56 protein-coding genes, 1 tRNA gene and 1 pseudogene (1 of these 58 cut by a window edge) are annotated in these 55,458 nt (G+C 72.6%); 22 read left to right on the top strand and 36 right to left on the bottom strand.

Annotation, left to right across the window (positions count from 1 at the left end):
* The 6 genes from ASD62_RS14970 to groES all read right to left on the bottom strand — a co-directional run.
* Positions 1–1,345, bottom strand: the 5' portion of a protein-coding gene (locus ASD62_RS14970; protein WP_157581500.1) for a hypothetical protein. Its footprint begins 227 nt before the window's first position; 1,345 of the gene's 1,572 nt are visible here — the first part of the coding sequence; it begins with the start codon at positions 1,343–1,345; the stop codon falls past the left edge of the window.
* Positions 1,346–1,369: 24 nt separating this feature from the next.
* Entirely contained in the window at positions 1,370–2,818 is a 1,449-nt protein-coding gene (locus ASD62_RS14965) for an FtsX-like permease family protein (protein WP_056916631.1), read from the bottom strand.
* Complete coding sequence (locus tag ASD62_RS14960; RefSeq protein ID WP_235530721.1) at positions 2,815–3,609, bottom strand: ABC transporter ATP-binding protein; 795 nt, start codon at positions 3,607–3,609, stop codon at positions 2,815–2,817. The genes ASD62_RS14965 and ASD62_RS14960 overlap by 4 nt, the downstream gene beginning before the upstream one ends.
* A complete protein-coding gene (locus ASD62_RS14955; protein WP_056916630.1) occupies positions 3,606–4,142 on the bottom strand; it encodes a PadR family transcriptional regulator in 537 nt (178 codons plus the stop codon). The genes ASD62_RS14960 and ASD62_RS14955 overlap by 4 nt, the downstream gene beginning before the upstream one ends.
* A 164-nt stretch (positions 4,143–4,306) precedes the next feature.
* Positions 4,307–5,926, bottom strand: coding sequence for a chaperonin GroEL (groL, locus tag ASD62_RS14950; RefSeq protein ID WP_056916629.1), 1,620 nt, complete (start codon positions 5,924–5,926; stop codon positions 4,307–4,309).
* 182 nt (positions 5,927–6,108) lie between these two features.
* A complete protein-coding gene (gene groES, locus ASD62_RS14945; protein WP_056916628.1) occupies positions 6,109–6,402 on the bottom strand; it encodes a co-chaperone GroES in 294 nt (97 codons plus the stop codon).
* A gap of 398 nt (positions 6,403–6,800) precedes the next feature.
* On the opposite strand from groES, the gene ASD62_RS14940 reads away from it, so the two are divergent.
* From ASD62_RS14940 to ASD62_RS20815, 3 genes are all read left to right on the top strand, one after another.
* Positions 6,801–7,613, top strand: coding sequence for a GNAT family N-acetyltransferase (locus ASD62_RS14940; RefSeq protein WP_056917430.1), 813 nt, complete (start codon positions 6,801–6,803; stop codon positions 7,611–7,613).
* Between the two features lie 69 nt (positions 7,614–7,682).
* Complete coding sequence (locus ASD62_RS14935; protein WP_056917429.1) at positions 7,683–8,915, top strand: class I SAM-dependent methyltransferase; 1,233 nt, start codon at positions 7,683–7,685, stop codon at positions 8,913–8,915.
* Between the two features lie 110 nt (positions 8,916–9,025).
* Complete coding sequence (locus ASD62_RS20815) at positions 9,026–9,742, top strand: hypothetical protein (RefSeq protein ID WP_056916627.1); 717 nt, start codon at positions 9,026–9,028, stop codon at positions 9,740–9,742.
* Positions 9,743–9,866: 124 nt separating this feature from the next.
* Here ASD62_RS20815 and ASD62_RS14925 read toward each other — a convergent pair whose 3' ends face one another.
* Genes ASD62_RS14925 through ASD62_RS14915 form a run of 3 tightly spaced genes read right to left on the bottom strand, consistent with a single transcriptional unit; the run spans position 9,867 to position 12,272 of the window.
* On the bottom strand, positions 9,867–10,688 hold the full coding sequence (locus tag ASD62_RS14925) for a ribokinase (RefSeq protein WP_056916626.1): 822 nt from the start codon (positions 10,686–10,688) through the stop codon (positions 9,867–9,869).
* Positions 10,688–11,668, bottom strand: coding sequence for a nucleoside hydrolase (locus ASD62_RS14920; RefSeq protein ID WP_056916625.1), 981 nt, complete (start codon positions 11,666–11,668; stop codon positions 10,688–10,690). Before ASD62_RS14920 ends, ASD62_RS14925 begins: the two co-directional genes overlap by 1 nt.
* Before the next feature lie 22 nt (positions 11,669–11,690).
* Positions 11,691–12,272, bottom strand: a complete 582-nt coding sequence (locus ASD62_RS14915) for a hypothetical protein (RefSeq protein WP_056916624.1) — start codon at positions 12,270–12,272, stop codon at positions 11,691–11,693.
* 65 nt (positions 12,273–12,337) lie between these two features.
* Here ASD62_RS14915 and ASD62_RS14910 point away from each other — a divergent pair, with 65 nt between their 5' ends.
* Genes ASD62_RS14910 through ASD62_RS14900 form a run of 3 tightly spaced genes read left to right on the top strand, consistent with a single transcriptional unit; the run spans position 12,338 to position 14,891 of the window.
* Positions 12,338–13,204 carry a hypothetical protein gene (locus ASD62_RS14910; RefSeq protein WP_056916623.1) on the top strand — a complete coding sequence of 289 codons (867 nt, stop codon included), beginning with the start codon at positions 12,338–12,340 and terminating at the stop codon, positions 13,202–13,204.
* Entirely contained in the window at positions 13,201–13,587 is a 387-nt protein-coding gene (locus ASD62_RS14905) for a GntR family transcriptional regulator (RefSeq protein WP_056916622.1), read from the top strand. Before ASD62_RS14910 ends, ASD62_RS14905 begins: the two co-directional genes overlap by 4 nt.
* A gap of 41 nt (positions 13,588–13,628) precedes the next feature.
* A complete protein-coding gene (locus ASD62_RS14900; protein ID WP_082580850.1) occupies positions 13,629–14,891 on the top strand; it encodes a glycoside hydrolase family 3 N-terminal domain-containing protein in 1,263 nt (420 codons plus the stop codon).
* Positions 14,892–14,984: 93 nt separating this feature from the next.
* Here ASD62_RS14900 and tsaD read toward each other — a convergent pair whose 3' ends face one another.
* From tsaD to alr, 6 genes are read right to left on the bottom strand one after another with little or no spacing between them, the layout of a single operon-like run.
* Entirely contained in the window at positions 14,985–16,034 is a 1,050-nt protein-coding gene (tsaD, locus tag ASD62_RS14895) for a tRNA (adenosine(37)-N6)-threonylcarbamoyltransferase complex transferase subunit TsaD (RefSeq protein WP_056916621.1), read from the bottom strand.
* Complete coding sequence (rimI, locus tag ASD62_RS14890) at positions 16,031–16,480, bottom strand: ribosomal protein S18-alanine N-acetyltransferase (protein ID WP_056916620.1); 450 nt, start codon at positions 16,478–16,480, stop codon at positions 16,031–16,033. The genes tsaD and rimI overlap by 4 nt, the downstream gene beginning before the upstream one ends.
* A complete protein-coding gene (tsaB, locus tag ASD62_RS14885; RefSeq protein WP_056916619.1) occupies positions 16,477–17,157 on the bottom strand; it encodes a tRNA (adenosine(37)-N6)-threonylcarbamoyltransferase complex dimerization subunit type 1 TsaB in 681 nt (226 codons plus the stop codon). The genes rimI and tsaB overlap by 4 nt, the downstream gene beginning before the upstream one ends.
* Positions 17,157–17,663, bottom strand: coding sequence for a tRNA (adenosine(37)-N6)-threonylcarbamoyltransferase complex ATPase subunit type 1 TsaE (tsaE, locus tag ASD62_RS14880; protein WP_056917427.1), 507 nt, complete (start codon positions 17,661–17,663; stop codon positions 17,157–17,159). Before tsaE ends, tsaB begins: the two co-directional genes overlap by 1 nt.
* A complete protein-coding gene (locus ASD62_RS14875) occupies positions 17,656–18,828 on the bottom strand; it encodes an alpha/beta fold hydrolase (protein WP_056916618.1) in 1,173 nt (390 codons plus the stop codon). The genes tsaE and ASD62_RS14875 overlap by 8 nt, the downstream gene beginning before the upstream one ends.
* Complete coding sequence (gene alr, locus ASD62_RS14870; RefSeq protein ID WP_056916617.1) at positions 18,825–20,009, bottom strand: alanine racemase; 1,185 nt, start codon at positions 20,007–20,009, stop codon at positions 18,825–18,827. The genes ASD62_RS14875 and alr overlap by 4 nt, the downstream gene beginning before the upstream one ends.
* Positions 20,010–20,137: 128 nt before the next feature.
* On the opposite strand from alr, the pseudogene ASD62_RS14865 reads away from it, so the two are divergent.
* A pseudogene (locus ASD62_RS14865) lies at positions 20,138–20,806 on the top strand (MFS transporter); the annotation flags it as partial.
* Between the two features lie 29 nt (positions 20,807–20,835).
* A complete protein-coding gene (locus ASD62_RS21030; protein ID WP_369818802.1) occupies positions 20,836–21,363 on the top strand; it encodes an MFS transporter in 528 nt (175 codons plus the stop codon).
* A gap of 58 nt (positions 21,364–21,421) precedes the next feature.
* Here ASD62_RS21030 and ASD62_RS14855 read toward each other — a convergent pair whose 3' ends face one another.
* The 3 genes from ASD62_RS14855 to glmS are packed head-to-tail and all read right to left on the bottom strand — an operon-like array spanning position 21,422 to position 25,104.
* On the bottom strand, positions 21,422–22,879 hold the full coding sequence (locus tag ASD62_RS14855) for a bifunctional ADP-dependent NAD(P)H-hydrate dehydratase/NAD(P)H-hydrate epimerase (protein WP_056916614.1): 1,458 nt from the start codon (positions 22,877–22,879) through the stop codon (positions 21,422–21,424).
* 1 nt (position 22,880) lies between these two features.
* Positions 22,881–23,231: a holo-ACP synthase gene (locus ASD62_RS14850; RefSeq protein WP_056916613.1), complete on the bottom strand. Its 351-nt coding sequence runs from the start codon at positions 23,229–23,231 to the stop codon at positions 22,881–22,883.
* A 13-nt stretch (positions 23,232–23,244) separates the two neighbouring features.
* Complete coding sequence (gene glmS, locus ASD62_RS14845) at positions 23,245–25,104, bottom strand: glutamine--fructose-6-phosphate transaminase (isomerizing) (RefSeq protein ID WP_056917426.1); 1,860 nt, start codon at positions 25,102–25,104, stop codon at positions 23,245–23,247.
* A 102-nt stretch (positions 25,105–25,206) separates the two neighbouring features.
* Here glmS and coaA point away from each other — a divergent pair, with 102 nt between their 5' ends.
* Together coaA and ASD62_RS14835 are read left to right on the top strand one after the other, a co-directional pair.
* Entirely contained in the window at positions 25,207–26,178 is a 972-nt protein-coding gene (gene coaA / locus ASD62_RS14840; RefSeq protein WP_056916612.1) for a type I pantothenate kinase, read from the top strand.
* Between the two features lie 17 nt (positions 26,179–26,195).
* Positions 26,196–27,650 carry an aspartate ammonia-lyase gene (locus ASD62_RS14835; protein WP_200956895.1) on the top strand — a complete coding sequence of 485 codons (1,455 nt, stop codon included), beginning with the start codon at positions 26,196–26,198 and terminating at the stop codon, positions 27,648–27,650.
* Between the two features lie 70 nt (positions 27,651–27,720).
* On the opposite strand, the gene ASD62_RS14830 is transcribed toward ASD62_RS14835, so the two are convergent.
* The 3 genes from ASD62_RS14830 to ASD62_RS14820 all read right to left on the bottom strand — a co-directional run bounded on the left by ASD62_RS14830 (position 27,721) and on the right by ASD62_RS14820 (position 31,362).
* A complete protein-coding gene (locus ASD62_RS14830) occupies positions 27,721–28,470 on the bottom strand; it encodes a hypothetical protein (RefSeq protein ID WP_157581498.1) in 750 nt (249 codons plus the stop codon).
* 393 nt (positions 28,471–28,863) lie between these two features.
* Entirely contained in the window at positions 28,864–30,099 is a 1,236-nt protein-coding gene (locus tag ASD62_RS14825; protein ID WP_235529131.1) for a PhoH family protein, read from the bottom strand.
* Positions 30,100–30,600: 501 nt separating this feature from the next.
* Complete coding sequence (locus tag ASD62_RS14820) at positions 30,601–31,362, bottom strand: isoprenyl transferase (protein WP_056916611.1); 762 nt, start codon at positions 31,360–31,362, stop codon at positions 30,601–30,603.
* Between the two features lie 91 nt (positions 31,363–31,453).
* Between ASD62_RS14820 and ASD62_RS14815 the strand changes: the two genes are divergently transcribed.
* Positions 31,454–32,281, top strand: a complete 828-nt coding sequence (locus ASD62_RS14815) for a thioesterase family protein (protein WP_082580847.1) — start codon at positions 31,454–31,456, stop codon at positions 32,279–32,281.
* Between the two features lie 33 nt (positions 32,282–32,314).
* The gene (locus ASD62_RS14810) at positions 32,315–33,013 is read left to right on the top strand and encodes a hemolysin III family protein (protein WP_056916610.1); all 699 of its coding nucleotides are present in this window, start codon (positions 32,315–32,317) and stop codon (positions 33,011–33,013) included.
* A 15-nt stretch (positions 33,014–33,028) separates the two neighbouring features.
* Here the strand turns inward: ASD62_RS14810 and ASD62_RS14805 are convergent, their stop codons facing one another.
* On the bottom strand, positions 33,029–33,322 hold the full coding sequence (locus ASD62_RS14805) for a hypothetical protein (protein ID WP_056916609.1): 294 nt from the start codon (positions 33,320–33,322) through the stop codon (positions 33,029–33,031).
* Complete coding sequence (mca, locus tag ASD62_RS14800) at positions 33,319–34,257, bottom strand: mycothiol conjugate amidase Mca (protein WP_056917421.1); 939 nt, start codon at positions 34,255–34,257, stop codon at positions 33,319–33,321. The genes ASD62_RS14805 and mca overlap by 4 nt, the downstream gene beginning before the upstream one ends.
* A 94-nt stretch (positions 34,258–34,351) precedes the next feature.
* On the opposite strand from mca, the gene ASD62_RS14795 reads away from it, so the two are divergent.
* Both ASD62_RS14795 and greA read left to right on the top strand, forming a co-directional pair.
* Positions 34,352–34,729 carry a DUF4307 domain-containing protein gene (locus tag ASD62_RS14795; protein ID WP_056916608.1) on the top strand — a complete coding sequence of 126 codons (378 nt, stop codon included), beginning with the start codon at positions 34,352–34,354 and terminating at the stop codon, positions 34,727–34,729.
* A gap of 210 nt (positions 34,730–34,939) precedes the next feature.
* Positions 34,940–35,434, top strand: coding sequence for a transcription elongation factor GreA (gene greA, locus ASD62_RS14790; RefSeq protein ID WP_056916607.1), 495 nt, complete (start codon positions 34,940–34,942; stop codon positions 35,432–35,434).
* 83 nt (positions 35,435–35,517) lie between these two features.
* Here greA and ilvA read toward each other — a convergent pair whose 3' ends face one another.
* Entirely contained in the window at positions 35,518–36,741 is a 1,224-nt protein-coding gene (gene ilvA, locus ASD62_RS14785; protein WP_056916606.1) for a threonine ammonia-lyase, read from the bottom strand.
* Positions 36,742–36,933: 192 nt separating this feature from the next.
* Here ilvA and ASD62_RS14780 point away from each other — a divergent pair, with 192 nt between their 5' ends.
* Positions 36,934–38,307 carry a ferric reductase-like transmembrane domain-containing protein gene (locus ASD62_RS14780; protein ID WP_056916605.1) on the top strand — a complete coding sequence of 458 codons (1,374 nt, stop codon included), beginning with the start codon at positions 36,934–36,936 and terminating at the stop codon, positions 38,305–38,307.
* Between the two features lie 90 nt (positions 38,308–38,397).
* On the opposite strand, the gene ASD62_RS14775 is transcribed toward ASD62_RS14780, so the two are convergent.
* From ASD62_RS14775 to ASD62_RS14760, 4 genes are read right to left on the bottom strand one after another with little or no spacing between them, the layout of a single operon-like run.
* Positions 38,398–39,714, bottom strand: a complete 1,317-nt coding sequence (locus ASD62_RS14775) for a glutamate mutase L (protein WP_056916604.1) — start codon at positions 39,712–39,714, stop codon at positions 38,398–38,400.
* A gap of 13 nt (positions 39,715–39,727) precedes the next feature.
* Positions 39,728–40,924, bottom strand: coding sequence for a cystathionine gamma-synthase (locus ASD62_RS14770; protein WP_056916603.1), 1,197 nt, complete (start codon positions 40,922–40,924; stop codon positions 39,728–39,730).
* Positions 40,925–40,955: 31 nt separating this feature from the next.
* A complete protein-coding gene (locus tag ASD62_RS14765; RefSeq protein ID WP_056916602.1) occupies positions 40,956–41,423 on the bottom strand; it encodes an MOSC domain-containing protein in 468 nt (155 codons plus the stop codon).
* Positions 41,424–41,455: 32 nt separating this feature from the next.
* Positions 41,456–42,463, bottom strand: coding sequence for a GNAT family N-acetyltransferase (locus tag ASD62_RS14760; protein ID WP_056916601.1), 1,008 nt, complete (start codon positions 42,461–42,463; stop codon positions 41,456–41,458).
* 92 nt (positions 42,464–42,555) lie between these two features.
* Between ASD62_RS14760 and msrA the strand changes: the two genes are divergently transcribed.
* Together msrA and ASD62_RS14750 are read left to right on the top strand one after the other, a co-directional pair.
* Complete coding sequence (msrA, locus tag ASD62_RS14755; RefSeq protein WP_369818823.1) at positions 42,556–43,272, top strand: peptide-methionine (S)-S-oxide reductase MsrA; 717 nt, start codon at positions 42,556–42,558, stop codon at positions 43,270–43,272.
* Between the two features lie 140 nt (positions 43,273–43,412).
* Positions 43,413–43,901: a GNAT family N-acetyltransferase gene (locus ASD62_RS14750; protein ID WP_056916599.1), complete on the top strand. Its 489-nt coding sequence runs from the start codon at positions 43,413–43,415 to the stop codon at positions 43,899–43,901.
* Here the strand turns inward: ASD62_RS14750 and ASD62_RS14745 are convergent.
* Positions 43,825–44,343: a DUF1992 domain-containing protein gene (locus tag ASD62_RS14745; protein ID WP_056916598.1), complete on the bottom strand. Its 519-nt coding sequence runs from the start codon at positions 44,341–44,343 to the stop codon at positions 43,825–43,827. The genes ASD62_RS14750 and ASD62_RS14745 overlap by 77 nt on opposite strands.
* Positions 44,344–44,412: 69 nt before the next feature.
* Here ASD62_RS14745 and ASD62_RS14740 point away from each other — a divergent pair, with 69 nt between their 5' ends.
* The gene (locus tag ASD62_RS14740) at positions 44,413–45,303 is read left to right on the top strand and encodes a cobalamin-binding protein (protein ID WP_056916597.1); all 891 of its coding nucleotides are present in this window, start codon (positions 44,413–44,415) and stop codon (positions 45,301–45,303) included.
* Between the two features lie 25 nt (positions 45,304–45,328).
* Here ASD62_RS14740 and ASD62_RS14735 read toward each other — a convergent pair whose 3' ends face one another.
* Positions 45,329–46,705, bottom strand: a complete 1,377-nt coding sequence (locus tag ASD62_RS14735; protein WP_056916596.1) for a cystathionine beta-synthase — start codon at positions 46,703–46,705, stop codon at positions 45,329–45,331.
* A gap of 118 nt (positions 46,706–46,823) precedes the next feature.
* Here ASD62_RS14735 and ASD62_RS14730 point away from each other — a divergent pair, with 118 nt between their 5' ends.
* Entirely contained in the window at positions 46,824–47,984 is a 1,161-nt protein-coding gene (locus tag ASD62_RS14730; RefSeq protein ID WP_082580846.1) for an SGNH/GDSL hydrolase family protein, read from the top strand.
* A gap of 44 nt (positions 47,985–48,028) precedes the next feature.
* Positions 48,029–49,252, top strand: coding sequence for an acetyl-CoA C-acetyltransferase (locus ASD62_RS14725; RefSeq protein WP_056916595.1), 1,224 nt, complete (start codon positions 48,029–48,031; stop codon positions 49,250–49,252).
* Here the strand turns inward: ASD62_RS14725 and ASD62_RS20810 are convergent.
* Both ASD62_RS20810 and ASD62_RS14720 read right to left on the bottom strand, forming a co-directional pair.
* The gene (locus tag ASD62_RS20810) at positions 49,245–49,421 is read right to left on the bottom strand and encodes a hypothetical protein (RefSeq protein WP_235530720.1); all 177 of its coding nucleotides are present in this window, start codon (positions 49,419–49,421) and stop codon (positions 49,245–49,247) included. The genes ASD62_RS14725 and ASD62_RS20810 overlap by 8 nt on opposite strands.
* Before the next feature lie 117 nt (positions 49,422–49,538).
* Entirely contained in the window at positions 49,539–50,393 is an 855-nt protein-coding gene (locus ASD62_RS14720; RefSeq protein ID WP_056916594.1) for a Bax inhibitor-1/YccA family protein, read from the bottom strand.
* 165 nt (positions 50,394–50,558) lie between these two features.
* On the opposite strand from ASD62_RS14720, the gene ASD62_RS14715 reads away from it, so the two are divergent.
* A complete protein-coding gene (locus ASD62_RS14715) occupies positions 50,559–51,677 on the top strand; it encodes an endonuclease/exonuclease/phosphatase family protein (RefSeq protein WP_056916593.1) in 1,119 nt (372 codons plus the stop codon).
* Positions 51,678–51,715: 38 nt separating this feature from the next.
* On the opposite strand, the gene ASD62_RS14710 is transcribed toward ASD62_RS14715, so the two are convergent.
* From ASD62_RS14710 to ASD62_RS14700, 3 genes are all read right to left on the bottom strand, one after another.
* Positions 51,716–51,793 (bottom strand) — tRNA-Leu (locus ASD62_RS14710).
* Between the two features lie 19 nt (positions 51,794–51,812).
* Positions 51,813–52,646, bottom strand: coding sequence for an SDR family oxidoreductase (locus ASD62_RS14705; RefSeq protein ID WP_056916592.1), 834 nt, complete (start codon positions 52,644–52,646; stop codon positions 51,813–51,815).
* Positions 52,639–54,129, bottom strand: coding sequence for an NAD(P)/FAD-dependent oxidoreductase (locus ASD62_RS14700; RefSeq protein WP_056916591.1), 1,491 nt, complete (start codon positions 54,127–54,129; stop codon positions 52,639–52,641). Before ASD62_RS14700 ends, ASD62_RS14705 begins: the two co-directional genes overlap by 8 nt.
* Before the next feature lie 52 nt (positions 54,130–54,181).
* Here ASD62_RS14700 and ASD62_RS14695 point away from each other — a divergent pair, with 52 nt between their 5' ends.
* On the top strand, positions 54,182–54,853 hold the full coding sequence (locus tag ASD62_RS14695) for a TetR/AcrR family transcriptional regulator (protein ID WP_235529107.1): 672 nt from the start codon (positions 54,182–54,184) through the stop codon (positions 54,851–54,853).
* Between the two features lie 25 nt (positions 54,854–54,878).
* On the opposite strand, the gene ASD62_RS14690 is transcribed toward ASD62_RS14695, so the two are convergent.
* A partial coding sequence (locus tag ASD62_RS14690) for an MCE family protein (protein ID WP_200956894.1) occupies positions 54,879–55,458 on the bottom strand: 580 nt, incomplete at its 5' end.

Below are 55,458 nucleotides of genomic sequence, written 5' to 3'. Positions count from 1 at the left end.
GGGCCACGGCCGGGCCGCCCAGCACGTTGGCGCGGACCGCCCGGAAGCTCGGTATGCCGGGTGGCCTGGCCTCGGCGAGCGGGTGCAGGCAGGCGGTGGCCTCGACGAGGACGGTCCCCTTCTGCAGGCCCAGCCCGGCCCCGTCCCGGTCGACCTGTCGACCCAGGGTCGTCGGGCACCCGAGGAAGTCGGCGTCCGGCGGGGTGCCCGCGGCGCTCTGCTCGGCCGCGGCGACGAACACCTGGGACAGGGCCGGCCACCCGTTGCAGGCCAGCGCCTCGTTGGACCATGTCGTCGTGGTGCCGTCGCGGCCGAGGAGCAGGAGCCGGTACGCAGGACCACGGGGCAGGCCGGGACAGGCCGGTCCGCTGCCCTGCGGTGCCAGCACCAGGGAGTCGATCGCCGTGGGGTCGCTCACCGGGACGTCCGGCGGGAGCGGACCGCTCCAGACCGAGGCCGCATCGGTCCTCGCGCAGACGAGCACGGCGACGTAGTGCGCGCTGAGCGGTGGCTCGACGGGTCGGGGCAGGGCGGGAGGACCGAGCGACGACCCGCAGGCGAGCGCCGCGGGCACCAGGCGGGGGATGGAGGGCGGCGGTCGGACGCCCCCGACCTGCGGGCGCGTCACGAGCCCCACGACCAGGGCGGCCACCGCCACGGCGGCCAGCGCGAACACCCACCCGCGCAGCCCCCGCCAGCGAGCCGCACCGGCCACCTCCTTGGCGAGCAGCGCCTCGACCGGCGGGTCGTCGGGGGCCAGCGACTCCAGCAGTCCGCGCATCCCGCGCTCGTCGAGCCCGAACCGGTCGCGGACGAGGGCCAGCGCGTGCAGCAGATGGCGCCGGACGGAGCCGAGGTCGTCGTCGAGGAGGTCGGCGACGTGCCCCTCCCCCAGCCCGTCGAACAGCACGAGCACGACCACGGCGCGTTCGACGTTGGTCAGCGAGTCCAGCACCTCGAGTCCCCGCGAGACCCCGACCCGCTCGTCCGGACCACCCGAACCACCCCGGGCCGCAGGCGATCTGGAGTCGTCGTCGACGTCGTCGCGGGCCGGGTGCCGGTGCTGTCTGAGGTGGGCCTGGACGAGGAACCGCCGCAGGTCGGAGTCGTACGACCCGGCACCGTGCTCGGCCAGCTGCGACCACTGCGGCCAGGCCCGGGTCAGGGCGGTGCGGGCGAGCCGCTGGGCGCCGCGGTCGTCCCCGGCGAGCAGCCAGGCGGTCCGGAGCAGGTCACCACCCCGGGCGACGACGTACTCGTCGAAGCTCGGCCGGTCCACGACGTGCTCCGCCACGGCCACCTCGCTGTGCGCTGCTGCGCCCAGCGTCGCACCGGGAGGGCGCACGCGCCATACCCATCGCGCCTCGGGTCAGGAGGCGGTGCGCAGCTCACGCGGCTGGAGGGAGGCGCTCATCGTGGCGGCACCGAGCAGTGACGTCGCGAGGACCGCGAGCACCGCGCCCCCGGCGAACAGGGACAGGTCCATCCACGGGATGGGCACGGAGATGAAGTGCGTCCCCAGTGCGACGTTGCCGGAAGGGTCGTCCGCCACCTCCATGCGCCCGCCACCGGTGTAGCCGCGCATCGCCGCGACCCCCACCGAGGCTGCGACGAGCACCATCGGCACCACGGGAAGCACCGCCTCGAGCAGGTGGGCTCGGACGAGCACCGACCGGGGAACCCCCACCGCAGCCAGGGTGGCCAGGCTCTGGCGACGCAGCATCATCGTCTCGAGCTGGATGACCAGCAGCCCGGCCGCGGCCAGGGCCATGGCCACGCCGACCACGGCCTTGATGACGTGATAGGTGTCCTCGAAGAACTGGGTGTCGGACCGCATGAGATTGGCCTCCACGGTGAAGACCGCGGCTCCGGTGCCCACGAGGACCGCGAGCAGGACGCTGGCCGTGGCACGACTGGCCGACCAGGGGTCGGCGACGAGGCGGCGCGCGGCGATCAGCACGGTCGTCGACCGGGCCCGGGACGCCAGGATCCGCCCGATGAGGTGCGCCGTCGATGCCGTACCGACGAGCAGGGACACGAGGATGACGACGGTGAGGACCAGTGGAGGCAGCTCCCACCAGCCCCGCCCACTGCCGCTCTGGAGCCGCTCGAGCACGGACGGCCAGGCCGCGAAGAGGATGGTGGCGGTGACGAGGGCCAGTGCCGGGACCACCGCGGGCGGGCGCCTGCGGTTCCTGCGGACGACACCGAACGGGGTCAGGGACACCCGGCGCAGTGCCAGGCGGCTGAGGACCACGGCACTGACCGGCACCACCAGGAGGGCCAGGGCCGCCGCCCACCACCGGGGCGTGACGTCGAACGGCAGCGCCGGGCCGGGCGACTGCACGACCTGGCGGACGGGCCCATCGGGACCGTAGTCGACCACGACGAAGCTGGCGGGGTGGTCGAAGACGACCCGTGCCAGGAGGAAGACGACCAGGGCCAGCACCGAGCCGGCGACGGCGGCCAGGCCGGTCTCCGTGGAGACCACACGCCGTGCCTCGGCGGGCGTCATCCCGACCAGGCGGAACGCAGCCAGGCGCCGATCGCGCCGCGGCGAGCCGACGCGCGCCCCGAGCGCGGTGAGCACCAGGGCCGGGAGGCTGAGCAGGCCCAGGGCGGCAGCCGTGCCGCCGTGCAGCCCGGCGTCGTTGAGGACCTGGACCCGGTAGGAGGCGCCGTCCGGGATGGCCACGACGACCGCCGCGGTCAGCAGGATGAACGCGCTGAGGGCAGCCCCGAGCGTGGTGATCGAGAACCGCAGCCGGTCGACGCGCCCCCCGACCAGTGCCCAGCGGAGGGCATCCCCGAAGGTCACGACCGCGCCCTCACGGCCACGGGCGAGCCGACGGCCGCCACGGTCCCACCGGCGAGCCGTCCGTCGCGCACCTCGACGTCGCGGTCGCAGTACGCCGCCACCCGGGCCTCATGGGTGACGAGCACCACCGTGGTGCCGTGGTCGCGTGCGGCCTCGACGAGGGCGGCGAGGACCTCCTCGGCGGCGATCGAGTCCAGGGCACCCGTCGGCTCGTCCGCGAACAGCACCGCAGGCTCGGCGACCATGGCCCGCGCCACGGCGACGCGCTGCGCCTGGCCACCCGACATCTGGCCGGGTCGGTGGTCGGCGACGTCTCCCACGCCGAACCGGTGCAGCCAGGTCTGGGCCCGGTCCAGCGCCTCGGCCCGCCGCATCCGACCGAGCAGCAGCGGGAGGGCGACGTTCTCGACGGCGGGGAGCTCCTCGACGAGCTGGCCGAACTGGAACAGCACGCCGAACTCCTCCCGTCGCAGCCGCGACCGCACCTTCTCGGACTCCGCACTGATGACTCGCTCGCCGAACCGCACGGTCCCCATGTCCGGCTTCAGCACCCCGGCGAGGCACAGGAGCAGCGAGGACTTGCCCGACCCCGACGGGCCGGTCACGGCCAGGACCTCACCCTGCCGGACGTCGAGGTCGACACCGCGCAGGGCCGGCGTGAGGCCGTAGGTCAGCTCGAGCCCCCTCGCCGACAGCACCGTCGTCGGTGGCGCGCAGGCGTGGCCCCCCTCGCCGCCGATCCCCTGCGATACCTCGCGTGCACCGTCCCCGTCCATGGCCCCCTCCGTCATGCCCCCAGCTCCTCTCTCAGCGTGGTGACGCGGCGCAGCGCCGCGTCCATCCACGTCAGGTCCGCATCCAGGTGCGCCAGCGCGTAGTCCGCCGCGAGCACCTCGTGCACCGACGCCCCGGGCGCCGTCTTCGCCGTCGTGAACGCGCGCATCCGCACGAGGTGGGCCGCCCGCTGTGCCCGCAGGAAGGCCTCCGCACCCGCCTCGTCGCCGAGCAGCAGGGCGAGCGTGACCTTCACGGCGAACGGGTTGGTCACGTGCTCGGACGGCTCGTCGGTCGTGGCGAGCCACTGGGCCAGCTCGGCCCGTCCTGCGTCGGTGATCCCGTACGCGGTCCGGTCCGGCCCGTCGACGCGCTGCACCGCCAGGGGCGCGATGAGCCCCCGGCGGTGCAGTCGCTCGAGGGTGGAGTAGACCACCCCGAACGCCAACGGTTTCGCCTGGGGGAACCGTTCGTCGTGGTCCCGCTTCAGGTCGTACCCGTGTCGCTGCCCCCTGCTCAGCAGCCCGAGTAGCACGTGTCCCGTCGACATGACGTGGACTATTCACCAGATGAATAGAGAGGGTCAAGCACCCTCGGCTGCGTGTGTGCGCAACGCCCCACCGCATACGGGCACGCGCGAGGGCCCGCCCCCACCGTGGTGGGGACGGGCCCTCGAGAGGTATGGCGCGGGGAGCCCGCGCCGGTCAGCCCCGGTCAGTGACCGTGGCCGTGGCCGTGGCCGCCACCGGCGGGCTCGGACTCCTCTTCCTTCTTCTCCACGACGAGGGTGTCGGTGGTCAGGACCATCGACGCGATCGACGCGGCGTTGCGCAGGGCGGAGCGGGTGACCTTGACCGGGTCGATGACGCCGGCCTTGATCAGGTTGACGTACTCGCCGGTCGCCGCGTTGAGGCCGTTGCCGGGCTCGAGCTCGGCGACCTTGGAGACGGCGACGTAGCCCTCGAGGCCGGCGTTCTCGGCGATCCAGCGCAGCGGCTCGGCCGCGGCCTTCTTGACGATCAGCGAACCGGTCGCCTCGTCGCCCTCGAGACCGAGGTCGTCGATGGCGGAGGAGGCGTGGACGAGGGCGGAGCCGCCACCGGCGACGATGCCCTCCTCGATGGCCGCGCGGGTCGCCGAGATGGCGTCCTCGATGCGGTGCTTCTTCTCCTTGAGCTCCACCTCGGTGTGGGCACCCACCTTGATGACGCAGACGCCACCGGCGAGCTTGGCGAGGCGCTCCTGGAGCTTCTCGCGGTCCCAGTCGGAGTCGGTGCGCTCGATCTCGGCCTTGATCTGGTTGACGCGGCCGTCGACGTCGGACTTGTCGCCGCCGCCGTCGATGATCGTCGTGTTGTCCTTGGTGACGACGACGCGGCGGGCCTGGCCCAGCACGTCGAGGTCGGCCTGGTCGAGCTTGAGGCCGACCTCCTCGGAGATCACCTGGCCGCCCGTGAGGACGGCGATGTCCTGCAGCATCGCCTTGCGGCGGTCACCGAAGCCGGGCGCCTTGACCGCGACGACGTTGAACGTGCCACGGATCTTGTTGACCACCAGGGTCGACAGCGCCTCGCCGTCGATGTCCTCGGCGATGATCAGCAGCGGCTTGCCGGACTTGACGACCTTCTCCAGCACCGGGAGCACGTCGGAGATCGCCGAGATCTTGCCCTGGTTGATGAGAATGTAGGCGTCCTCGACCACGGCCTCCATGCGCTCGGCGTCGGAGACGAAGTAGGGCGAGATGTAGCCCTTGTCGAACTGCATGCCCTCGGTGAACTCGAGCTCGGTCGTCGCGGTCGAGGACTCCTCGACCGTGATGACGCCGTCCTTGCCGACCTTGTCGAACGCGTCGGCGATGGTGGAGCCGATGACCTGGTCCTGCGCGGAGAGCGCGGCGACCTGGGCGATCTCCTCCTTGCCCTCGATCTCGCGGGCGGTCTCGAGCAGGCGGGCGGACACGGCCTCGACGGCCTTGTCGATGCCGCGCTTGAGGCCGGACGGGGCGGCACCCGCGGCGACGTTGCGCAGGCCCTCCTTGACCATGGCCTGCGCGAGCACGGTGGCGGTGGTGGTGCCGTCACCCGCGACGTCGTTCGTCTTGGTGGCGACCTCCTTGGCGAGCTGGGCGCCGAGGTTCTCGTACGGGTCCTCGAGCTCGACCTCACGGGCGATGGTGACACCGTCGTTCGTGATCGTGGGGGCTCCCCACTTCTTGTCGATGACGACGTTGCGACCCTTCGGGCCGAGCGTCACCTTGACTGCGTTCGCGAGCGCGTCGACTCCGCGCTCAAGCGACTTGCGAGCTGAGTCGTTGAACTCAAGCGTCTTGGCCATTGAGTGTCCTTCTGTTCATGGGGATTCAGCGGGGTGCCGGCTGACGGCGCAGCCGGGACCGGCTGGGCTGAACGGGGTGGTGCGGTGCTGGCAGGGAGCTGCCAGCGGGCTGACGAACGACAGCACGCCCCGGGCGGGACCCCAGCGGGGCCCGCCGGGGCGTGCTGTCAGCGGTGCAGGTGTCAGCCGACGATGGCGAGGATGTCGCGCGCGGACAGGATGAGGTACTCCTCGCCGCCGTGCTTGATCTCGGTGCCGCCGTACTTGCTGTAGATGACCCGGTCGCCGACGGTGACGTCGAGCGGGACGCGGTTGCCGTTGTCGTCGATCCGGCCGGGACCGATCGCGAGGACCTCGCCCTCCTGGGGCTTCTCCTTCGCGGTGTCCGGGATGACGAGACCGGACGCAGTGGTCTGCTCGGCCTCGACGGACTTGACGACGATGCGGTCTTCGAGCGGCTTGATGGAAACCGACACGATGGTGACCTCCCCTTCGGGAATGTCGAAAGTGGACAGGGTGGATGGTGCTGGTACTTCAGGTGGTGCCGAGCTGCGGCCGGAGCGGTCGCCGTCGCGGGGATCGACCGACTGGCTGCGTTAGCACTCGACGAACCTGAGTGCCAACGCAAATCTAGGCTCGCGGTTAGCACTCGGTCAACTCGAGTGCCAGACGTTCTCCTCGCGTTCGCCGAGGGCTGACACCGCGGCGGCGCCGCCTGCCGGCCGGACGGCCGGATCGCCCTGGGCAAACCAGTTGCCAGCGAGGGGCCACAGGGGGCAGGTTCGACCCCGTGACCGACCCCGTGACCGACCCCGTGACCGACCCCGCGACCGACCCACCGACCGACCCTGTGACCGATCCCCTGACCCGCCCCGTGAGCGACCCCGCCGCCCTGCTGAGGGCCTACGACCACCAGCTCCGGGACGAGGCCGAGACGCCGTCGGCCGTCGCCGTGGAGCGGCTGGGACCGCTGCGCCTCGCCACCTTCCGGGGCGGCCGCGGCTTCATCACGTACTCCACGTTGGACGAGGACGGCCGCCCGGCGACGCAGGAGTCGGTCCTCGCGCTGGTGGACGGCGCCCTCGCGCACTACACCGCCTCGCCCGACATCCACCGGGTCGAGTGGAAGACCCGCGGCCACGACCACGCACCGGGCCTGCACGAGGCGCTCGTCGGCCACGGGTTCGTGCCGGACGAGCCCGAGTCCGTGATGGTCGGGGAGGCGGCCCTGCTCGCCGTGGACGTCGAGCTCCCCGCTGGTGTGGTCGTCCGGCAGGTCACGGACGAGGACGACGTGCGGGCCATGTGCGCGATGCAGGCCGAGGTGTTCGGCGACACCCCCGAGTTCGCCGCCGAGATCCTCCTGCAGGTCCTGCACCGACTCCGCACCCGTGACGACATGGAGATGTGGGTGGCCGAGGCCGACGGCACGATCGTGAGCGCGGGCCGCCTCGAGCCCGTGGCCGGCAGCGAGTTCGCCGGGATCTGGGGTGGCGCCACGCTCCCCGAGTGGAGGGGCAAGGGCATCTACCGCGCGCTGACCGCCGCGCGGGCCCGGTCGGCGCTGCGTCACGGCAAGCGCTACATCAACAGCGACTCGACGGAGTTCTCGCGCCCGATCCTCGAGCGCTCCGGCCTGGTCAAGGTCTCCACGACGACCCCCTACGAGTGGCGCCGCGACACCTGATCCCCCACCGCGGCGCAGGCCCGGCCCGACCTCCCACGCGGCCCCGCGGCATACGCCAGAATGCTCGCCATGGACCTCCCCCTGCTCCGCCGGCTCACGACCGGTGAGGGGTGGGGGCTGCTCCAGTCGCTGCCGCCCTACGACGAGGCGACCGCCCTGCCGCTGCAGCAGCGCCTGAGGGACGCGGGGTTCGAGCCCGACCTCGTGGCGGCCGCGCTCAACCAGGCCCGGCTGCGCGAGAAGGCGACCGCGAAGTTCGGGACGTTCGCCCGCGGCATGGTCTTCACCTCCGACGGGCTCGAGCAGGCCACCCGGCTCGGGGTCGCGGCCCAGCACGCCCAGCGGTTCCGGGCGGCAGGCATCCACACGGTCCACGACCTCGGCTGCGGCATCGGCGCCGACGCCATGGCGATGGCCGGGCTCGACCTGCGGGTGCGGGCGATCGACGCCGACGAGGTCACGGCCGCCATCGCCGCGGTCAACCTGCGCCACTGGCCGGACTCCGGCGCCGAGGTGGGGCTCGCCGAGGAGTTCACCCCGCCGGCCGGTGAGGGCGCGCGCGGCGTCGGCCTCTGGCTCGACCCCGCCAGGCGCACCCCCGGCGTCGCCGACATCACCGGGCGCACCCGTCGCCTGTTCCGGCTCGAGGAGATCTCCCCCTCCTGGGAGACCGTGCTGGAGCTCGCCAAGGCGCTGCCCGCGACCGGCGCGAAGCTCAGCCCGGGGTTCCCGCACGCCGCCGTGCCCGCCGGGTCCGAGGCGCAGTGGACCTCCGTCGACGGCGAGGTCGTGGAGTGCACCGTCTGGTTCGGTCCGCTGGTCCGCACGGCCGGGCGCACCGCGGCGGTGCTCCGTGAGGGCTCCTCCCCCGTCCTCGTGACGGAGCAGGACGGGGACCCGACCACCCCCTCCCTGGGCAACCTCGCCGAGGTCGGCGCCTGGCTGTACGAACCCGACAAGGCGGTGCTGCGGGCCGGCCTCGTCTCAGCGCTCACCGCGGCGACCGGCGGTGCCGAGCTCGACGCCGGCGTGGGGTACGTCGGCTCCTCCCGATCCGTCGATGTCCCCTTCGCCCGCCGGTATGCCGTGGTGGAGGCCATGCCGTTCAACGTCAAGGCCCTGCGCGGCTGGCTCCGGGACCACGGCATCGACCGCCTGACCATCAAGAAGCGCGGCGTCAGCGTGGACGCCGACCTCCTGCGGCGCCAGCTGAGGCTCCCTGCGAAGGGGCGGACGGAGGCGGTCGTCGTCCTGACCCGGGTGCGCAGCAACCAGGTCGCGCTCATCGTCAAGCCCTCCTGAGCGCCTCGACCGGCCGCAAACCAGCCCGACGACAGGCAAACGACCACCGACGCCACGACGCGCCGACGGGGTTGGCCACCCCCGTGAGGCCTGCCCTAGCCTCGACGGCAATGTCTTCCGAGAAGCACGGCTCCGGCCGCCACCGTGGTGCGGGCCCGAGCCCCACGTCCCTGGTGGCCACCCTCTGGCGGCGCCCCGCCCACCGCTCGACCCTCAAGGGTCTCGGCCTGGCCGCCACCGCGATCGGGGTCGCCACCGCGTTCGCGACGCCGCCCTCCACACCGGGCTACCAGCTGACGGCCGAGGAGCGGACCCCCGCCCGCGCCGTCGCCTCGGCGGCCGCCGCGCCCCACCCGGTCGACCAGTTCGGCGTCATCGGTTTCTCGGCCCAGGCCCTGCCGAAGCCCCAGGCGACCGCCGCACCGGACCTGACACCGAGGAAGACGTCCGAGCGCGTGCCCACGCGGGTGTCGCGCGGTGCGAACTACTCCCGGGCCGGCCTCGGCGCCCTCTCCGGGATGTCCGCGAACGCCGTCGCCGTCGTCAACGAGATCCACGCGTCGTTCCCGCAGATCAGCACCATCGGTGGCTACCGGGCGGGCGATCCCGGCGACCACGGCTCCGGCCACGCCGTCGACATCATGTGCAGCACCTCGCAGGGCGACGCGGTCGCCGCTCACCTGCAGGGCATGGCCAGCACCCTGAACATCAAGTACCTGATCTGGAAGCAGCGGATCTGGTACCCCGGCGGGAGCTGGAAGCCGATGGAGGACCGCGGCAGCCCCACCCAGAACCACATGGACCACGTGCACGTCTCGGTCGACTAGACCGTCGTGTGGCCGGCGCTCGGCGCGACGCCGCCACGGTTCGAGGTATTCGACCACCGGGCTCCGGTAGGCGAATACCTCGACCCAGGGGCAGGCCCACCGGGTCGGGTCGAGCCAGGGCTCCTCAGAGGGCCGGGTCGGACTGCGCCCCGGTCCGCCGCACGGCAGCGGCGCCCGCGTCGCTCGCCCGGCTGACCGCCTCGGCTCGGTCCGCACCCTCGGCGAGTGCTGCCGCCAGGGCGCCGCAGAACGCGTCACCGGCACCGGTCGTGTCCACGACGTCGGCACCGGCGACGGGCGTCCCGTCGTGGCGCACCCCGTCCCAGCTCGACCCCTCCCCACCGAACGTCACCAGCAGCGACGTCGGCACGACGTCGGAGTCGGCGAGCTGCATCGCCTCGTGCTCGTTGACCACAAGGGGGTCGGCGAGCTGGGCCACGTCGTGCGGGAGGGCTGCATACGGGGCGGCGTTGATGACCACGCGCGCACCCCGACCGTGCGCGGCCCTCGCTGCCCTGGCCACGACCTGGACCGGCACCTCGAGCTGGGCGAGGAGGACGTCGCCGGGCCCGAGGTCGGGCAGGTCGGCGGTGACGTGCGCGTTGGCACCGGCGATGACGACGATGGAGTTCTCCGCGTCGTCGTCCACGACGATCCAGGCCTGCCCGGTGGGGGTGCCCGCGACGACCCGGACCGCGTCCACGTCGATCCCCCTGCCGCGCAGGCGCTCGACGTATGCCGCGCCGGGTTCGTCGTCGCCCACGGCGCCCACGAGCACGACGTCGGCGCCGGCCTCCGCCGCCGCCAAGGCCTGGTTGCCGCCCTTGCCCCCGGCGTAGCGCTCGACCCCACCGTCGGCGAGGACGGTCTCCCCCGGCCGTGGATGCCGCTCGACGTGGGTGACGAGGTCGACGTTGAGCGACCCGAGGACGACGACGCGGCCCATCAGCTGGTCCTTCCGGAGACGGTGTCGAGCCAGAGCCGGGCGTAGCGCTCGGCATCGATCCCGAGGCAGACGTCGATGGTGGAGCGCGCCCGCCCGTGCGGGTCGTGCGAGAGGTCACCGGTCCAGTCGCGCCGGTCGACGATGGTGCGGCCGCGGGACCAGGTGCCGGCGAGCTCGACGCGGACCGGCAGCTGCTCTCGCTGCACGCCTTCGGGGGCGAGGACGGCACAGACCGCCCCGGCGTCGCCGATGGTGGCGGTGTCCGCACCGAACCGGTCGCAGGCGAACGTGATGAGCCGGCCGGCGAGCTCGGCCGCGCCGTGACCACCGGACGCGACCAGCTCGGCCGCTCGGGCCCGCGTGACGAGCGGCGCGTAGAAGACGTCGAGGCCGTACATCGTGACGGCGATGCCGAGGTCGGCGCAGGCGTCGAGGACGACCGCGGCCGCCTCGGGGTCGTGGAAGACGTTGAACTCCGCCGAGGCGGTCGCGTTGCCCACGTACGCCGACCCGCCCATGAACACGATCTCGCGCAGTCCGCGGGCGACGTCGGGGTAGGTGCGCAGCAGGAGGGCGATGTTCGTCAGGGGCGCCAGCGGGACGAGGGTGACGAGGTCGTCGCCTCCTCGCGCAGCCGCGTCGAGGAGCACGTCCCGGAGCACCTCGACAGCGTGCCGCGGGTCGGGACGCCGCTGCGACCTCGGCCAGTCGAGGTCGCCCATGCCGTCCTGACCGTGGACGTGGCGCGCGTCGACCGGATCCTCGAGCAGGGGCCGTTCCGCACCTCTGGCCACGACGACGTCGTCCCGACCGGCGGCGTCGAGGACCGTGAGGGTGTTGGTCACCACCGCGTCGACCGGCGCGTTGCCACCGACGCACGTGACGGCGCGCAGCTCCAGCCCCGGGTGCAGGGCGGCCAGCAGGAGGGCGCAGGCGTCGTCGACACCGGTGTCGACGTCGAGGACCACGGGGACAGCCATGGCGCGATCCTGCCAGAGAGGTCTAGGGCAGGCCCTGCCCGCAGGACGACAGCACCATGTCCTCCATCGACATCACCGGGTAGACCACCGTCTCCATCTGTCCCCACGGGCGGTCCACGACGACCCCCACCCCTCCACCGGTGTTCGGTGACTTCGCCAGGGCCTTGCGCGCCGACGGCACCGCGGCCCGGCAGTCGGTCGCGACGAAGGACAGCCTGACCTTCTGCTGCCCCCTCGGCGAGAGGCGGATGTCCTTCGGGTCCACCTTCTCGACCTGCACACCCTTGACCAGGCTCGTCCAGCGCACGACGTGCACCGGCGTGACGCCGTCGTTGTGCAGCGTGAACTCCATGAACGACCGGCCGTCCGTGTCCGACCCGCCACCGGCGCCGTTCCCGCCCGAGAGGCGGGCCGAGACGAGGCCCGACAGGAGCAGCGCCGTCGTGCCGACGGCCAGTATCGCCACCACGGCTGCTGCCCGCACCAGCGCCGGTCGCTCCCGCACCGAGGCGCGCTCCGCCTCGACCTCGAGGTCCCGCCACACCTCGTCGCTCACGCCGTAGGCCGTCGAGGCCCCCCGGCCACCCCCGTGCTGATCCGTCATGCGCGGCAATGTATCACTGTGTTGCTACATTGACACAAGACCTGAAGGTGCTGCATCGTGGCCGCATGCTCAACCGCTTCGTCTTCATGTTCGCCGGAGCCGTGCTCGGGGCCGTCCTCCTGACCATCGTCGCCTCCGCCACGACCGCTCCGGTGACCCTGGTCCGGACGCGCCGGTTCGCCCGCCGCCAGGAGCTGCTCGTAACGAGCAGCAACGGCCCGCTGGTGGTGCGCGCACTCGCCGTGACGCACCGGTGGCGGGTCCTGGGGCTCACGACCGGTCTCGTGCTGGGGGTCCTCTGGGCGCTGCGCGACGCCCGGCTGACCATCAGCTTCTCCGCGGGCTTCCTCGGGTGGTTCGTCGGCGCGGTCGTCGCCGAGTGGCGCCTCGCCGGCCTGCCCGTCGAGGGCGGCCGCCGCACGGCGTCGCTGACCCGGCGCACGGTCCGGGGCTACCTCCGGATGGACAGCACCGTGTTGCTGGCCCTCGCCTGCCTCGCCCTCGCCGGGCTGGCCGTCGCCGTCGTCGCGCGGTCCGACGGGGACGGTGCTGTCGTGGCCCAGGCCGCGGCCTGGCTCCTCGTCGCCGCGCTCGGGCTGGGCGCCCTCTGGGCCACGCTCCTGCGCGTCGTCTCGCGACCCCAGCCCGGGTCCAGCGCCGAGCTCGTCGCGGCCGACGACGCCCTGCGGGCCCGGAGCGCCAACGTCCTCGCCGGCTCGGCCATCGTCGCAGCCGGATACCCCGCGGCGAGCCTGCTGACGCTCATGGCCGACCCTGCGTCGACCGACTCCGTCTCGGCGTGGGGGGCGGCAAGCCTCACCTGCCTGGTCGCCACCGTGGTCGTCGGCTGGTTGGTCGCCGTGCGCCGCAGCCCGGTCCGCACCCGTCCCGCCGCTGACGTCGTCGCGACCTCGCCCGGGGTCGCCCCGTGACCGGTGCCGTCGTCATCGACATCGACACCGAGAGCGCGGTCCCGGCGTTCGAACAGCTGCGCACCCAGCTGGCCGACATGATCCGCTCCGGCGCGCTCGAGACGGGGACCCGCCTCCCGAGCATCCGCCAGCTGGCGTCCGACCTGGGCCTGGCACCGGGCACGGTGGCTCGCGCCTTCCGCGAGCTGGAGTCGGACGCCCTCGTGACCAGCCGCGTGCGCCACGGCACGGTGGTGGCGCCCGCGCGCCATACGGCATCGCAGTCGCGCAGCCAGGTCGAGGAGGCGGCGCGCGGGTTCGCCCTCGCGGCCCGCCGGCTCGGGCTCTCCGACCAGGACGCGCTCGAGGCGGTGCGGGTCCAGCTCGGGCGGATCGCCACCTGAGCGGTTTCGTGGTGGCGAGACCACCGGGATAGGTTCGATCGGTGAGAGCCCGCACCGCCCGTCCCCTGCGCGCCCTCGGCGTCGCCTCGCTCGCGGCCCTCCTCGCGGCCGGCTGCGACACCGCCACCCGCACGTCGTCCGCGCCCACCACGTCCGGCGTGTCCTCGACGAGCACCCCGCCGACCACCTCCCCGACGTCCGCGAGCGGATCGAGCAGCACGTCGACGAGTTCCACCCCGAGCAGCACCACGACGACCCCGGCACCCTCCTGCGGCCAACGCCTCGCCAGCAAACTCACGCCGGCCCAACGGGCGGGCCAGCTGCTCATGGTCGGCCTGCAGCCCACCGGGAGCTCGAGTCGCCTTGCAGCACAGGTGAAGTCGCAACACCTCGGCGGCGTGATCTACCTCGGGGGCTGGTCCGGCGGCACCGCCTCGATGGCCCGCATCTCGGCCAGGCTGCAGCAGGGCGCAGGAGGCTCGTTGCTCATCGCGGCGGACCAGGAGGGCGGCCAGGTCCAGCAGCTCAAGGGTCCGGGGTTCACCCGCATGCCGTCGGCCCGCACGCAGGGGCAGGGCGGACCCAGGACGGAGGAGGCGAACGTCGCCGCCTGGTCGCGGGAGCTCGCCAAGGCCGGCGTCACCATCAACCTCGCCCCCGTGGCGGACACCGTGCCCACCTCGCTGGGCGCGGCCAACCAGCCGATCGGGCGCTACCGCCGCGACTTCGTGCCCGGTTCCAGCCAGGGCAACGCCACGTATGTCGCGGCCTTCGTCCGCGGCTCCCTCGCCGCCGACGTCATCCCGACCGTCAAGCACTTCCCCGGACTGGGCCGGATCACCGGCAACACCGACGTCACCACCGCGGGGACCACCGATGCCACGACGGACGCCGGCGACAGCTACCTGGCGCCGTTCACGGCCGGGATCAAGGCGGGAGCACCCGTCGTCATGGTGTCGTCGGCGCGCTACCCCAGGCTCGACCCCGACAACCGGGCGATGTTCTCCCGCGGGGTCATCAGCGGGCTGCTGCGGGGGAAGCTGGGTTTCGACGGGGTCGTCATCACCGACGACGTCGGTGCCGCGAAGGCCGTGGCAGCCGTGCCCGTCGGCGATCGGGCAACGAGGTTCCTCGCCGCTGGTGGTGACATCGTGCTCACGGCGAGGTCCGACCAGGCGGGGACGATGCTCAAGGCGATCGCCCGCAAGCGCGCCGCCAGTCCCGCCTTCGCCACGCAGGTCGACGCCGCGGCGGCCAGGGTGCTGGACCTCAAGGCCGACTCGGGCCTGGTCAGCTGCGACTGACCGTGAGCCTGCGCGTCAGGTTGGACGGTCACGCCACGTGTCCAGGCCACGTGGTCAGGCCGCGCGGTGAGGCCGCGCGGTGAGGCCTGACTGTCAGGCCTGGACGAGGGTGACGGGCATCGAGGAGTCGGCGGGCAGGTCCAGCTCGGACGGCGTCCTGCCCTTGAGGACCATCTGCGCGCCGAGGGCTGCGACCATGGCGCCGTTGTCGGTGCACAGCCCCGGGCGCGGCACGCGCAGCGTGATCCCCGCTGCGTCGCAGCGCTCCTGGGCCATGGCGCGCAACCGGGAGTTCGCCGCGACACCGCCGCCGATCTGCAGGTTCTGCACGCCGTGCTCGCGGCAGGCGAGGATCGCCTTGCGGGTGAGCACGTCGGTCACCGCCTCCTGGAACGACGCCGCGACGTCGGCCACGGGCACCGGCTCCCCCGCGGCTTCCTTCGCCTGGACCCAGCGCGACACGGCCGTCTTGAGACCGGAGAAGGAGAAGTCGAACCGGTAGCGCTCCATGTCGCGCCCGGTCGTCAGGCCGCGCGGGAAGTCGATGGCGACCCGGTCGCCCTCCCTGGCGACCCGGTCGATGTGCGGCCCGCCGGGGAACGGCAGGCCCAGGACTCGGGCGACCTTGTCGAACGCCTCCCCCGCCGCGTCGTCGATGGTCGACCCGAGCGACCGGATGTCGTGGGTGACGTCGGGAACGAGCAGCAGCGACGAGTGACCACCGGAGACGAGCATCGCGAGGGTCGGCTCGGGCAGCGGACCGTGCTCGACGATGTCGACCGCGACGTGCGACGCGAGGTGGTTGACGCCGTACAGGGGTTTGCCGAGCGCGACCGCGAGGGACTTGGCGGCGGCGACGCCCACCATGAGCGCGCCGGCGAGCCCGGGACCGGAGGTCACGGCGATGGCATCGACGTCCTCGAGGCGGATGCCGGCCTCGCGGGTGGCGCGCTCGATCGTCGGCACCATGGCCTCGAGGTGCGCACGGCTGGCGACCTCGGGCACCACCCCGCCGAACCTCGCGTGCTCGTCGACGCTGCTGGCGATCGCGTCGAACAACAGGGTCTCCCCGCGGACGACGCCGACCCCGGTCTCGTCGCAGGACGTCTCGAACCCGAGGACGAGCGGCTGGTCGGCGCTCATGCCGTCGCTCCGGCCAGGGTGAGGCGCATGACGTGGGCATCCACGTCGCCGGGCTGGTAGTAGCGTCGTCGAACGGTCAACAGCTCGAATCCCCTTGTGTCGTAGAGCCTTCGGGCAGCAGCATTGTCCTCGCGGACCTCGAGCATGAGGTGGGTCGCGTCGTCGGCGGCGGCCCGTGCGACGAGCTCGTCGAGCAGGCGACGTCCCAGGCCGTGGCCCTGCGCGGACGGCGCAACCGCCATCGTCATCACGTCGGCCACCTCGCCGGCGAGGTCGAGGCCGGCGTAGCCGACCAGGGCCCCGTCGAGCTCCTCGACGACGTACGAGCGACGCGGCCGGGCGGCGAGCTCGGCCCACCAGGTCTCCTGCGACCACGCGTCGTCGGGGAACAGCTCGGCCTCGAGGGCGACGAGCTGCGGCAGGTCGGTCCAGCGCAGGTCCCTCACCTCGCACCCCGCTCGGCCGTGGTGAGGGCGTCCGGGCGACGCAGGTAGAGGGGTTCGACCGGCATGTCCTCCCCACCATCGAGGCGCTCCTCCGCGAGAGCCGCCAGCGTGGCGGCCTGCACGTCGAGGACCCCGATCGCGTGCGGGAACAGGTCCGGGAACAGCACCGGCCCACGGCCGGCGGCCGGCAGGGCCCGCACGTCGTCGGGGAGGTCGGCGGGACGGTCCACGGCGGGCTCGGTCAGCCGTCGCGTGACGAGGCGTTCCGGCGTCGAGGCGTCCACCGTCTCGACGGCGTACCGGGCCCAGTAGACCTCCTTGCGCCGCGCGTCGGTGGCGACGAGCAGCTCACCACGACCCACGAGGGGTGCGGCGTCCGCGGCCAGCGCATCCAGGCTGCAGACACCGTGGACGGGCACCCCGCGCGCGTGCCCGAAGACCAGTCCGGTGACGATGCCGACCCTCAGCCCCGTGAAGGGTCCGGGTCCGTTGCCGACGACGACTCCGGTGACCTCGGCCGGGGTCCGCCCGGCCGACGCGAGGCAGCGCTCGATGAGGGGTGCGACGTGCTCGGAGTGACCGCGGGCGTCGAGGACCGTGGCGCTCGCGGCGACCCCCTCTCCCCGCAGGGCGACGGTGATCGCCGACGTGGACGTGTCGATGGCGAGGAGCAGCATCAGCGGTCCTCCTCCCGTTCGTGTGCGGACTCGAGGACGGGGCGCCCGAGGACCTCGAGGTCCACACCCTCCCAGCGGCGCCCGTGCGGGGTGACGACGGCCGAGCGCACGTCCTCACCGTCGAGGACGACCTCGAGGCGGTCGTCCGACAGGTCCTCCGCGAGGCCGTGGCCCCACTCGACGATGGTCACCGACTCCTCCAGGGAGGCGTCGAGGTCGAGGTCGTCGAGCTCGGCGAACCCGCCGAGCCGGTACGCGTCGACGTGGACCAGCCGGGGCCCGTCGACGAGCGACGGGTGGACCCGGGCGATGACGAACGTCGGGGAGGTGACCGGACCGCGTACGCCCAGTCCCTCACCGATGCCCTGGGTGAGGGTGGTCTTCCCCGCCCCGAGTCCGCCCGTGAGGACGACGAGGTCACCGGCGCGCAGGAGGCGAGCCAGCCGCGCACCCCAGGCCCGCGTGTCCTCTGCGGTCGGCAGCGACGGGCTCGACACCTCAGGCACGCCGACCCCCACGCCGAGCCTTCGCGACCCGGCGTCGCTTCGACAGGTCGGTGACGGTGCGGCGGACCCGCGGCTTGCGCCCGACGTCGACGTTCTCGGCCGAGGCACGCATCCCGCGCTCCACGAGCTCGAGGAGCTGCTCGTTCAGCACCTCCGGGTGCTCGAGCATGATGATGTGGCCGGCGTCCTCGACGACGACGTGCTCGGCCCCGGGGACCAGCCGCACGATGGCCTCCGAATGGTCTGGTGGCGTGAGCAGGTCCTGCATCCCGTTGACCACCAACGTCTCGATGCCGTGGAAGTGCGACAGCGCGGCCTGCTTGTCGTGCACGTTGATCGTGGGCAGGAAGTCGGCCATGACCGACAGCGGCGTGCCCATGATCATGTCGCCGGTGTAGCGGATCGTGTGCTGGGCCACCGGCGACGCGAAGCTGTAGTGGTCGACGATGAGGTCCTCGACGTCCCTGCCGACCCGACGGGCGGTGTTGACCAGCTTCTGCTGGGTGCCGACCCTGGCGAGGAACCGCGGCCCCAGACGCCCGAGCAGCCGCCCCACGAACTGGCCGAACCCCAGCGTCACCATGTTCTGGCCGCCGGCACTCGTCGCGACGAACGCCGCGGCGATGACGCGCTGCCGCACCGTCTCGGGGAACTGGTCGGCCATCGACATCACGGTCATGCCACCCATGGAGTGGCCCACGAGGACGAGCGGCCCCTCGGGGGCTGCCTCCTCGATGACCCGGTGCAGGTCGCGGCCGAGCTGCTCGATCGTGCACGAGTCACCCTCGGCGACCTCGGACCGGCCGTGGCTGCGCTGGTCCCACAGCACGACGCGGTATCCGGCTCGCTGCAAGGCCTTTCGCTGCAGCACCCAGCTCCGCAGGCTCAGGGTGTAGCCGTGGCTCAGGACGACGGTGGGGTGCTTGGGGTCGGCCGCGTCGGCGGCCGGCTCGTCGACCTCGACGTGGAGGGGCACCCCGTCGTCGGCGACGACCGCGAGCTCGTGGTCGGGCATGTGGGCGTAGACGCCGTCGGGCGCGAGGACCGACAGCCGGGCCGTGCGCTCACGGTTGACCCGGCCGGCGGCGACTCCGGCAGCCGTGGCCACACCGGCGGCGGCGAGCCCGACCCCGAGGCCGATGAGTCCGCGGTTGGGGGGCGTCACGCCTCCACCTCTCCCAGGTGGACCCGAGGCACGCGGGCGCCGACCCGGGTCACGATCTCGTAGTTGATGGTGTCGACCGCGACCGCCCAGTCCTGGGCGGTCGGCTCGCCCGCCTCGCCCACACCGAACAGCACCACCTCGTCACCGGCGACGGCGTGGCTGTCGGCACCCAGGTCGAGGACGAACTGGTCCATGCAGACCCGCCCCGCCACGGCATACCGGCGTCCACCGACCTGCACCGGTCCCACGCTGGAGGCGTGCCGCGGCACGCCGTCGGAGTAGCCCATCGGGACCAGGCCGAGCCTGGTCCGCTCCGTCGTGGTGTAGACGTGGCCGTACGAGACGCCCTGTCCTGCAGGCGATTCCTTGACGCTCGACAGGTGTGACAGCAACCTCATGGCCTCACGCAGACCGAAGTCCCGGGGCGAACCGAGGTCGGGGACGGGCGACAGTCCGTACACCGCGACCCCCGGGCGGACGAGGTCGTAGTGCGCGGACGGGTTCGTGAGCGTCGCCGCCGAGTTGGCGAGGTGGCGCACCGAGGGTCGTATGCCGCTGCGAGCCGCCTGCTCGACGATGCCCTCGAACCGCTCCTGCTGGGCGCGCACGGTCGGGTGCTGCGGCGCGTCGGCATAGGCGAAGTGGGAGAAGATCCCCACCACGTCGAGCACGCCCTCGGACCCGAGGGCGGCGGTGCGCTCGAGGATGGCCGCGAGATCGGCGTCCCAGGCGCCGTTGCGGCCCAACCCGGTGTCGACCTTGAGGTGGATGCGTGCGGTCGTACCGGTGGCTCGGGCAGCCTCGACGGCCTGGTCGAGCGCCCACGTGGTGGAGATGCCGAGCTGGACGTCCTGCTCGAGGGCGGGCACGAAGTCCTGCCCCGGAACGTGCAGCCACGACAGCAGCGGGGCGGTCACGCCGGCCCGGCGCAGCTCGAGGGCCTCCGGGAGCTGGGCCACCCCGAGCCACGTGGCGCCACCTCGCAGGGCCGCCCGGGCGCTGGGGACCAGGCCGTGGCCGTAGGCGTCGGCCTTGACCACGGCCATGAGTTCGGCGGTCGGGGCGTGCCCGCGCAGGGCCGCGACGTTGGCGCTGATGGCGCCGAGGTCGACCTGCGCGCACGCGGGAAACCCCGGCGGGGCCGGGGCAGGAGGGGTGCTGGACGCCGTGTCGGTGGTCATCGCGCACCAGTCTTTCACGGCCTCCCTCGACCTTCTCGTCCGACGCGGCGCCCTCCACCGAACGACCCAGGGCGACCGCCAGTCGGGCACCCCGGCGACCGGGGTCCCGCGTCCGTGATGCTGGTGGGATGAGCAGCCGGTCCGTGCCGTCGGGCTCCCCCGACCGGAGGGCCCGCCGGGCCCGCTGGGCCACGGCGGCGATGTTTGCGACGAACGGTGCCGTCTTCGCCAACGTCGTCCCCCGCTACCCCGACATCGTCGCCCGCCTCCACCTCGACGAGGCAGCCTTCGGCACCGCGGTGGCGGGGTACGGCCTCGGGGCGGTCCTCGCGGGCCTGGTGGCCGCGGCCCTGGTGAACCGGTTCGGGTCCGCGCGGGTCGCGGTCGGGGGCACCCTCGCCGTCGCCGCCAACCTCGTGCTCGTCGGCGCCGCCCCGTCCTGGCTCCTCCTGGCCCTCGCGCTGGCGCTGGCCGGGGCCCTGGACTCCGTCACCGACATCTCCGAGAACGCCCAGGGCCTGCGGGTCGAGCGCCACTACGGACGCTCGATCCTCAACTCGATGCACGCCACGTGGAGCATCGGCGCCGTGGTCGGTGGGGCCATGGGCAGCGCCGCCGCAGGGTTGGGGGTGCCGCTCGTGCCGCACCTCGCCGTGGCCGCCGCGACCGCCATCGCGCTGGCCCTGCTCGTCCGCACCCGGCTGCTGCCCGGGCCCGACCCCGACCCCTCCCCGACGGCCGCTGCCGTGGCGAGGCCGCGCCGAGCCGCCGTCGCCGCCGCTGGGGACTGCTGGGCAGGCTGCTCGCGCTCGCCGTCGTGGGCTCGATGGCCCAAGGCATCGAGGACCTCACCTCGACGTGGAGCGCGCTCTACCTGCGCGAGGACCTCGGCGCTGCGGCCGTGGTCGGCGGCCTGGGGTTCGTGGCCCTCCAGGGACTGCAGACCGTCGGCCGGCTGGTCGGCGACCGTGCGGTCACCGCCTGGGGCGACCGCTCGGTGGCGCGGGCCGGAGCAGCACTCGCGGCTGCGGCGATGGGGCTGGCGCTGGTCGTGGGGTCCCCGCTGCTGACCATCGCCGCCTTCGGCGTGGTCGGCCTGGGGATCGGCACCCTCATCCCGGCCTCCCTGCGCGCGGCCGACGACATCCCCGGCCTCCCGCGCGGGCTCGGCCTGTCGATCATCGGGATGGGCTTCCGGATCACCCTGCTCGCCTCACCGCTGGCGATGGGGGTCCTGGCGCAGCGGCAGGGGCTCGGCGCCGTCATCGCCGTGGTGCCACTCGCCGCCGTCGTCGTGCTCCTGCTGGCGGGCGCGCTACCCGGTCGAGTGCGATCCGGGCGAGCCGGCCCCTGAGGCCCACCCCACCCTCGACGAGGTCCGGGACCCGGCCCGCGGGGCGTCGAACGTCCCCTCAGCGGGTGAGCAGGTGCGCCACGGTCCCGGGTATGGCGTGCGCCACGGCCAGCGCGCGCACCGGACCGCCCGGGTTGGCCCGGTCGGCGGCGACACCGTGGACCAGCGCCCCGAGCGACCCGGCGTCCACCGGAGAGAGCCCGGCGGCCAGCAGTGCCCCGCACACCCCCGCGAGCACGTCACCGGCTCCGGCCGTCGCCAGCCAGGGCGGCGCGTCGTCCTGCGAACGGACGGGGCCCTCCGGCGGGACGACGAGGGTGGTGGCGCCCTTGAGCAGCACCGTGGCACCAGTCAGCCGAGCCGCTCGACGGGCGTGCGCGAGGGGTGCTGCCTGCACCTGCTCACGGGTCACCTCGGCGGCGTCGGCACCCTCGAGCCGGCTCAGGAGCCGGGCCAGCTCACCGGCATGGGGCGTCAGCAGGGTGGGGGCGTCGCGGCGGTCGTGGACGAGGTCGAGGCCGCCCGCGTCGACGAGGACGGGGAGGTCGGACGCGAGCGCCGCCCGCGCGACGTCGAGCTGGGCCTTGCTCCCGGCAGCCCGTGAGGCCGTGTCGAGGCCGGGGCCCACCACCCAGGCCTGGACCCGGCCGTCACCGATGACCGCCTCGGGCACCGCCGCCCGCACCAGCGTGGTGGGCGCTGCGGTGCCGACGTAGCGGAGCATGCCCAGGCCCGCGCCGACGGCCGCGGTGCAGCACAGCACAGGTGCCCCGGTGTAGTCCTCACCACCGGCCACCACCCCGAGGACACCACGGGAGTACTTGTCGTCGCTGGCGTGCGGCACGGGCCAGAACCGGGCCACGTCGGCGAAGTCGAGTCGCTCGACCTCGGGGGCGCCGTCGAGCTCGATCCCGATGTCGACGATGGTGAGGCGTCCGACGGAGGCCTGGGTGGCCGGGAGCACGTGCACGGGCTTGGCCACCCCGAAGGTCACCGTCTCGTCGGCGAAGACCCCTCCGTCCGCGACGGCCTCCCCCGCGGGGTCTTGGCCCGAGGGCAGGTCGACGGCGACGACATAGGCGTCGGGCGGCAGCGAATCGACCCAGGCGACGGCCTCGTCGGGCAGGCCGGGGCGACCACCCATGCCGAGGATCCCGTCGACGACGAGGTCGGCCCCGGCCAGGGCGGAGGACCAGTCCTCGTCGGGACCCAGGACGCGCACTCCCGCCGCCGCCCAGGAGGCGGTGTCACCGATCGCCAAGGGCCACGAACCCTGCAGCGCAAGGCAGTCCGCACCGTCGTCAGCGAGGTGGGACGCGGCATACAGGGCGTCGGCGCCGTTGTTGCCCGGGCCGGCGAGGACGACGACCCGGTTGCCCCCACCGTCCCGGAGGCGGGCCCGGCAGACTTCGGCCAGCCCCCACGCGGCCCGAGCCATGAGCTCGCCGTCGTCGAGGGTGGCCATCAGGGCGGCCTCGGCCGAGCGGACCGCCTCGGCGGAGTACGCGCGGAGCACCTCAGCCCTCCGCGATGACGACGGCGGACGCGATGCCGGCGTCGTGCGAGAGGGAGACGTGCCAGGCGTGGACGCCGAGCGCCTCCGCCCGCGCCTCCACGGTGCCGGTGATCTGCAGGTGCGGACGACCGTCCTCACCCCGGCGGACGGTGGCGTCCTGCCAGTTCAAGCCGACGGGGGCGCCCAGCGCCTTGGCCAGCGCCTCCTTGGCCGCGAACCGCGCCGCCAGGGAGTTGAGCGGCAGGGACCGCTCCTCGTCGGTGAACAGCCGGTCGAGCAGGCCGGGGGTGCGCTCCAGGGTCTGCCCGAAGCGCTCGACGTCCACGACGTCGATCCCGACCCCGACGATCATCGGCTGTGCGCGATCACTCGACCGTGACGCTCTTCGCGAGGTTGCGCGGCTGGTCGACGTCGAGGCCCTTGGCCGTGGACAGGTGCAGCGCGAAGACCTGCAGCGGGACGACGGTCAGCAGCGGCGCGAGCAGCGGCGACGTGGCGGGCACGCGGATCACCTCGTCGGCGAACGGCAGCACGTCCTCGTCGCCGTCCTCGGCGACGACGATCGTGCGGGCGCCCCGGGCCCGGATCTCCTGGATGTTGGAGACGACCTTCTTGTGCAGCTCGTGCGGCGTGCCGGGGCCGGGCACCACGATGAACACCGGCTGGCCGGCGTCGATGAGGGCGATCGGTCCGTGCTTGAGCTCGCCGGCGGCGAAGCCCTCGGCGTGGATGTAGGCGAGCTCCTTGAGCTTGAGCGCACCCTCCATGGCCACGGGGTAGCCGACGTTGCGGCCGAGGAACAGCACCGAGCGGGTGTCGGCCATGAACCGGGCGATCTCCTTGACGCGGTCCATCCGGCCGAGCAGCTCCTCGAGCTTGGCCGGGATCTCGTGCAGCTCCTTCATGACCGACTGGGCGTCGTCGGCGAACGTGCCGCCGCGCAGCTGGGCGAGGTAGAGGCCGAGCACGTAGCAGGCGGTGATCTGCGCGAGGAAGGCCTTGGTCGAGGCGACCGCGATCTCGGGACCGGCGTGCGTGTAGAGGATCGCGTCGGACTCGCGCGGGATGGTCGACCCGTGGGTGTTGCAGATGCTCAGGGTCATGGCGCCCAGCTCGCGGGCGTGCTTCACGGCCATGAGGGTGTCCATCGTCTCGCCGGACTGGCTGATCGAGACGACGAGCGTCCGCTCGCTGGCGATCGGGTCGCTGTAGCGGAACTCGTGGGCCAGCGACACCTCGACGGGGATGCGGGTCCAGTGCTCGATGGCGTACTTGGCGACCATGCCGGCGTAGGCGGCGGTGCCGCAGGCGACGATGATGATGCGGTCGACGTCCTTGAGCTGGTCCTCGGTGATCGACATGTCGTCGAGCACGAGCCGGCCGTCGGAGTCGGTGCGGCCCAGGAGCGTGTCGCCCACGGCGTGGGGCTGCTCGTGGATCTCCTTCTCCATGAACGTCGCGTAGCCGCCCTTCTCGGCGGCGGCCGCGTCCCAGGTCACCTCGTAGGGCTTGCCCTCGGCGGGCGTGCCGTCGAAGTTGATGACCTCGTAGGCGTCGGGGGTGATCGTGACGATCTGGTCCTGGCCGAGCTCGAGCGCGTGGCGGGTGTGGCCGATGAACGCGGCCACGTCGGAGCCGAGGAAGTTCTCGCCCTCGCCGAGGCCGACGACCAGCGGGCTGTTGCGGCGCGCGCCGACGACGACGCCGGGGCTGTCGGCGTGGACCGCGAGCAGGGTGAACGCGCCCTCGAGGGTGTTGACGACGGCCTTCATCGCCTCGGTGAGGTCACCGGTCTCGGCATACGCCCGGGCGACGAGGTGCGCGGCGACCTCGGTGTCGGTCTCGCTCTCGAAGGTCACGCCCTCGGCGAGCAGGCCCTTCTTGAGGGAGTGGAAGTTCTCGATGATGCCGTTGTGGATGAGGGCGAGCTTGCCGTCGTCGCCACCGCGGTGCGGGTGGGCGTTCTGGTCGGTCGGGCCGCCGTGGGTCGCCCAGCGGGTGTGGCCGATGCCGGTCGTCGACCCGGGCAGGTCGTCGGCCGCGAGGGCGTCCTTGAGGTTGACGAGCTTGCCGGCCCGCTTCTCGCTCGACACCCCGTCGCTCGTGACCAGCGCCACGCCCGCGGAGTCGTACCCGCGGTACTCGAGGCGGGCCAGGCCCTCCATGACGACGTCCAGGGCCTTGCCGTCGGCGTTCGGACCGACGTATCCCACGATTCCACACATGCGGTGCAGCCTAACGGCCCGACCGCCGACCGACGGCATCAGCGGGGCACCACCGCGCCGGTGACCCCGGCTGCGCACGGGCGGCGTGGCCGGTGGGCGACAATGGCGCCCGTGACGCATCCCGCCACGGGCCAGGCCGCCCTCCCGTCGCCCTACGTCGAGCTCGACCGAGCCGCCTGGGCGAGGCTCCGCGAGAACCACCCCCTCAACCTCGACGCCGGCGACGTCGCGCGGCTGCAGGGCCTCGGCGAGCGGATCGACCTCGCGGAGGTCGAGGACGTCTACCTGCCGCTCTCGCGGCTGCTCAACTTCTACGTCGGCGCCACCGCGGGACTGCACCGGATCACCAGCGACTTCCTCGGCGAGCGCCCCGCGAAGGCCCCGTTCGTCATCGGGGTGGCCGGGTCGGTCGCCGTCGGCAAGTCCACGACGGCCCGCCTGCTGAAGGAGCTGCTGTCCCGCTGGCCGGGCACCCCCCGGGTCGAGCTGATCACGACGGACGGCTTCCTCTTCCCCAACGCCGAGCTCGAACGTCGCAACCTGTTGCAGCGCAAGGGCTTTCCCGAGTCCTACGACCGACGGGCGCTGCTGAGGTTCGTGGCCGAGGTCAAGGCGGGCAAGGCCGAGGTGGTGGCCCCCGTGTACTCGCACCTGACCTACGACATCGTCCCGGGCGAGCAGGTGGTCGTGCACCAGCCCGACGTCCTCATCGTCGAGGGGCTCAACGTCCTCCAGGCGCCGCGCCTGCAGGCCGACGGCCGCACGGGGATGGCGGTCAGCGACTTCTTCGACTTCTCCGTCTACGTGGACGCCCACCTCGAGGACATCCGGCACTGGTACGTCGAGCGCTTCCTGCGCCTGCGCGAGACCGCCTTCGCCGACCCCGACTCCTACTTCCACCGGTATGCCGCGCTCACCGACGAGCAGGCCCGCGAGCGCGCCGCGCAGATCTGGGCCGACATCAACGAGGTCAACCTGCGCGAGAACGTCCTGCCCACCCGCAGCCGAGCGACTCTGGTCCTCTCCAAGGGCAAGGACCACAGCGTCCGCCGGATCCGCCTCCGCAAGCTCTGACGCGCACAATGGCAGGTATGGAGCCTGCTTCCGACCCGACCCCGCCCACCTCCGACCTCGTGGCGGCAGCGCCTGCCGCGCCCCCGGCCACGCGCACCGAGCACGACTCGATGGGCGACGTCGAGGTGCCGGTCGACGCCCTCTGGGGGGCCCAGACCGCCCGGGCGGTCGAGAACTTCCCGATCTCGGGCCAGCCGGTGCCGCCGGGGGTCGTGCACGCCCTGGCGCTCCTCAAGGGCGCGGCGGCCCGGGTGAACGCCGACCTCGGGGTCGTCGACCGTGGCCTCGCCGACGCCATCGCCGAGGCCGCCGACACGGTCGCCGACGGGCAGCACGACGACCAGTTCCCCGTGGACGTCTTCCAGACCGGGTCGGGCACGTCGACCAACATGAACGTCAACGAGGTGCTGGCCCGGCTCGCCCACCTTGCCACCGGCGCGTCCGTCCACCCGAACGACCACGTCAACGCCGGCCAGTCCAGCAACGACACCTTCCCGAGCGCGCTGCGGATCGCCGCCACCCTGGCCGTGCACCACGAGCTCGCCCCGGCCCTGCTCCACCTCGCCCGCGCCCTGCGGGCCAAGGAGGAGGAGTTCGCGGACGTGGTCAAGGCCGGGCGCACCCACCTGATGGACGCCGTCCCGGTGACGCTGGGGCAGGAGTTCGGCGGCTACGCCCGCCAGGTGGAGCTGGGCGCCGAGCGGGTCGTCGCCGCGGCCCGGGCGACGGCAGAGCTGCCCCTGGGTGGCACGGCTGCCGGCACGGGCCTCAACGCCGCTCCCGGGTTCGCTGCGGCGGTCATCGGGCAGGTCAGCGAGCGCACCGGGGTCGACTTCCGGGAGGCTGCCGACCACTTCGAGGCGCAGTCGGCCCAGGACGCCGTCGTCGAGCTGAGCGGCGCGCTCAAGGTCGTCGCCGTCGGCCTCACCAAGATCTGCAACGACCTGCGCTGGATGTCGTCGGGCCCCCGCAGCGGTCTCGGGGAGATCCACCTGCCCGACCTGCAGCCCGGTTCGAGCATCATGCCCGGCAAGGTCAACCCGGTGATCCCCGAGGCGACCCTGATGGCCTGCGCCCGGGTCATCGGCAACGACACCACCATCACGGTCGCCGGCGCCTCGGGGGCGTTCGAGCTCAACGTCATGCTGCCCGTCATGGCGCAGGCCGTCCTCGAGTCCACGACCCTGCTGTCCGCGACCGCACGCCTGCTCGCCGACCGTTGCGTGGACGGCATCGAGGCCGACCGCGAGCGGGCCCGCGAGCTGGCCGAGGGCTCCCCCTCGATCGTCACCCCGCTCAACCGGTTCATCGGCTACGAGGCGGCGGCGGCCGTGGCGAAGCAGTCGATCACGCAGCGGCGCCCGATCCGCGAGGTGGTCCTCGAGCGCGGGCACGTCGAGCGGGGCGAGCTCACCGAGGCCCAGCTGGACGAGGCCCTCGACGTGCTCGCGATGACCCGCCCGCCTCGCTAGCCCTTCCGCGCCATACGCAGGACGCCGCCCCGGTGACCGGGGCGGCGTTCCATGCTGGTGGGTGCTGGGCTCAGTACCAGTGCGGGGAGCGGCTCTGCCACGCGCCCCAGGCGGCGCACGGGGTGCCGTAGGAGGACTTGACGTACTGCAGGCCCCACTTGATCTGGGTGACCGGGTTGCTGCGCCAGTCGGAGGCGATCGTGCCCATCTTCGAGCCGGGCAGCGACTGCGGGATGCCGTAGGCGCCGGACGAGGAGTTCTCGGCCTTGAAGCTCCAGCCGCTCTCGCCGTGCCAGAGGTTGTCCAGACAGCTCCACTGGCTCTCGTCGAAGCCGTAGTCGCCGAGCAGCGCCCGGGCCGCGGAACGCGGGTCGGCCTGGGCGTTCTCGATCAGCGCCTGCTTCTTCGCATCGAGGGCCTTGCGGGCCTTGTCGCGGGCGGCCTTGTCAGCGGCCTCGCGGCGAGCCTGGGCGGCTGCCTTCTCGGCGGCGACGGCCTTCTGGCGGTCCTTCTCCTGCACCGCGGCGAAGCTCGCGTTGGTGTCGTTGCGGTCGGTCGCGAGGCGCGCGGTGTCCTCGATCTGCGCGTCGGCGAGCTCGTTCGCCTGCGCGATCGCCTCGGTGCTCACGGTGAAGGCCGCAGTGCCGGTCTGGCGCTGGTCGGTGGCCTGGTAGCCCGCGGCCGTGGTCGCGACGACGGCCAGCAGCAGGCTGGAGGTCACGGCCGGGCGGCGCAGGGATCGGGTGAGCCCCGAGGAGCGAGAGGGCTTCCTGCCGGGGGTCGCCGCATGGCGGTGACGACCCTGGTAGGGCTGGCTCATACAGGTTCCTCCAAGGAAAAGGCCACCGTGTGGGTGGCCTCGTTGGTGCCGGGGGGATGCGCCGGACCCTGCCTTCACACCAGCGCGTTATGAAACCGAGACCTTACCTGAGTACCCACCCTCTCCCGAAATCGCCGGTGCCCGAATCGGTGTACTGAGTGACGTCTGTGACGGGTGGGGCGCCAGAATGGCCCGTTCGTCCGAGTCGCACCCCGGTCTGGGCGTGAGGCAGCGCACGACCCGGTATGGCCCGCAGCCGGCGGGCCACGCGCCCCACCCCCCACCGTGATCCGGCCCGGGTCGCGACGGGGACGCCCGGCCCCCACCACCGTCACGGTGACCGGTGGTGGGGGCCGGGCGCGGGTGCCGGGGGCGGCGCCCCGGGCCGTGTGCTCAGACCTCGAGACCCTCGAGCAGGTCGGTCACGAGCGCGGCGATGGGGCTGCGCTCGCTGCGGGTGAGCGTGACGTGGGCGAACAACGGGTGTCCCTTGAGCGCCTCGATCACCGCGGCGACGCCGTCGTGGCGACCGACCCGCAAATTGTCGCGCTGGGCGACGTCGTGGGTGAGGACGACACGGGAGTTCTGGCCGATGCGTGAGAGCACCGTGAGCAGCACGTTGCGCTCCAGGCTCTGCGCCTCGTCGACGATGACGAACGCGTCGTGCAGCGAGCGCCCGCGGATGTGGGTGAGGGGCAGGACCTCGAGCATCCCCCGGTCCATGATCTCCTCGACCACCTCGTGCGACACGAGTGCGCCGAGGGTGTCGAACACGGCCTGCCCCCAGGGCCCCATCTTCTCCTGCTCGCTGCCGGGCAGGTAGCCGAGCTCCTGGCCGCCGACGGCGTAGAGCGGGCGGAAGACGACGACCTTGCGCTGCTGTCGGCGCTCCATCACCGCCTCGATCCCCGCGCACAGGGCGAGGGCCGACTTGCCGGTGCCGGCCCGGCCACCGAGCGACAGGATGCCCACGTCGGGGTCGAGCAGGAGGTCGAGCGCGATCCGCTGCTCGGCGCTGCGGCCGTGCAGACCGAACGCGTCCCGGTCACCGCGGACGAGGCGGACCTGCTTGTCGGCCCCGACCCGCCCCAGACCGCTTCCCCGCGGCGAGAGCAGGACGAGCCCGGTGTGGCAGGGCATCTCGGCGGCTGCGGCGTTCTCGATCCGGCCGTGCTCGTAGAGCGCGTCCATCTCCTCGACCGTCACGTCGAGCTCGGCCATGCCGGTCCAGCCGGAGTCGACGGCGAGCTCGGCCTGGTACTCCTCGGCCGCCATACCCACCGCGGAGGCCTTGACCCGCATCGGCAGGTCCTTGCTCACGACGGTGACGTCGAAGCCCTCGTTGGAGAGGTTCTTGGCCACCGCCAGGATCCGGGTGTCGTTGTCGCCGAGGCGGAAGCCGGCGGGCAGGGAGCTCGGGTCGGTGTGGTTGAGCTCGACCCGCAGCGTGCCCCCGTGGTCACCGACGGGCACGGGCGCGTCGAGACGTCCTTCGCGGACGCGCATGTCGTCGAGCAGCCGCAGGGCCTGCCGGGCGAAGTACCCGAGCTCCGGGTGGTGCCGCTTGGCCTCGAGCTCGGTGACGACCACGACGGGCAGGACGACCTCGTGCTCCTTGAACCGCAGCATCGCCTTCGGGTCGGAGAGGAGGACCGAGGTGTCGAGCACGAAGGTCCGGAAGGCCGGCGTTCGACCCTTGCTCCGGCGCTTCAGTGCGGGAGCGACGCGCGGTGCGGCCGAGGTGGCGGTCGCAGCGCTGGCCGAGGTGGTTGCGGAGCTGGTCGAGGTGCGACGGGTGGTGTCGTGGTTCGAGGCCAATGTCTCTCCTTGGCACAGCGCGCGCTTCGGCGCGGTGCGCCTACTCGCGAACGAGGTGCCGGGACCAGGCCAACCCACCACGGTGGGGCCGGTTCCGACCCTCCGCCCGGAGCTGGATCTGCTCCATAGGTTGGCCTCCCCGAACGCGGAACGGGTGCTCCGCGTCACTGCCGACGGTACGACTCACCCGACCCCGGGGAAGGAAGGCTCGCGGCGTGTCACGCAGAGTTAACCCGTTGGTCGGAGGACGTCCTCCGACGTTGTGCCGACACCCTCGCCGCACCCCCTGAGCGGGTATGGCGCGCCGCCGGCTCAGCCGCCGAAGCGCCGGTTCCGCTCGGAGTACGCGCGCAGGGCACGGAGGAAGTCGACGTGCCGGAAGTCGGGCCAGTAGGCCTCGCAGAAGTAGAACTCGCTGTGCGCGCTCTGCCACAGCAGGAACCCGGACAGCCGCTGCTCCCCCGACGTGCGGATCACCAGGTCCGGGTCTGGCTGGCCCTTGGTGTAGAGGTGCTCGGCGATGTGCTCGACCTGCAGCGTCTCGGCGAGCTCCTCGATGGTCGTGCCGCTCGCCGCGTGGGAGGTGAGCATCGAGCGCACGGCGTCGGTGATCTCCTGCCGCCCGCCGTAGCCGACGGCGACGTTGACCGTCATGCCGTCGACGTCCTCGGTCAGGTCGGCGCTCTCCTTGAGCCGCCGGGCCGTCTCGGCCGGCAGCAGGTCCAGCGAGCCCACCGGGTTGAGCCGCCAGCGCCTGGTCTCGGCGAGGTCGGAGACGGTGTTCTCGATGATCGACAGCAGCGGGACCACCTCGGCGGCGGGACGGCTGAGGTTGTCGGTCGACAGCAGCCAGAGCGTCACGACCTCGACGCGTGCCTCCTCGCACCAGTCGAGGAAGTTCGCGATGTTGTCTGCCCCGGCCTGGTGGCCCTCCTTGGTCCCGTGCCCGCGGGCCTTGGCCCAGCGCCGGTTGCCGTCGAGCATGACCCCGACGTGGCGCGGGAGCGACTCACGCTGCAGGCGACGGCTCAGTCGTCGCTCGTACGCGGCGTACAGGAGGTCGGACAACGCCACGGTCACTCCTTCGCAGGCTCGCAGGACGGACGTCCGTGCACCGCACCACGCTACCCCTGTCCCCGGGGGCGGGTGGGGCAGGATGCCTGCCATGTCCCCGCCGTCCGACGACCGCTCCGCCGACTCCTTCTACTCCCTGGACGACAGCGGCCCGGGGAGCAGCACGGTGACCTCCAGCCGCCACACGGCGGGGCCGTGGTCGCCGGACGCCCAGCACGGTGGACCGCCGATGGCGCTGATGGCCCGCGAGGCCGGGCGGCTGGGCGGCGAGGAGCGGGTCGTGTCCCGCGTGACCTGCGACCTGCTCGGCCCGGTGCCGGTCGGGCGCCTGCGGGCCAGCGCCGAGGTGGTGCGACCCGGCCGCTCGGTGGAGCTCGTCGAGGTGCGCCTCACCGACCTGGCCGGCGACCGGGACGTCGCCCGCGCCGCCCTGTGGCTGGTCCCGAGGTCCGAGGACGGGCCCCGGGTGGGCCTGCCGGCGACGCCTCCCGGGCCCGCCGCGGGCCACGAGCACCCGGTGCCGCCGGGCTGGCACCGGGGCTACCTCGACGCCGTCGAGTGGCGCTGGGTCGAGGGGGCGCTCGGCGAGGCCGGGCCGGCGACGGTGTGGATGCGCCCGAGGATGGGGCTGCTGCCCGGCGAGGAGCTGTCAGCGCTGCAGCGGATGCTCGTCTGCGTGGACTCGGGCTCCGGCGTGAGCGCCGCGCTGGACATCACCCGGTGGCAGTTCATGAACACCGAGCTGACCGCCCACGTCGTCCGCGAGGCGTCGGGTCCGTGGATCGGGATGCGTGCCGCGACCACCATCGCCGGGGGCGCCGCGGGGCTCGCCCGGGCCGAGGTCTTCGACGAGCACGGCTTCGTCGGACAAAGCACGCAAAGCCTCCTGGTGAGGCCGACGCCACAACCTACGACTTAGTAACCTACGCGACCGTAGGTTACGATGGGGTGCATGACAACGGCACCCGCCCCCCGCTCCGAGCAGGGACCTGTCGAGTCGGTCGTCGCTGCGGTCAAGCCGCACCTGCGCGGCTGGCTGCACGCCGGCATGGTCCCCCTGGCGGTCGCCGCCGGGATCGTGCTCATCGCCCTGGCGCCGACGACCTCCGGCCGGGTCGCCGCCGTGGTCTTCTCGATCTCCGCGTGGCTGCTCTTCGGCACTTCTGCCGTCTACCACCGCGGCAACTGGTCACCCCGCGTGGCCGGTGTGCTGAAGCGGATGGACCACTCCAACATCTTCCTCATCATCGCGGGCACCTACACGCCCTTCGCCCTGATCCTGCCTCCGGCGCAGGCGAAGACGATGTTGCTCATCGTGTGGATCGGCGCCGTCGCAGGCGTGCTGTTCCGGGTGTTCTGGGTCGGCGCCCCGCGCTGGCTCTACACACCGGTGTACGTCGCCCTGGGCTGGGTGGCCGTGTTCTACCTCGGCCCGTTGCTGCACTTCGGCGGCCCGGCGATCGTGACCCTCATCGCCGTCGGCGGCCTGCTCTACACGGCGGGCGCGCTCGTCTACGGCATCAAGCGGCCGAACCCCTCACCGCGCTGGTTCGGGTTCCACGAGATCTTCCACGCGCTGACGGTGGCCGCCTTCGCGGTCCACTACATCGCCGCGTCGATGACCGTCTACGGCATGCACGCCTCGGCCTGACGGCCGGGCGCTCGACTACTGCTGCGGCTCGGCGGACGGGGACTCCCCGGACGCCGGGCCGTTCGCACGACCGGCGTCACCCTCGGCCCCCTGGCCGCCCTGGGTCGGGGTCGAGCCCTTGCCCTTGCGCTCCCGGTCTGCGGCGCGCTCCTGCTCGGCCTCGCGGGCCAGCTCCTCGGAGCGGTAGGACATCCGGCGCATCCGGGCGTTCATGTTGCGCATGAGCAGGTAGAGCGCCAACCCCAGCAGGAAGAACGCGAAGAAGCCCCAGAGACCGGGTGACACCAGCGAGGACGGGGCGCCGTTCACAGCGTCGACTCCTTGCGTCCGTCGTACACGAACTCGAGGCCGGACTGGGTCGCGAGCGCGTCACCGGCGGCGGCGTCGGGAATGCCGGCGAACAGGTCGTCCTCACCCTCGGCGATCGGCAGGTACGACAGGGCTGCCTCGTACTCCTCCGTCGGCCACACCTTCGCCTGCACGTCGCGCGGCACCTTGAACCAGGCGCCGTCCGGGTCGATCTGCGTCGCGTGGGCGAGCAGGGCCTGGTCGCGCTGGTCGAAGTGGTCGGAGCAGTGGATCCGCGTGGTGACCACCCGCTCGGGCCGGTCCTCCCAGCGCTCGAGCCACTCGGCATACGGGCTCTCCTCGCCCAGGGCGGTGAGGGCCTCGTGGAAGGCGATGATGCGCGCCTTGGAGAAGCCCTGGTTGTAGTAGAGCTTCAGCGGCTGCCACGGCTCGCCCGCGTGCGGGTATGCCGTGGGGTCGCCGGCGGCGAGGAAGGCCGCCATGGAGACGGTGTGAGTCATGATGTGGTCCGGGTGGGGGTAGCCACCGTTCTCGTCGTACGTCGTGACGACGTGCGGGCGGAACCGGCGGATCTCGCGCACGAGCGCCTCGGTGGTGACCTCGAGGGGCTCGAGGGCGAAGCAGCCGTCCGGCAGCGGCGGCAGCGGGTCTCCCTCGGGCAGCCCGGAGTCGACGAACCCGAGCCACGTGTGCTGGACCCCGAGGATCTCCTGCGCCCGCTTCATCTCGTCGCGCCGGACCTGGGCGAGGTCGCGCAGGATGTGGGCGTCGTCCTTGAGGTTGGGGTTGAGCACGTCGCCGCGCTCGCCACCCGTGCACGAGACGACGAGGACGTCGGCGCCCTGCGCCACGTACTTCGCCATCGTCGCCGCACCCTTGCTCGACTCGTCGTCGGGGTGCGCGTGCACCGCCATGAGCCGCAACCGGTCAGCCACCTGCACAACCTCACTCGTCCATCGAAGACAATGGGACCGCGGGTCGGTCGACTCCGCGTCCGTCGGACATCCTCTCACCCGTGGAAGGCCCACCATGCCGCTCCCCCGCCCAGCCCCCGGCACCGGACGCTGGTGGGTGGTCGGCATCGTCGGCTGCACCATCGGGGTCGCCCTCGCCACGTGGTGGGGCTTGGCGAGCAGCCTGGGCCGGGTGACCTACACGGACACGGGCTACAAGGTGCTCGACAACCGCAGCGTGCGGGTGGAGTTCGACGTGCACCGTCCGGACGGCCAGGCCGTCACCTGCCGCCTCAAGGCTCTCGACACGACGTTCGGCGTGGTCGGGGTCCTCGACGTCGACGTCCCCGCGTCGTCGGAGCGCTCGGTCCACCGCGTGGCCGTCGTCCGCACCGCCTCGATGGCCGTCACCGGGGTCGTCGACCGCTGCGACCCCGTGGGCCAGGGCCGCTGACCTGCGGGATCGCCGTCTCACGGTGTCCACGACGGGCCTGCGACCGCCGTCGTGAATGGACCGGCTTGCCGCGCGCGGGGTACCCTTGTCCTTTCACCGAAGCGGTCTGGGCCTGACCACGTGAACGTGTGCGGCCCGGACCTTTCTGCGTATCACCCCTCCCTGACGACGCGACCGCGTCACGTCGGGGACCCGATCAAGGAGTACACCGTGAGCGAGACCGCGACCCCCACCGCGAGCTACCTGACCCAGGAGGCCTTCGACCGTCTGAAGGCCGAGCTGGACCAGCTCTCCGGCGAAGGCCGTACGGAGATCGCCAAGAAGATCGAGGCGGCCCGCGACGAGGGCGACCTCAAGGAGAACGGCGGCTACCACGCGGCGAAGGAGGAGCAGGGCAAGATGGAGGCCCGCATCCGCCAGCTGACCCAGCTGCTCGACAACGCGACCGTGGGCACCAAGCCCGCCGACGACGGCGTCGTCGAGCCCGGCATGGTCGTGACCGTGGAGATGTTCGGCGACGACATCACCTTCCTGCTCGGCTCGCGCGAGATCGCCGAGGGCACCGACCTCGAGGTCTACAGCGAGAAGTCGCCGCTCGGCGCCGCCATCAACGGCAAGCAGATCGGCGAGAAGGCGACCTACCAGGCGCCCAACGGCAAGAAGATCGAGGTCACCATCAAGGCCGCCAAGCCCCACGTGCCCTGATCCCGAGCTGCACACAGCGAAGGGCCGCACCCGGTGGGTGCGGCCCTTCGTCGTCCGGGTCGGCCGGGTCCCCGGCCGACGCGTCAGCCGAACTTCAGCTGGTAGCCCTTGCCCCGCAACGTGCGCAGCACCTCTTCGCAGTGCTGCTGGCCGCGGGTCTCGAGCTGCAGGCCGATCTCGACCTCGTCGACCGTGATGGTGGTGCCGGTCCGGATGTGCTCGACCTCGAGGACGTTCGCGTCGACCGCGGCGCAGTCGGCGAGCAGCCTCGCGAGGTGACCGGGCCGGTCGGAGACCCGCACCCGGAACTGGAGGTAGCGGCCGGCCGCGGCCATGCCGTGCCGGATGATCCGCAGCAGCAGGATCGGGTCGATGTTGCCGCCTGACAGGACCGCCACCACCGGGCCGTCGACGTGCTGGCCCGCACGCGACAGCAGGTGGGCGACCGCAGCCGCTCCGGCGGGCTCGACGACGAGCTTGGCGCGCTCGAGCACGAACAGCAGGGCCCGCGACAGCTCCTCCTCGGTCACCGTCTCCATGCCGTCGACGAGCTCGCGCACCAGCGCGTAGGGCACGTCCCCGGGCATGCCGACGGCGATGCCGTCGGCCATCGTCTGCATGTTCTCGAACGCCACCGGCTTCCCCGCGGCCAACGACAACGGGTAGGCCGCGGCCTGCTCCGCCTGGACCCCGATGATCCGCACGTCGGGGCGGGCTGCCTTCACCGCCACCGAGATCCCGGCGAGCAGTCCCCCGCCCCCGGTGCTGACGACGATCGTCTTCACGTCGGGGCACTGGTCGAGGATCTCCAGCCCCGCCGTGCCCTGCCCTGCGACGATGTCGTGGTGGTCGAACGGGTGGATGAGGACCGCACCGGTCTCGGCCTCCCACTCACGGGCCTTGAGGAGGCACTCGTCGATGGTCGTCCCCACCTGCTCGATGGTCGCCCCGTAGGCGCGCGTCGCGATGAGCTTCGGCATGGGGGCGCCGTGCGGCATGTAGACCTTGACGTCGATGCCGAGCAGCTGGCCGGCCAGGGCCACGCCCTGGGCGTGGTTCCCGGCGCTGGCGGCCACGACACCGCGGGCCTTCTCCTCGTCGCTGAGCCGCGCCATCCGGGTGTAGGCACCCCGGATCTTGAAGGACCCGGCACGTTGGAGGTTCTCGCACTTGAGGAAGACCTCGGAGCCGACCCGCTCGGACAGCGCCCGGCTGTACTCGAGGGGCGTGGGGCGGACGACTCCGCTGAGCAGGTCCTGCGCAGCGCGGACGTCGTCGAGGGTGACGGACAGCAACGGTGATGCCATGGGCGCAGGCTATCGCCCGCCGGGGCCGTCCCCGGACGGCCATGGCCGGGTCTCCCCGGCCGCGGCGGCGCGGTCCGGTGCGGCGACTGGGGGCGGTGGCTTGAGGTCTGCTTAGGGTCCTCTTGAGGACGCTCGGCGCCGGCCGGTCCTACAGTCCAGTCGTCGTCTCCCCCCCACGACCAAGGAGCCCTCGTGGCCTTCTCGATCCGGGGTGGCCGACGTCCGGGTACCTGGAGGGGTGGCGCCACTCGACGCCGGCTTGCCCCCACGCTCTGGCTGCTCGTCATCGCCGCTGCGCTGGCCGTCCCGTGGTGGATCCTGCTGACCGTCCAGCGGGCGGAGGAGCAGGGGTCCTGGCGGGTGCTGTCGCTCGCGACCGCGCTGGCCGCGACCTCCCTGCTGGCTGCGGCGTTCGTCCTGCCCTCGCGGCTGCGCGCGCTCACCTCGCACCTGGGTGTGGAGCGGCTGCTGCGGCAGCACCGGGCCCTGGCGTTGGTCGCCGTCGCCCTCGTCGCCGCGCACGTGGTGTTCGTCCTCGCGCACTCCGACGAGGGCCTGGGCGTGTTCGACCTCCGCACCGCCCCGCCCCGGGTGTGGGCGGCGAGCGTGGCCACGATCGCGCTGCTCGCCATGGTGGGGCTGGCGATCAGCCGCCGCTCGCGCAGCCCGCGCTACGAGGGGTGGCGCCTCGTGCACGTCCTGCTCGCCAACACGGTCGTGCTCGCCACGACCCTTCACGTCGTGTGGCTGCAGGACCTCACCCGCCACGACCTCGGGCGGATCTGGTTCGAGGGGCTGGGCACGCTGATGCTCGCCGTCATCGTCTACCGGTGGGTCTGGCGACCGATGCGGGCCAGGCGGAACGCTTACGTCGTGGACCAGGTCGTCGACGGACCCGGGGCGACCTCGGTCGTCCTGCACGCGTCGGGCCACACGGGGGTGCCCTTCCGGCCGGGCCAGTTCGCCTGGCTCAAGATCGGCGCCTCCCCGTTCGTGTTCGAGGAGCACCCCTTCACCATCGCCTCCGCGGCCACCGAGCCGTGGCGCAAGGAGTTCGCGATCAAGCCGCTCGGCGACTTCACCGAGATCCTCGCCGGCCTGCGTCCCGGCCGTCGCGTCTACCTCGACGGACCGCACGGCTCCTTCACCCTCGACGGCCTGCGCTCCTCGGCCTTCGTCTTCATCGCCGGCGGCGTCGGGGTCACCCCGATGCTCAGCATGCTCCGGACGCTCGCCGATCGCGGCGACCGGCGCAGGGCCGTGCTCATCGTGGCCGGGCGGACGGCGGACGACCTGCTGCACCGGGCCGACCACGAGCACCTCGACGCGCGGCTGGACCTGCACGTCGTCGAGATCCTCGAGGAGCCACCGCAGGACTGGCGCGGCGAGGTCGGGTGGCTCACCGAGGCGGTGCTGCACGCAGCCATCCCGCAGCAGCGCGTGCCCGGCAGGGTCGACTTCTTCATCTGCGGGCCGGCGCCCATGGTGGCCGCGACGGTCCGCATCCTCGACGACCTCGGCGTCGCCTCACGTCGCGTCCACACCGAGCTCTTCGACGTGGTGTGACGTCCCCCGACAGGATCGGGGCGATCGGCTCCCCCTGCGCCGGTCGCCCCGATCCGCTCTCCACGCGGGACGGGGCCCGTGGCAGGTCGGTCAGGTCGGCGTGACGACGGTGCGCGCGAGCGCCTTCGCGGCCTCCGGGTGGTCACCGCGCAGCAGTCCCACGGCGAACAACAGGTATGCCGCGTCCGTCACCACCGCCGCCTCCCGCGGAACCTTCCAGCCCCCGGCATGGTCGGCCGTGACGGCCCCCAGGACCTCGGCCCGACCCTCGTCGTCGGCATGGCGCAGGACACCGCCCGACCCGACGACGACGCCCACGTCGGCCAGCGGCCGTGGGCTGGCACCCGGGCCCGAGGGCCGCGCGTGCCGACGCACGGCGACCACGGCGGCCGCCCGGGCCAGGGCCAGGTCGAGCGCACGCTCGGTGTCGTCGACCGGAAGGTGCGACGGGTCGGCCGCGACCATCGCGGCATACGCCTCGAGGCCGTCGCCGAGCGGCAGGTGCTCTCGCGTGGCCGCCTCGACGATGCCCACGGCGTTCCAGCGCATGCCGAGGTCGGCCTCGACCGTGCGCGACTGCCACAGGGGTGCCACGACGTCCTTGGCCAGTCCCGCGTCCTCGCCCTGCGGGCGCAGCGCGGAGTAGACGTCCGTCGTGGCGCCACCGACGTCGACGACCATCACGTCGCCGTCGAGCTGTTCCGCGAGCACCTCCACCCCGTCGAGGACGGCGTCGGGAGTGGGCGCCTGCACCATCTGGGCGAACTCCGGTCCGCGCGACAGGCCCTTGCCCCCGATCACGTGCTCGAGGAAGGCCGCCCGGATGGCGGCACGCGCCGACTCGGGGGCGATGACGCCGATGGAGGGGAGCACGTTGTCGGCGAGGGTGAAGCGGCGTCCGGTCGACGACAGGACCTCGGCGACCTCACCTTGCGCGTCCCGGTTGCCCGCCACGACCACGGGCGCTCCCAGGCGGGCACGCGCCATACGGGAGGCGTTGTGCACCAACACCTCTGCGTTGCCACCGTCGGTGCCCCCGACGAGCAGGACCAGGTCGGGACGCGACGCCCGCAGCTCGGCGAGGTCGGGGCCGGACAGGGGCCCGGCGGCGAGGTGCGCCACTCGCGCCCCCGCGCTGAGGCCGACCCGGTACCCAGCCTGCGCGGTCACCTCGCGCTCGTACCCCACGACCGCGAGGCGCAGGCCTCCCCCGGCGCTCGAGCAGGCGAGGACCTCGTCGACCTCGCCGTGGACGGCGAGCTCGTGACGCAGCAGGCGGTAGCCGTCGAGGACGTCGGTGCCGATGGTCGTCGGCGTGGCAGCGGTGGCGACGACCTCGCCGGAGGAGTCGACGAGCGCGGCCTTGGTGAACGTCGAGCCGAAGTCGACGCAGAGGAGCCGCGCCACGGTCGCCGGTCGCTCAGCCGAGGCGGTCGAGGGCCTGCTTGAGGTCCTCGATGAGGTCCTCGACGTCCTCGATGCCGGTGGACAGGCGGATGAGGTCGGCCGGCACCTCGAGCTCGGTGCCGCGCACCGAGCTGTGGGTCATCCGGGCCGGGTGCTCGATGAGGGACTCGACGCCTCCGAGGGACTCGCCCAACGTCCAGACCTGCGTCTCGCCGCAGACCTTGACCGCGACGTCCTCGCCACCGCGCACCTGGAACGAGATCATCCCGCCGAACCGCTTCATCTGGCGGGCCGCGACCTCGTGGCCCGGGTGGCTCTCGAGACCGGGGTAGTGCACGGCGCTCACGGCGGGGTGGCCGAGCAGGAACTCGACGACGCGCTCGGCGTTGTCGCTGTGGCGCTCCATGCGCAGGGCCAACGTCTTCAGACCGCGGAGCACGAGCCACGCGTCGAACGGGCCGGCCACCGCACCCAGCGAGTTCTGGTGGAACGCAACGCGATCCACAGTGTCCTCGTACCCGGCGACCGTGATCCCGCGGCCGACGACGACCGCACCACCGACGACGTCGGAGTGCCCGCCGCAGTACTTGGTGGTCGAGTGCGTGACGATGTCGGCACCCAGTGACAGCGGCTGCTGGAGGTAGGGCGAGGCGAAGGTGTTGTCGACGACCAGCAGCGCCCCGGCCTCGTGCGCGACGTCCGCGAGCGCGGCGATGTCGGCGATGCCGAGCAGCGGGTTCGTGGGGGTCTCGACCCAGACGATCTTCGTCTGCCCGGGTCGGATCGCGGCCCGGACCGCCTCGACGTCACCCATGGGCGCGATCGTGTGCTCGACGCCCCACGGGACGAGGACCTTGTTGAACAGGCGGTACGTGCCGCCGTACGCGTCGCTGGGGACGACGACGTGGTCCCCGGGGGTGAGCAGGGCACGCAGGACGGTGTCCTGACCGGCCAGCCCCGAGGCGAACGCGAAGCCGCGCTCGCCACCCTCGAGGGCGGCGAAGCACTCCTCGAGCGCGGTGCGGGTGGGGTTCGCCGAGCGGCTGTACTCGTAGCCGCCGCGGAAGCCGCCGATGCCGTCCTGCTTGTAGGTCGACACCTGGTAGATGGGGGTGATCACCGCACCGGTGCCGGCGTCCGGCTCCTGGCCCGCATGGATCGCGCGGGTGGAGAAACCGCCCGCGTCCTTGCCGTGCTGCTGCTCGCTCATGGCGGCAAGGCTAACGGCTCGGTCGCCGCGCTCAGCCGTCGGTGTCGAGGACCTCCACCGCGTCCCCCAGCCGGATGGTGCCCGACTCGAGGATGCGGAAGACCGCCCCTCCCCGGGCGTGCAGCGCCCGCATCGCGCCGGGGCCGATGTGGTCGTCCATGAGGCGGCAGGGCGCGGCGAGGCGCACCACCTCCAGGAGGGTGTCACCGACCCGCACCCGGGTGCCCGGCCTCGTGGGGACCGGGCCGACGGAGATGGTGACGTTCCGCCGCGTCGAGCCCGCCGGCACCGGCGCCCCGAGGTCGGCAGCGGCCGCATCGAGGTCGGGCTGCGCCTGCACGGTGACGTGCCGGTGGCGCGTGCCGTGGTAGCGGTCCCCGACCAGCCCCCTGCCCGCCTCGGCCTCGACCTGCTGGACGGGCTTGGTCGGCAGGCGGGTGCCCGGGGCGAGGTGGATCGCCGTCACCACGGCCGGGGCGGAGGGGGTCTCGGCGGTCATGCGTCCAGTCTCCCCCGTGTCCTCCGTCGGCCTCACAGCACCTTCTGCCACTCCCTCAGCCAGGCGTCCTGCACGTACCCGACCTCGCGGTTCACCGCGAGCATCGGGAGGTTGTCGTCGGCGTTCCAGGTGCGGATCCCGCTCACGCCGGGGAGCTCGTCCATCACGGCGAGCGTGCAGGCCGCCTTGAGGCGCAGGCCGAGACCGTGGCCGCGGTGCCCACGGACGACGAGGGTGTCCTGCTGGTAGGCCAGACCGTTCCGGTCGACCTGCACCTGGGTGTAGCCGACCAGCTCACCGGTGGAACGATGCACGGCGAACGTGTCCACCACCCGGCGTCCCATCGCGGCGATCTGCGCGTACGTCGACCGCACGCGGTCGGCGTCCCACACCTCTTCCTCGAGCCGCAGGTCACCGAGGGGGACGTCGGTGCTCATCCGCCGGCTCAGCTCCGCACGCCCCTCCAGCCACTCCTGCGGTATGCCGTCCCAGCAGGTCCGCATCCGGTACCCGTCCGCCCCGTCCCCGGCGAGGACGGCCTGCAACCGGTCACGGTCAGCGGGCAGGGGCAGGGTGTTGCGCCGCACCGTCTGCGCGGCGGCATACCCGTGGCTCGCGGCGAAGGCTCCCCCGTCGTCCTCGCGTCCCATGCCCCACTGCGTCTCGGCGGTGATGACCGAGCGCCCCGCCCGCACGGCCTCGGCCTCGGCGGTGGCGAGCAGCCGCGAACCGATCCCGGCGCGACGGTGGCCCGGTGAGACGGCGAGGTCGACGTCGGCGGTGTCGAGGTTGTCGTGCAGCGGCATGGCCAGCGTGGCGGCACCGACGACGGTGTTCCCGACGATGGCAGCCCACGCGAGCCGCCGACGCTCGGTGCTGCGCAGCAGCTCACGCCGCTCCTCGAGGCCCCAGCTCGAGTGGGCCTCACCGAGGGCGTCCCGGCTCGCGTCCTCGTAGACAACGGCCCAGGCACGGAACACACCGTCCTGGGCGGGGTCCTCGGCGTCGACGCGCAGCACCCGGACGTCGGTGGAGGTCATCCCCCCAGCCTGCCGCCTCCCTGTCCCCGTCCGCCACCACGGTGCGAGCGGGATGGAACAGCCGCGTGCAGGTCCGCGTTGAACGGAGCGTGATATTCGGATCGCGAGCCAAGACCACGCTGCCCACCGCGGAGAGCGCCCTCACGGGCCGCTCCACGCGCCCGTTCCACCTCGACGGAACCCATACCGTCCTCAAGACCCCGCTCGAGGGCCCGTGGCCGGACGGCACCGAGGTGCTCTACATCGGCATGGGCTGCTTCTGGGGTGCCGAGCGCATCTTCTGGCGCCAGCCCGGCGTCGTGACGACGGCCGCCGGCTACATGGGCGGGTTCACTCCCAACCCCACGTACGAAGAGAGCTGCACCGGCCAGACGGGCCACACCGAGGCGGTCCTCGTGGCCTACGACCCGGAGCAGACCACCCCCGAGCTGCTGCTCAAGGAGTTCTGGGAGAACCACGACCCGACCCAGGGCAACCGGCAGGGCAACGACATCGGCACCGCCTACCGCTCTGCCATCTACTGGACCACCCCGGACCAGCAGCGGGCCGCGGAGGCGACGCGCGACGCGTTCCAGAAGGTGCTCACGGACCACGGCTACAAGACCATCACGACCGAGCTGCGGTCGGCGCAGGACGCCGGCCCGTTCTGGTACGCCGAGGACTACCACCAGCAGTACCTCGACAAGAACCCCGGTGGCTACTGCAACCACGGCCCCAACGGGATGACCTGCCCCGTCGGCCTGGTCAAGCAGGACCAGCTGCCCTCGCAGGAGAGCGTGCTGCGGGTCAACGACTCCTCCGGCAGCTGAGGCGCCCCGGAGCCCCCGGGCCCAGGGCACCCTGCGCTCCACCCCGCCACCACTACGGCACTGATCGCGCTGCGCGATCAGTGCCGTAGTGCCGACACATGCCGGGGAGCGCTGCGGCCGCATCGGCCTAGGCTGCTGCGGTGCTGATCCGCGACGCCCGACCTGACGACCTCGCCGCCTTCGCCCCGATCTTCCGCCAGGTGGTCGACGACGGCGAGACCTACGCCTACCCCGAGGGCCTCACCGACGACGAGATCCGCGGACTGTGGTTCGAGCGGCCACCGGGCCGTACCGTCGTGGCCGTCGACGACGCCGGCACGGTGCTCGGCAGCGCCAAGATGGGACCGAACCGCCCCGGGCGCGGGGCCCACGTGGCGACGGCGAGCTTCATGGTCGGCGCGGCTGCAAGGGGCCACGGCGTGGGTCGGGCGCTCGGCGAGGAGATGCTGCGCTGGGCGGGAGAGCAGGGCTACGCCGCAGTGCAGTTCAACGCCGTCGTGGAGAGCAACACCGCTGCCGTCGCCCTGTGGAAGGACCTCGGGTTCGAGGTCCTCACGACAGTCCCAGCAGCCTTCGAATCCAGGAGCCACGGCCGCGTCGGCCTGCACGTGATGCATCGCCTGCTGTGACGGCCGCGGCCTCCTGGGCAGCACGCACCGCCTGCTGACGACGTTCCTCGCGCAGGACCCGCCAGCGCTCCACGAGCTCGTCCACGTCGACGATCCGTGCCCAGACGGGTGACCGCGGCCCGACACCCGGACGCAGGCGGTCCTCGCGGACACGGTGGTTGTAGTCGGCGAGGACGGCGCGCACGCTCTCCTCGGTGCGCAGGTCCAGCAGCGACTCCGGGAACCCAGCGGCCTCCTTGCGCAGCGCCATCGACGGCGACATCGCCCCCGACAGGTCGAGGTTCTCGCGCTCGACCAGGCCCTTGACCCACCAGTCAGGGTCCTCCACCTCCGGGTTGCCGAGGCTGCGCAGCGGCTTCCCGGCGCCGGGCAGGTTGTCGAACTCCCCGCGCTCCTGCGCCTCCCGGATCGCCTTCTCCACCGGCGACTCCCACCGATCCACGTTTCGACCCTAACCCGGCCCGTGGCGGCGACGCACGCCCGACGGCACCGCTGCCCGTAGGGTCTGAGCATGCGCATCGTGTCCCTCCTGCCGTCGACGACCGAGATCCTGTTCGCGGTCGGCGCGGGACCCCAGGTGGTCGGGGTGACCTTCGAGTGCGACACCCCTGCCGAGGCGCGCGAGCGCACCATCGTGTCGACCACCGCGATCCCGGAGGGGTTGCCACCACACGAGATCGACGCCTTCGTGAGCCGGGCGATGGCCGCCGGGGAGGACCTCTACCACCTCGACTCTGGTGCCCTGTCGTCCCTCGACGCCGACCTCGTCGTCACCCAGGACCTGTGCGCGGTGTGCGCCGTGGACGTGTCGGTCGTGGACGACGCCCTCGCCTACCTCGGCTGCCGTGCCGAGGTCCTCACCATCGACCCGCACAGCCTCGACGAGGTGCTCGCCTCGGTGCTCACGCTGGGCCGGGCCAGTGGCCGGCCCGATGCCGCAACCGAGCTCGTGCGTGGTCTCCGGGCGCGGCTGGCCACCGTGCAGGAGTCCGTCTCCGGTGCGCCACGGCCGCGCGCGCTGGTCCTGGAGTGGACCGACCCGGCCTTCGCCCCGGGGCACTGGGTGCCCGAGATGGTGACCGTCGCCGGGGGCACCAACGCGCTCGGCGACGCCGGGGAGAAGTCCGTGCGGGTCACGTGGGAGGCCGTGCGTGCCAGCGCCCCCGAGGTCGTCGTCTGCGCGCCCTGCGGCTACGACCTCGAGGGGGCGACCGAGCTCGCCCACGCCGCGATCGCCTCCGGCGAGCTGCCGAGCGACGCACCCGTCTGGGCGGTGGATGCGAACGCGAGCTTCGCCCGCCCCGGGCCTCGCCTCGTCGACGGCGTCGAGGCGCTGGCCGGGATCCTGCACCCCGAGCTCGCGCCACCGCCGCGCGCCGACATGGCGCGCCGCCTGCGCTGAGGTCCGAGGCCCTGGGGCCGGACGGTCAGCCGACGAGGGAGATGAGCAGGTCGGCGCGGGTCAGCACCCCGACCGGCTTGCCGTCCTCGACCACCATGATCGCGTCCGACTTCTCGAGCTCGTGCCGGGCGACCGACACCGGCTCGCCCGCGCCGACGAGCGGCAGCGAGGGCTCCATGTGCTTCTCGACCGGGTCGGTCAGGTGGGCCGAACCGTTGAACAGCGCCTCGAGCAGGGCGCGCTCGCTCACCGAACCAGCGACCTCCCCCGCCATGACGGGGGGCTCGGCACCGACGACGGGCATCTGCGACACCGAGTACTCGTGCAGGATCTCGATGGCGTCGCGGACGGTCTCGGTCGGGTGGGTGTGCACGAGGGCGGGCAGGTCGCCGGCCTTCTGGTGCAGCACCTCGCCGACGGTGGCCTGCCCCGCGCTGCGCATGAACCCGTAGGAGTTCATCCAGTCGTCGTTGAAGATCTTCGACATGTAGCCACGACCGCTGTCGGGCAGCAGCACCACCATGACCGCATCGGCCGGGAGGTCCTTGGCCGCACGCAGGGCCGCGACGACCGCCATGCCGCAGGAGCCACCGACGAGCAGGCCCTCCTCCTTGGCGAGGCGGCGGGTCATCTCGAACGAGTCAGCGTCGCTCACGGCGATCACGTCGTCGACCACCGACGGGTCGTACGCGGTCGGCCAGAAGTCCTCGCCGACACCCTCGACCAGGTAGGGGCGGCCGGTGCCGCCGGAGTAGACCGAACCCTCCGGGTCGGCGCCGATGACCCGCACGCGCCCGCCATCGCGGTCGGCCGAGGCCTCACGCAGGTAGCGGCCGGTGCCGGTGATGGTGCCGCCCGTGCCCACGCCGGCCACGAAGTGCGTGATGCGGCCGTCGGTGTCGTTCCAGATCTCGGGCCCGGTCGACTCGTAGTGCGAGGCGGGACCGTTCTGGTTGGCGTACTGGTTCGGCTTCCACGCACCCTCGATCTCGCGGACGAGGCGGTCGGAGGTCTCGTAGTAGGAGTCGGGGTGGTCGGGGGCCACGGCCGTCGGGCACACCACGACCTCGGCGCCATACGCCTTGAGCACGTCGCGCTTGTCCTGGCTCACCTTGTCGGGGCACACGAACACGCACTTGTAGCCCTTGCGCTGCGCGACGAGGGCCAGCCCGACACCGGTGTTGCCCGAGGTCGGCTCGACGATGGTGCCGCCGGGCTTGAGCTCGCCGGACGCCTCCGCGGCCTCGATCATCTTCAGCGCGATGCGGTCCTTCACGGACCCGCCGGGGTTGAGGTACTCGACCTTCGCGAGAATGGTGGCCGAGATGCCCTCGGTGACCGAGTTGAGCTTGACCAGGGGCGTGTTCCCGACGAGGTCGGCGATGTGCTCTGCGTACTTCACCGCCTCATCCTCTCAGACGGTTGAGGGAGGCCGGACCACGCCTCGTGGGGCACCCTGAGGTCAGGCACGACGTTGGTGAGGGACAGTCGGTGAGGTCGACGGAGCGAGGAGGGCAGTGATGGGTCGGGCACGCAGGGCACGCAGGATCGCCGCCACCGCGGCATACGGCGGTGGCGGGCTCGCAGCAGGGATCGGCGCCCTCGGCGCGCTCGGCTACGGCGTCCTCAAGGTCGAGGCCCGGATCGCCCGACGGCTCGTCGGCCAGCCCTTCGACGGCGCACCCGACGACAACGGCACGTATGGCGCGGGGTTCGGCGAGCCGGTCGAGCTCATCGTGCTCGGCGACTCCTCCGCGGCGGGGATGGGCGCCGACACCCCCCACCAGACCGTCGGGGCGATCATCGCCAACGGCGTCTCGGCCCTCACCGGCCGCCCGGTACGCCTCACCAACACTGCCGTCGTCGGCTCCGAGTCGTCGGGGCTGGAGCTGCAGCTCGCCAACGCGCTCGACCGGGTCCCCCGACCCCACGTCGCCGTCATCATGATCGGCGCCAACGACGTCACCCACCGGATCGACAAGGCCATCGCGGTGCGCCACCTCGAGACGGTGGTGCGCTCGCTGCGCACGCTCGGTACCGAGGTCGTCGTCGGCACCTGCCCGGACCTCGGCACCATCGAGCCGATCCCCCAGCCGCTGCGCCTCATCGGCCGCCGCTGGTCGCGCGACCTCGCCGCCGCCCAGACCGTCGCGGTGGTCGAGGCCGGCGGGCGGACCGTGTCCCTCGGCGACCTGCTGGGGCCGGAGTTCTACGAGCGCCCCAAGGAGATGTTCAGCGCCGACCGCTTCCACCCGTCCCCGGCCGGGTACGCCCGCGCCGCGGCCGCCCTCCTGCCCAGCGTGTACGCCGCGCTCGGCGTGTGGTCCGGGGAGGGCGACGACGACCGGCTGCCCGACTCCCGGCGCGGCGAGGGCGTCGGCCCCGTCGCCGTCGCGGCCACATATGCCGTGCGCGACCCCGGCACGGAGGTGAGCGCCACCCAGATCGCCGGCCAGGCCCGGGGCCCGCGTGGTCGCTGGGCCAAGCTGCTGCGACGCCCGCACGACCCCGTCCCCGACCGCCAGGACGACAGCCCCTCCCCCGACGGCACCCCGACCGGGACCGGCGACGTGCCGCCGTCGGGCGACGCGCCGTCCCCTGACGCGCCCGGCGAGAGCAAGGCCACACCGGGTGACCCGCGCCCGGACCAGGCCCCACGGCATACCATCGAGGCTGACTAAGCGACCGCTCACCCGGCGGTCGCCCTCGACGAGGAGGAACCCCCGTGACCGAAGCCGTCATCGTCTCCACCGCCCGCACGCCGATCGGCCGGGCGTTCAAGGGCTCGCTCAAGGAGATCCGCCCCGACGACCTGTCGGTGCAGGTCATCCGTGCCGCGCTGGCCAAGATCCCCGAGCTCGACCCGACCCTGGTCGAGGACCTCTACTGGGGCTGCGCCGAGCCGTCCGGCCGCCACGGCTCCAACATGGCGCGCGTCATCTCCGTGCTCGCCGGGTTCGACGGCCTGCCGGGCTCGACGATCAACCGCTTCTGCGCCTCCTCGGTGCAGACGACCCGCATGGCCTACCACGCGATCAAGGCCGGCGAGGGCGACATCTTCCTCTCCGGTGGCGTCGAGTGCGTCTCGCAGTACACCAACTGGGCCGGCGCGGGCGGCTCGGCGGGCGACGACCAGAACCCCGCGTTCAAGCCCGCGCAGGAGCGCAGCGAAGCCATCGCGAAGTCGAACGAGACCTGGACCGACCCCCGCGAGCAGGGCCTCGTCCCCGACGTCTACCTGTCCATGGGCCAGACCGCCGAGAACGTCGCGACCCTCAAGGGCATCAGCCGGGAGCGCCAGGACGAGTGGGGCGTCTCGTCGCAGAACCGTGCGGAGAAGGCCATCGCCGACGGGTTCTTCGAGCGCGAGATCGCCCCGGTCACGCTGCCCGACGGCACCGTCGTCAGCAAGGACGACGGCCCCCGCGCCGGCGTCACGCTCGAGGCGCTGCAGGGACTCAACCCGGTGTTCCGCGAGCAGGGCACCATCACGGCCGGCAACTGCTGCCCCCTCAACGACGGCGCCGCGGCGGTGGTCGTCATGAGCGACACCAGGGCCGCCGAGCTGGGGCTCACCCCCCTCGCCCGCGTCGTGTCGACCGGCGTCTCCGGCCTCTCGCCCGAGATCATGGGCCTCGGCCCCGTCGAGGCCTCGCGCCAGGCGCTGGCCCGGGCCGGCATGACCATCGGGGACATGGACCTCTACGAGATCAACGAGGCGTTCGCCGCGCAGGTGCTGCCCTCGGCGGACGAGCTGGGCATGGACTTCGACAAGCTCAACGTCCACGGTGGGGCCATCGCCCTCGGCCACCCGTTCGGGTCCACCGGCGCCCGCATTACGACGACCCTGCTCAACGGGTTGTCCGCGCGTGACGGCCAGTTCGGCCTCGAGACGATGTGCGTCGGTGGCGGCCAGGGCATGGCCATCATCTACGAGCGCCTCAGCTGAGGTCCGCCAGGAGGCCCCGGAGCCGCGACGACAGGTCGTCGGCTCCGGGGTCTCCTGCTGCGCAGGCATCGTGGACGAGGACGGTCAGCTGGTCCATCAGGGCGCCGGGTCCGAGGTCGGGCAGCAGCGGGGCGTCGTCACCCGCGAGCTCGTCGAGCAGGGCCCGCACCGTCGGGACACAACGAAGCGCGTGGTCCAACGGCAGCTGATGCCACCGTCGGACCACGCGCTGGAGCTGTGTCGAGACCTCCTGCGGGACAGGTGATCTCGGGGGCACAGGCGAATGCTAGTTGTTGCGCAGGCGACCGAGCAGCCGCAGGATCTCGAGGTACAGCCACACGAGCGTCACGATGAGGCCGTGCGCGAGCAGCCACGAGTACTTCTCCGGCGCACCGGCCGCGATGGCGCGGTCGATCGAGTCGAAGTCGACGGCCAGCATGGCGGAGGCGAGGCCGATGGCGAACAGCGAGATGCCGATGCCGAGCGGGCCGGAGCCGCCGATGCCGAACGCGGTGTTGGTGACGAGGGCGTAGACGAGGTTGATCAGCGCGAAGATCGCGTAGCCGATGACCGCCATGGTGACGATGCGGCGGAACTTCTCGGTGACCTTGATGATGCCGGTCTTGTAGGCGAGCAGCATGCCGGCGAAGACGGACAGGGTCGCGATGACCGCCTGCGGCACGATGCCCTGGAAGAAGGTCTGGCCGACCTCGAGGGGAAAACGCGCGGCGTAGTAGCGGGAGACTGAACCGACGAGCAGGCCCTCGAACACGGCATACGCCACGATCAGCGGCACGCTGATCGTCTTCTTGAACGCGATGACGAGGCCGAGCACGAGGGTCGCGGCGATCCCCCCGAACATGAAGGCGACGCCGAGCTGCGGGGTGAGCTGCCACGCGATGGCGCCCACCACGACCACGATCGCGAACAGGCCGGTGGTCTTCATGACGACGTCGTCGATGGTGAGGCGGCGCATCTGCGCCGGGCCGGCGGCCGGCTGGTTGTAGAGGTCCTGCAGCTGCTGGGGCGTCATCGGGCCCGCGCCCGCGGGGGCGCTCGGCTGCTGGGGCGCGCGGCCGAAGCCTGCGTAGCCCTGACGGGATTCCTTCTCGATCCGGTCGAACACCGGGTTGCTGGCCATGCGTTGCTCCTTGAGGGGCGTCGTGCGGCCCTGCGGTCGGCCGCTCACCCCAGACTACGCGTGGGACCCACCCCAGAGTTCCCGTGCAACGCCACCTGTGGGTGCGCCGGAGATTTCACCTGCCGGGTATGGCGCCGCGCGGCCGGCGCGGAGGACGCTGGAGGTGTGCGGATCGCGAGCTTCAACGTGGAGAACCTCTTCGATCGAGCCAGGCTCCTGGGCGGCGACGACTGGTCGACGCACCGCACCCTGCTGGAGAAGTACGCGCGCCTGACCCGGCTGCTGCAGCGGCCGACGTACACCGCGGACGACAAGGCGCTCATCGCCCTGCTGCTCGTCGACCTCGGCCTCGAGAAGTCCGACTCGGGGACCTACGTCACTCTCCGGCAGAACCGCGGACGGCTGCTCAGCCGGCCTCGCGCCGGCGGACTCACGGTGGTCGCCGAGGGACGCCGCGACTGGGTCGGCTGGCTGGAGCTGCGGACCCAGGCCGTCACCGAGCTCGCGACCCACCACACCGCGCTGGTGGTGCACGACCTGGCCGCGGACGTGCTGGGCGTGGTCGAGGCGGAGAGCCGCATCGCCCTGCAACGCTTCAACGTCGACCTGCTGCGCCCCGTCAGCGACCGCATCTACGGCCACGTCATGCTCATCGACGGCAACGACGACCGGGGCATCGACGTCGGCATCATGACGCGCGGGGACCACCCGATCGAAGGCATCGTCAGCCACGTCGACGACGCCGACCTCGCAGGCCCGATCTTCGGGCGGGACTGCCCGGAGTACTCCGTCAGCCTGCCCGGCGGTGGGCGGCTCCTCGTCCTGGTCAACCACTTCAAGTCCAAGGGGTACGGCAAGGCATCGGAGTCGGACACCCGCCGACGTCGGCAGGCCGAGCGCGTGGCGGAGATCTACCGGCAGCGACGGGCCGAGGGACACGAGCACGTGGTCGTCCTCGGCGACCTCAACGACTTCCCGGGCTCGGCTCCCCTGGCACCCCTGCTCGTCGGCACGTCGAGCGCTCCGTCGGACCTCAGGGACGTCTCGGCGCACCCCTCGTTCGACGACGGCGGCTACCCCGGCACGTACACGACCGGTCGGACGGCCAACAAGATCGACTACATCCTGTGCTCGCCGGCCGTCTTCACGTCGATCACGGCCGGTGGCATCTTCCGCAAGGGCGTCTGGACCGCCTCACGGCGCTGGGAGATGTACCCGACCCTGACCCGCGAGCAGGACGCCGCATCGGACCACGCGGCGCTGTGGGTGGACGTCGACCTCTGAGCGACCTCTGGGCCACGCGGCGCACGGGGTTGGTGCACTGGTGCCCCCGACGGGGGTCGAACCCGCACCTGTGGCGATTTTAAGTCGCCTGCCTCTGCCAGTTGGGCCACGGGGGCGGGCCCAGTATGCCGCGGCTCAGCGCCCCCGGGACGCGAGTCGCCGGGCGCCGCTGGCCTGCAGCTGGATGACCGCCCGCGTCACGACCGGGACGTACCGCAGGCCGCGCCACGTCACGTGCGCCATGGCCCCGACCGGGATGACGGCCTTGTTGGCCGCGAGCCCGTCGACGCCACGCCTGGCCGTGAGCTCGGCCGTGAGGAACCGCGGCTGGAGCATCCTGACCCGCGACCGGACGCTGCTGCCGCCGAAGCTCGCCGGCGCCTCGTACATCGAGTCGAGCAGCGGGGTGTCGACGAAACCGGGGCAGAGCACGCTGACCTGGATGCCCAGCGACGCGGCCTCGGCACGCAGGGCCGTCGAGAGCCCGACCACGGCGTGCTTGGTCGTCGTGTACGGCAGCATCGACGGTGCCGGGATGAGGCCGGCCAGTGAGGCGGTGTTGAGGATGTGGCCGCTGCGCTGCACGCGCATCACCTCGTAGGCCGCCGTGACGCCGTTGATGACGCCGCGCAGGTTGACGTCGATGGCCTTGTCCCAGTGCCGCTGGTCGAGCTCCTCGAGGAGGCCGCCCAGGCCGATGCCGGCGTTGTTGACCATCACGTCGAGGCGGCCGTGCTCGGCGACGACGTCCTGCACGACCTGCCGGACGGCGGCCGCGTCGGCCACGTCCAGGGCGACGGCGGAGCACCACGGACCGAGCTCGGCGGCCGTCGCCTCGGCTCCCGCGAGGTCGAGGTCGGCCAGCACGACGTGGCTGCCCCGACCGACGAGCTCCGCGGCGATGGCCTTGCCGATGCCGGAGGCGCCTCCGGTGACGATGCTGACCTTGGGCTGGAACGGCTTACGCATCAAGGGATTCCTTCGTGGGACGTCGGGCGGTTTCTGCTCTGACCGGCTCGAACACGGAGTCGTCCATCGTCCGTGTGCGCCACCAGTAGGCGATGGTCGAGCCGGGCCAGAGCGCGGTGTTGTGGCCGAACCGGTCGAGGTACCAGCTCTTGCAGCCGGTCGCCCAGACGGTGTGGCGCGACCTGCGGCGCATCTCCTCGGTGAAGGCGTCCTGCGCGGCCTCGGTCGTCACGCGCGCACCGCGATGGGCACGGTCGAGTCCCTGCAGGATGTAGCGGCTCGCGAACTCGGTCATCATGACGACCGAGCTGTGGCCGAGCCCGGTGTTGGGCCCGAGCAGGAGGTAGAGCTCGGGGAACCCGGCGACGGTGATGCCGAGGTGGCTGTGCGCGCCCTGCGACCACGCCTCGTCGAGGGTGCGACCCCCGAGCCCACGGATGCCCATGCGGTCGTAGCTGCCGGTGAGCGAGAACCCGGTGCCGAGGACGATCGCGTCCACCTCGTGCCGGGCTCCGCCCGCGGTGACGACCGCCTGCGGCTCGATCCGCTCGATGGGGTCGGTCACGAGGGTGACGTCGTCGCGGTCGAAGGCCGGCCAGTAGGTGCTGGAGAGCAGGATCCGCTTGCAGCCCAACGTGTAGTCGGGGGTGAGGGCGGCCCGGACCTGCGGGTCGCGCACCGACTTCGCGAGCTCCCGTCGCGCGATGCGCTCGGCCACCCGGGCGATGACGGGGAACCGCACGAACAACGGCGCCTGCGCCTCCATCCGCCAGTACGTGAGCCAGCGCACCGCCCGCTGCAGACCCGGGTGCCGACGGAAGGCCGTCTTGCGCCGGGCGCTCCACGGCAGGTCGCGCTTGGGGAGGGTCCACGCCGGGGTGCGCTGGAACACCGTGGTGTGCCCTGCCCGTGGCGCGAGCTCGGGCACGAGCTGCACGGAGCTGGCACCGGTGCCGACGACCGCGACGCGTCGGCCGTCCAGGTCGTCGCGCTCGGGCCACTGCGCCGTGTGCATGACCGCACCGGCGAAGTCGTCCAGGCCGGGGATGTCGGGACGGGCAGGCTCGTGCAGGGCACCGACCCCGAGGACGAGGGCGTCCGCGGTCCAGCGTCGCCCGTCCGCCGCGGTCAGCGCCCAGTGCTCCCGCTCTGTGTCGTACTCGGCCGCCACGAGGTCGGCGCCGAAGGTAATCCGGTCGCGCAGGCCGTACCGGTCGGCGACCCCGCGCAGGTAGCCCCAGATCTCGTCGGCCGTCGCGTAGTCGCGGCTCCAGTCCGGCTTCTGGTCGAAGGAGAAGCTGTACAGGCGGGACGGCACGTCGCAGGCACAGCCCGGGTAGCGGTTGTCGCGCCAGGTGCCGCCCACGTCGTCCGCCCGCTCGAGGACGGCGAAGTCCTCGCCGCGCTGGGCGAGCCGGACCGCCATACCGAGCCCTGAGAATCCGGTGCCGACGATGACGACCCGGTGGTGGGGAGTGGCCATGAAGGCAACTTACCATCAGTAAGTTACCGGCGGTAGCGGTAGGCTTCGGGGCGTGCCCACGTCCACCTCCTCCCGTCGAGCCCCCGCCTCTCGCACCGGGACCTCCGCACGGCCCACCCGGGTCCGGATGCCGCGCGCCCAGCGCGAGGAGCAGATCCTCACGGTCGCCGAGCTCGTGTTCGCCGAGAACGGCTACTCCGCGACGACCATGGAGGACATCGCCGAGCGGGTCGGGGTCACCAAACCCCTGATCTACGAGTACTTCGGGTCCAAGGAGGGGCTGCTGTCGGCGTGCATCACCCGGGCCCGCACCCAGCTGCGCGAGGCGACCGAGTCCGCGTGGGAGTCCGTCGGCCCGACGGCCTCGCTCGAGGAGGTCTTCCGCGCCGGCATCCACGCGTTCTTCACCTTCATCGACGGCCACGCGACCGCGTTCGTGCTCATCCAGCAGGAGGGCGCCGTCGCCTCCCAGGCGAGCCCGCTCATCGAGTCCATCCGCGAGCAGCAGTCCGCGGCGACCGTGGCGGCCTTCCGGGCCGCCCCCTCCCTCGCGGGCGTCCCCGAGACCCTGCTCGAGGGGTATGCCGAGGTGGTCATCGGTGCGTGCGAGCGGCTGGCCGTGTGGCGGACCACCCGGCCCGACGTCGGGGTCGAGGACGCCACGGACATCGTCGTCTCGAGCGTGTGGGGCGGCCTGGCGGCCCTGGTGCCGTCGGCCGGGTGAGCCGGTCAGCAGCCGTTCGAGCCGGTCAGCGGCCGGGTGACTGCGAGACGGTCGTCCCGCGCAGCATGGGTCCTGCGAGCAACGTCGTGATGGCGGACGGCGCGCGCCCCGGGTCCAGCAGGGCACCCACGACGGCCTGCTCCTGGGTGGTGCCGGCCAGCCCTGCGTCGGGATCGGCCACCGCCGCCCCCGACGGACCGGCGAACATCGACGGCAGGGCGGAGAACGACGGGTTGGAGGGGTAACCACCCACGTTGTCGGTGCCGTCGTCGAACTTCTTCCCCGGCACGGGACGGGCCTGGGACGTCCTCGGGTGCGGCAGGAGCCCACAGCTCGCCGGCCGGTGCTCGCCCCAGCGCGGCTCCTCCCCTGGGGTGTACCCCGGACGCTGCGGCGCGACCTCCACCGTGATGTGGAACTGCGAGTCCCGGAACGCCTCGTCGATCCGCGGACGCCAGTCCACGAGGGCCTGCGTGAAGCACGGGTACTGCGGCGAGTACTTCGCCAGCACCGCCAACGTCGGCCGCTGCACCTGCCCCACCTGGATGATCCGACCCCCGTTCGCCTCCAGGAAGTCCGACGCCTCGTTCGCGAACCCCGCCGTC

Origin of the sequence: Phycicoccus sp. Root563, from assembly GCF_001427915.1 — a bacterium.
In the GTDB taxonomy this organism is placed as follows: Bacteria; Actinomycetota; Actinomycetes; order Actinomycetales; family Dermatophilaceae; genus Pedococcus.
The sequence above is the reverse complement of the archived record's forward strand: the minus strand, read 5'-3'. Positions and strand labels throughout refer to the sequence as shown.

What these genes read in the sequence shown, in the direction of transcription:
- ASD62_RS14960 (WP_235530721.1), bottom strand. Translation starts at nt 3,609, where the DNA reads ATGACGGAGGGGGCCATGGACGGGGACGGTGCACGCGAGGTATCGCAG.
- ASD62_RS14955 (WP_056916630.1), bottom strand. Translation starts at nt 4,142, where the DNA reads ATGTCGACGGGACACGTGCTACTCGGGCTGCTGAGCAGGGGGCAGCGA.
- groL (WP_056916629.1), bottom strand. Translation starts at nt 5,926, where the DNA reads ATGGCCAAGACGCTTGAGTTCAACGACTCAGCTCGCAAGTCGCTTGAG.
- ASD62_RS14935 (WP_056917429.1), top strand. Translation starts at nt 7,683, where the DNA reads ATGGACCTCCCCCTGCTCCGCCGGCTCACGACCGGTGAGGGGTGGGGG.
- ASD62_RS20815 (WP_056916627.1), top strand. Translation starts at nt 9,026, where the DNA reads ATGTCTTCCGAGAAGCACGGCTCCGGCCGCCACCGTGGTGCGGGCCCG.
- ASD62_RS14925 (WP_056916626.1), bottom strand. Translation starts at nt 10,688, where the DNA reads ATGGGCCGCGTCGTCGTCCTCGGGTCGCTCAACGTCGACCTCGTCACC.
- ASD62_RS14920 (WP_056916625.1), bottom strand. Translation starts at nt 11,668, where the DNA reads ATGGCTGTCCCCGTGGTCCTCGACGTCGACACCGGTGTCGACGACGCC.
- ASD62_RS14915 (WP_056916624.1), bottom strand. Translation starts at nt 12,272, where the DNA reads ATGACGGATCAGCACGGGGGTGGCCGGGGGGCCTCGACGGCCTACGGC.
- ASD62_RS14910 (WP_056916623.1), top strand. Translation starts at nt 12,338, where the DNA reads ATGCTCAACCGCTTCGTCTTCATGTTCGCCGGAGCCGTGCTCGGGGCC.
- tsaD (WP_056916621.1), bottom strand. Translation starts at nt 16,034, where the DNA reads ATGAGCGCCGACCAGCCGCTCGTCCTCGGGTTCGAGACGTCCTGCGAC.
- tsaB (WP_056916619.1), bottom strand. Translation starts at nt 17,157, where the DNA reads ATGCTGCTCCTCGCCATCGACACGTCCACGTCGGCGATCACCGTCGCC.
- alr (WP_056916617.1), bottom strand. Translation starts at nt 20,009, where the DNA reads ATGACCACCGACACGGCGTCCAGCACCCCTCCTGCCCCGGCCCCGCCG.
- ASD62_RS21030 (WP_369818802.1), top strand. Translation starts at nt 20,836, where the DNA reads ATGGCCCAAGGCATCGAGGACCTCACCTCGACGTGGAGCGCGCTCTAC.
- ASD62_RS14850 (WP_056916613.1), bottom strand. Translation starts at nt 23,231, where the DNA reads ATGATCGTCGGGGTCGGGATCGACGTCGTGGACGTCGAGCGCTTCGGG.
- glmS (WP_056917426.1), bottom strand. Translation starts at nt 25,104, where the DNA reads ATGTGTGGAATCGTGGGATACGTCGGTCCGAACGCCGACGGCAAGGCC.
- coaA (WP_056916612.1), top strand. Translation starts at nt 25,207, where the DNA reads ATGGCGCCCGTGACGCATCCCGCCACGGGCCAGGCCGCCCTCCCGTCG.
- ASD62_RS14835 (WP_200956895.1), top strand. Translation starts at nt 26,196, where the DNA reads ATGGAGCCTGCTTCCGACCCGACCCCGCCCACCTCCGACCTCGTGGCG.
- ASD62_RS14830 (WP_157581498.1), bottom strand. Translation starts at nt 28,470, where the DNA reads ATGAGCCAGCCCTACCAGGGTCGTCACCGCCATGCGGCGACCCCCGGC.
- ASD62_RS14825 (WP_235529131.1), bottom strand. Translation starts at nt 30,099, where the DNA reads ATGCTGCGGTTCAAGGAGCACGAGGTCGTCCTGCCCGTCGTGGTCGTC.
- ASD62_RS14815 (WP_082580847.1), top strand. Translation starts at nt 31,454, where the DNA reads ATGTCCCCGCCGTCCGACGACCGCTCCGCCGACTCCTTCTACTCCCTG.
- ASD62_RS14810 (WP_056916610.1), top strand. Translation starts at nt 32,315, where the DNA reads ATGACAACGGCACCCGCCCCCCGCTCCGAGCAGGGACCTGTCGAGTCG.
- ASD62_RS14795 (WP_056916608.1), top strand. Translation starts at nt 34,352, where the DNA reads ATGCCGCTCCCCCGCCCAGCCCCCGGCACCGGACGCTGGTGGGTGGTC.
- ilvA (WP_056916606.1), bottom strand. Translation starts at nt 36,741, where the DNA reads ATGGCATCACCGTTGCTGTCCGTCACCCTCGACGACGTCCGCGCTGCG.
- ASD62_RS14770 (WP_056916603.1), bottom strand. Translation starts at nt 40,924, where the DNA reads ATGAGCGAGCAGCAGCACGGCAAGGACGCGGGCGGTTTCTCCACCCGC.
- ASD62_RS14765 (WP_056916602.1), bottom strand. Translation starts at nt 41,423, where the DNA reads ATGACCGCCGAGACCCCCTCCGCCCCGGCCGTGGTGACGGCGATCCAC.
- ASD62_RS14760 (WP_056916601.1), bottom strand. Translation starts at nt 42,463, where the DNA reads ATGACCTCCACCGACGTCCGGGTGCTGCGCGTCGACGCCGAGGACCCC.
- ASD62_RS14740 (WP_056916597.1), top strand. Translation starts at nt 44,413, where the DNA reads ATGCGCATCGTGTCCCTCCTGCCGTCGACGACCGAGATCCTGTTCGCG.
- ASD62_RS14730 (WP_082580846.1), top strand. Translation starts at nt 46,824, where the DNA reads ATGGGTCGGGCACGCAGGGCACGCAGGATCGCCGCCACCGCGGCATAC.
- ASD62_RS14720 (WP_056916594.1), bottom strand. Translation starts at nt 50,393, where the DNA reads ATGGCCAGCAACCCGGTGTTCGACCGGATCGAGAAGGAATCCCGTCAG.
- ASD62_RS14705 (WP_056916592.1), bottom strand. Translation starts at nt 52,646, where the DNA reads ATGCGTAAGCCGTTCCAGCCCAAGGTCAGCATCGTCACCGGAGGCGCC.
- ASD62_RS14700 (WP_056916591.1), bottom strand. Translation starts at nt 54,129, where the DNA reads ATGGCCACTCCCCACCACCGGGTCGTCATCGTCGGCACCGGATTCTCA.